This window comes from Selenomonas sp. AE3005, assembly GCF_000686945.1.
Lineage (GTDB): Bacteria > Bacillota > Negativicutes > Selenomonadales > Selenomonadaceae > Selenomonas_A.
This window is the reverse complement of sequence record NZ_JMME01000018.1, coordinates 1-46,442: the sequence shown is the minus strand read 5'-3', so window position 1 is coordinate 46,442 and position 46,442 is coordinate 1. Positions and strand designations below refer to the sequence as shown.

46 protein-coding genes, 1 tRNA gene and 1 riboswitch are annotated in these 46,442 nt (G+C 51.0%); of the genes, 2 read left to right on the top strand and 45 right to left on the bottom strand.

Going from position 1 to position 46,442, the window contains the following annotated elements; translation table 11 throughout:
• Positions 1-366: 366 nt before the first annotated feature.
• Entirely contained in the window at positions 367-762 is a 396-nt protein-coding gene (locus DL94_RS0110925) for an RrF2 family transcriptional regulator (protein WP_028130190.1), read from the top strand.
• Between the two features lie 76 nt (positions 763-838).
• Here DL94_RS0110925 and cysK read toward each other — a convergent pair whose 3' ends face one another.
• The 44 genes from cysK to rpsB all read right to left on the bottom strand — a co-directional run bounded on the left by cysK (position 839) and on the right by rpsB (position 45,053).
• A complete protein-coding gene (gene cysK, locus DL94_RS0110920) occupies positions 839-1,771 on the bottom strand; it encodes a cysteine synthase A (protein WP_028130189.1) in 933 nt (310 codons plus the stop codon).
• Positions 1,772-1,791: 20 nt separating this feature from the next.
• Positions 1,792-3,075: an O-acetylhomoserine aminocarboxypropyltransferase/cysteine synthase family protein gene (locus tag DL94_RS0110915; RefSeq protein WP_028130188.1), complete on the bottom strand. Its 1,284-nt coding sequence runs from the start codon at positions 3,073-3,075 to the stop codon at positions 1,792-1,794.
• A gap of 214 nt (positions 3,076-3,289) precedes the next feature.
• Complete coding sequence (locus tag DL94_RS16325) at positions 3,290-3,610, bottom strand: YezD family protein (RefSeq protein ID WP_028130187.1); 321 nt, start codon at positions 3,608-3,610, stop codon at positions 3,290-3,292.
• Between the two features lie 235 nt (positions 3,611-3,845).
• A complete protein-coding gene (locus tag DL94_RS0110905) occupies positions 3,846-4,382 on the bottom strand; it encodes a DUF1847 domain-containing protein (RefSeq protein ID WP_231464670.1) in 537 nt (178 codons plus the stop codon).
• Between the two features lie 98 nt (positions 4,383-4,480).
• Positions 4,481-5,653: a mandelate racemase/muconate lactonizing enzyme family protein gene (locus tag DL94_RS0110900; protein WP_037371784.1), complete on the bottom strand. Its 1,173-nt coding sequence runs from the start codon at positions 5,651-5,653 to the stop codon at positions 4,481-4,483.
• Positions 5,654-5,668: 15 nt separating this feature from the next.
• Positions 5,669-6,418: an ABC transporter ATP-binding protein gene (locus DL94_RS0110895; RefSeq protein WP_028130184.1), complete on the bottom strand. Its 750-nt coding sequence runs from the start codon at positions 6,416-6,418 to the stop codon at positions 5,669-5,671.
• A gap of 6 nt (positions 6,419-6,424) precedes the next feature.
• Positions 6,425-7,240 (bottom strand): ABC transporter permease subunit, encoded by an 816-nt coding sequence (locus DL94_RS0110890; protein WP_037371783.1) that lies wholly within the window; start codon positions 7,238-7,240, stop codon positions 6,425-6,427.
• A 12-nt stretch (positions 7,241-7,252) separates the two neighbouring features.
• A complete protein-coding gene (locus tag DL94_RS0110885; RefSeq protein ID WP_028130182.1) occupies positions 7,253-8,308 on the bottom strand; it encodes an ABC transporter substrate-binding protein in 1,056 nt (351 codons plus the stop codon).
• Between the two features lie 147 nt (positions 8,309-8,455).
• Positions 8,456-9,649, bottom strand: coding sequence for a trans-sulfuration enzyme family protein (locus DL94_RS0110880; protein ID WP_028130181.1), 1,194 nt, complete (start codon positions 9,647-9,649; stop codon positions 8,456-8,458).
• Positions 9,650-9,669: 20 nt separating this feature from the next.
• On the bottom strand, positions 9,670-9,963 hold the full coding sequence (locus DL94_RS16470) for a hypothetical protein (RefSeq protein WP_028130180.1): 294 nt from the start codon (positions 9,961-9,963) through the stop codon (positions 9,670-9,672).
• Positions 9,964-9,969: 6 nt separating this feature from the next.
• The gene (locus tag DL94_RS15375; RefSeq protein ID WP_028130179.1) at positions 9,970-10,191 is read right to left on the bottom strand and encodes an ATP-binding cassette domain-containing protein; all 222 of its coding nucleotides are present in this window, start codon (positions 10,189-10,191) and stop codon (positions 9,970-9,972) included.
• 62 nt (positions 10,192-10,253) lie between these two features.
• Positions 10,254-11,420, bottom strand: a complete 1,167-nt coding sequence (locus tag DL94_RS0110865; protein ID WP_028130178.1) for a M20 metallopeptidase family protein — start codon at positions 11,418-11,420, stop codon at positions 10,254-10,256.
• Positions 11,421-11,629: 209 nt separating this feature from the next.
• The gene (locus DL94_RS14710) at positions 11,630-12,427 is read right to left on the bottom strand and encodes a 4Fe-4S dicluster domain-containing protein (RefSeq protein WP_081798805.1); all 798 of its coding nucleotides are present in this window, start codon (positions 12,425-12,427) and stop codon (positions 11,630-11,632) included.
• Positions 12,428-12,444: 17 nt separating this feature from the next.
• On the bottom strand, positions 12,445-13,065 hold the full coding sequence (locus DL94_RS0110855; protein ID WP_028130177.1) for a peptidase C39: 621 nt from the start codon (positions 13,063-13,065) through the stop codon (positions 12,445-12,447).
• A 169-nt stretch (positions 13,066-13,234) separates the two neighbouring features.
• Positions 13,235-14,407 carry a MalY/PatB family protein gene (locus DL94_RS0110850; protein WP_028130176.1) on the bottom strand — a complete coding sequence of 391 codons (1,173 nt, stop codon included), beginning with the start codon at positions 14,405-14,407 and terminating at the stop codon, positions 13,235-13,237.
• Between the two features lie 3 nt (positions 14,408-14,410).
• Complete coding sequence (locus DL94_RS0110845; protein WP_028130175.1) at positions 14,411-15,550, bottom strand: trans-sulfuration enzyme family protein; 1,140 nt, start codon at positions 15,548-15,550, stop codon at positions 14,411-14,413.
• Positions 15,551-15,705: 155 nt separating this feature from the next.
• Positions 15,706-16,149 (bottom strand): hypothetical protein, encoded by a 444-nt coding sequence (locus DL94_RS0110840; protein ID WP_028130174.1) that lies wholly within the window; start codon positions 16,147-16,149, stop codon positions 15,706-15,708.
• 70 nt (positions 16,150-16,219) lie between these two features.
• Positions 16,220-17,311, bottom strand: a complete 1,092-nt coding sequence (locus DL94_RS0110835) for an ABC transporter substrate-binding protein (RefSeq protein WP_028130173.1) — start codon at positions 17,309-17,311, stop codon at positions 16,220-16,222.
• Positions 17,311-18,108 carry an ABC transporter permease gene (locus tag DL94_RS0110830; RefSeq protein WP_028130172.1) on the bottom strand — a complete coding sequence of 266 codons (798 nt, stop codon included), beginning with the start codon at positions 18,106-18,108 and terminating at the stop codon, positions 17,311-17,313. Before DL94_RS0110830 ends, DL94_RS0110835 begins: the two co-directional genes overlap by 1 nt.
• Complete coding sequence (locus tag DL94_RS0110825) at positions 18,108-18,947, bottom strand: ABC transporter permease (protein ID WP_028130171.1); 840 nt, start codon at positions 18,945-18,947, stop codon at positions 18,108-18,110. Before DL94_RS0110825 ends, DL94_RS0110830 begins: the two co-directional genes overlap by 1 nt.
• On the bottom strand, positions 18,940-20,010 hold the full coding sequence (locus tag DL94_RS0110820; RefSeq protein WP_028130170.1) for an ABC transporter ATP-binding protein: 1,071 nt from the start codon (positions 20,008-20,010) through the stop codon (positions 18,940-18,942). Before DL94_RS0110820 ends, DL94_RS0110825 begins: the two co-directional genes overlap by 8 nt.
• Before the next feature lie 143 nt (positions 20,011-20,153).
• Positions 20,154-21,983 carry a glutamine--fructose-6-phosphate transaminase (isomerizing) gene (gene glmS / locus DL94_RS0110815; protein WP_028130169.1) on the bottom strand — a complete coding sequence of 610 codons (1,830 nt, stop codon included), beginning with the start codon at positions 21,981-21,983 and terminating at the stop codon, positions 20,154-20,156.
• A 357-nt stretch (positions 21,984-22,340) separates the two neighbouring features.
• Positions 22,341-22,425, bottom strand: a tRNA-Leu gene (locus DL94_RS0110805).
• A gap of 45 nt (positions 22,426-22,470) precedes the next feature.
• On the bottom strand, positions 22,471-24,021 hold the full coding sequence (locus tag DL94_RS0110800; RefSeq protein ID WP_028130168.1) for an ABC transporter substrate-binding protein: 1,551 nt from the start codon (positions 24,019-24,021) through the stop codon (positions 22,471-22,473).
• A 33-nt stretch (positions 24,022-24,054) separates the two neighbouring features.
• Positions 24,055-24,813 (bottom strand): ABC transporter ATP-binding protein, encoded by a 759-nt coding sequence (locus DL94_RS0110795; protein WP_028130167.1) that lies wholly within the window; start codon positions 24,811-24,813, stop codon positions 24,055-24,057.
• On the bottom strand, positions 24,782-25,603 hold the full coding sequence (locus DL94_RS0110790; RefSeq protein WP_028130166.1) for an ABC transporter ATP-binding protein: 822 nt from the start codon (positions 25,601-25,603) through the stop codon (positions 24,782-24,784). Before DL94_RS0110790 ends, DL94_RS0110795 begins: the two co-directional genes overlap by 32 nt.
• Positions 25,604-25,605: 2 nt before the next feature.
• Positions 25,606-26,463, bottom strand: a complete 858-nt coding sequence (gene nikC / locus DL94_RS0110785) for a nickel transporter permease (RefSeq protein WP_028130165.1) — start codon at positions 26,461-26,463, stop codon at positions 25,606-25,608.
• The gene (locus DL94_RS0110780) at positions 26,460-27,440 is read right to left on the bottom strand and encodes an ABC transporter permease (RefSeq protein ID WP_231464666.1); all 981 of its coding nucleotides are present in this window, start codon (positions 27,438-27,440) and stop codon (positions 26,460-26,462) included. The genes nikC and DL94_RS0110780 overlap by 4 nt, the downstream gene beginning before the upstream one ends.
• An 85-nt stretch (positions 27,441-27,525) precedes the next feature.
• Positions 27,526-28,089, bottom strand: coding sequence for a peptide-methionine (S)-S-oxide reductase (locus DL94_RS0110775; RefSeq protein ID WP_028130163.1), 564 nt, complete (start codon positions 28,087-28,089; stop codon positions 27,526-27,528).
• A gap of 4 nt (positions 28,090-28,093) precedes the next feature.
• A complete protein-coding gene (meaB, locus tag DL94_RS0110770; RefSeq protein WP_028130162.1) occupies positions 28,094-29,287 on the bottom strand; it encodes a methylmalonyl Co-A mutase-associated GTPase MeaB in 1,194 nt (397 codons plus the stop codon).
• 50 nt (positions 29,288-29,337) lie between these two features.
• Positions 29,338-31,536, bottom strand: coding sequence for a methylmalonyl-CoA mutase (scpA, locus tag DL94_RS0110765; RefSeq protein WP_037371778.1), 2,199 nt, complete (start codon positions 31,534-31,536; stop codon positions 29,338-29,340).
• Entirely contained in the window at positions 31,536-33,716 is a 2,181-nt protein-coding gene (locus DL94_RS0110760; RefSeq protein ID WP_028130160.1) for a methylmalonyl-CoA mutase family protein, read from the bottom strand. The genes scpA and DL94_RS0110760 overlap by 1 nt, the downstream gene beginning before the upstream one ends.
• 152 nt (positions 33,717-33,868) lie before the next feature.
• A riboswitch (cobalamin riboswitch) is annotated at positions 33,869-34,053 on the bottom strand.
• Positions 34,054-34,826: 773 nt separating this feature from the next.
• Positions 34,827-36,548, bottom strand: a complete 1,722-nt coding sequence (locus DL94_RS0110755; protein ID WP_028130159.1) for a proline--tRNA ligase — start codon at positions 36,546-36,548, stop codon at positions 34,827-34,829.
• The gene (gene ispG / locus DL94_RS0110750; protein WP_028130158.1) at positions 36,535-37,617 is read right to left on the bottom strand and encodes a flavodoxin-dependent (E)-4-hydroxy-3-methylbut-2-enyl-diphosphate synthase; all 1,083 of its coding nucleotides are present in this window, start codon (positions 37,615-37,617) and stop codon (positions 36,535-36,537) included. The genes DL94_RS0110755 and ispG overlap by 14 nt, the downstream gene beginning before the upstream one ends.
• A 5-nt stretch (positions 37,618-37,622) precedes the next feature.
• Positions 37,623-38,660: an RIP metalloprotease RseP gene (gene rseP / locus DL94_RS0110745; RefSeq protein WP_028130157.1), complete on the bottom strand. Its 1,038-nt coding sequence runs from the start codon at positions 38,658-38,660 to the stop codon at positions 37,623-37,625.
• A gap of 15 nt (positions 38,661-38,675) precedes the next feature.
• On the bottom strand, positions 38,676-39,827 hold the full coding sequence (locus DL94_RS0110740) for a 1-deoxy-D-xylulose-5-phosphate reductoisomerase (protein ID WP_028130156.1): 1,152 nt from the start codon (positions 39,825-39,827) through the stop codon (positions 38,676-38,678).
• Positions 39,828-39,839: 12 nt separating this feature from the next.
• The gene (locus DL94_RS0110735; RefSeq protein WP_028130155.1) at positions 39,840-40,667 is read right to left on the bottom strand and encodes a phosphatidate cytidylyltransferase; all 828 of its coding nucleotides are present in this window, start codon (positions 40,665-40,667) and stop codon (positions 39,840-39,842) included.
• Positions 40,668-40,682: 15 nt separating this feature from the next.
• Positions 40,683-41,498 (bottom strand): isoprenyl transferase, encoded by an 816-nt coding sequence (locus DL94_RS0110730; RefSeq protein WP_028130154.1) that lies wholly within the window; start codon positions 41,496-41,498, stop codon positions 40,683-40,685.
• A 90-nt stretch (positions 41,499-41,588) separates the two neighbouring features.
• On the bottom strand, positions 41,589-41,759 hold the full coding sequence (locus DL94_RS0110725; RefSeq protein ID WP_014423751.1) for a DUF362 domain-containing protein: 171 nt from the start codon (positions 41,757-41,759) through the stop codon (positions 41,589-41,591).
• A gap of 4 nt (positions 41,760-41,763) precedes the next feature.
• Complete coding sequence (locus DL94_RS0110720; protein ID WP_028130153.1) at positions 41,764-41,973, bottom strand: hypothetical protein; 210 nt, start codon at positions 41,971-41,973, stop codon at positions 41,764-41,766.
• Positions 41,973-42,530 carry a ribosome recycling factor gene (frr, locus tag DL94_RS0110715; protein ID WP_028130152.1) on the bottom strand — a complete coding sequence of 186 codons (558 nt, stop codon included), beginning with the start codon at positions 42,528-42,530 and terminating at the stop codon, positions 41,973-41,975. The genes DL94_RS0110720 and frr overlap by 1 nt, the downstream gene beginning before the upstream one ends.
• Complete coding sequence (gene pyrH / locus DL94_RS0110710) at positions 42,530-43,279, bottom strand: UMP kinase (RefSeq protein ID WP_051586422.1); 750 nt, start codon at positions 43,277-43,279, stop codon at positions 42,530-42,532. Before pyrH ends, frr begins: the two co-directional genes overlap by 1 nt.
• Before the next feature lie 101 nt (positions 43,280-43,380).
• Positions 43,381-44,247, bottom strand: coding sequence for a translation elongation factor Ts (tsf, locus tag DL94_RS0110705; protein ID WP_028130150.1), 867 nt, complete (start codon positions 44,245-44,247; stop codon positions 43,381-43,383).
• 89 nt (positions 44,248-44,336) lie between these two features.
• Positions 44,337-45,053, bottom strand: a complete 717-nt coding sequence (rpsB, locus tag DL94_RS0110700; RefSeq protein WP_028130149.1) for a 30S ribosomal protein S2 — start codon at positions 45,051-45,053, stop codon at positions 44,337-44,339.
• 310 nt (positions 45,054-45,363) lie between these two features.
• On the opposite strand from rpsB, the gene DL94_RS0110695 reads away from it, so the two are divergent.
• Positions 45,364-46,122, top strand: a complete 759-nt coding sequence (locus tag DL94_RS0110695; protein ID WP_051586421.1) for a class I SAM-dependent methyltransferase — start codon at positions 45,364-45,366, stop codon at positions 46,120-46,122.
• An 87-nt stretch (positions 46,123-46,209) separates the two neighbouring features.
• On the opposite strand, the gene DL94_RS0110690 is transcribed toward DL94_RS0110695, so the two are convergent.
• A partial coding sequence (locus DL94_RS0110690; protein ID WP_028130147.1) for an IS3 family transposase occupies positions 46,210-46,442 on the bottom strand: 233 nt, incomplete at its 5' end.

Sequence of the window (46,442 nt, the reverse complement as noted above, 5' to 3'; positions counted from 1 at the left end):
AATAAGAAACTAAAAGTTTCTCAAACATCTGGCTTTAATCATGTTGCATGATTATTTGCATTGTTTAGTTTTCAAAGAACAATCTGTTTATCGCCTGTCGTTTCAAGCGACTCACTTATCTTATCGCATTCAGCTTAGCTTGTCAACATCTTTTTTAGAAAATTTTCAAAGCTTTGCGGCACCTCACAACTGCTTGCCATTCAAGGCTGTGTCAGCTGTTTGTCTGCCGTGTCTTGCAGCGACTTGTATTATGTTACACGGTTTGTCTCTCCCTGTCAACACCCTTTTTACAAAAAAGATAAAAAAGATTGTCAAGCCTATTAACCTTGCGGTATAATTGGTCAGTAAGATAAAGGAGCTGATACCATGATTTCTACTCGTGGGCGTTATGCCCTGCGCGTTATGTTGGACTTAGCTGAAAACGAAAACGGTAAATACATTCCTCTCAAAGATATAGCTGCCCGTCAGGAAATCTCCAAAAAATACTTAGAGATTATCGTCAAGGACCTGGTTGTTAACGGGCTGCTTATCGGGGCCAGTGGCAAGGGCGGTGGCTATAAACTCTGCCGTGCCCCGGAAGAATACTCCATTGGGGAAATCATTGAACTAATGGAAGGTTCCCTGGCCCCTGTAGCCTGTTTATCAGACGCCAGCTATGACTGCCAGCGCCAAAAAATTTGTAAGACTCTCCCCCTTTGGATGGAATACCACCAACTGGTTCACGATTTCTTTTACAAAAAAAAATTAACTGATTTACTTTGACACAAATGGCGCTGCCCGGGTGTTTAGTCACCGGGCAGCGCCATTTTTTATTTATTGTGTATTTAGGAGAGTGAGCTTAGTCATTAAACAGTTCCGTGGAGAGGTATCTGTCCCCCGTATCCGGGAGCAGAGCCACGATGTTCTTGCCTTTAAATTCCGGACGCTGGGCCAGTTTCACCGCTGCAGCCAAAGCTGCCCCGGCGGAGATACCAACCAGCACGCCTTCACTATGCGCAAACTGACGGCCATACTTAAAGGCGTCCTCATTGCTGATAGGCAGAACCTCATCATAAACTTTGGTATCGAGCGTTTCCGGTACAAAGCCGGCACCGATGCCCTGAATTTTGTGCGGGCCAGCCGTTCCTTTGCTCAGAACCGGCGAGCTTTCCGGTTCAACAGCTGTCACGTGAATATCGGCCTTCTGCTTTTTCAGATAACGGCCTACACCGGTAAGCGTGCCGCCGGTACCAACACCTGCCACAAAGGCATCAACCTTGCCGTCCGTATCCTGCCAGATTTCCGGGCCGGTAGTCGCCTCATGAACAGCCGGATTAGCCTGATTGGTAAACTGCGACGGGATAAAGGCGTTCGGCGTTTCCTGAGCCAGTTCTTCAGCCTTGGCAATAGCCCCCTTCATGCCCTTGGCACCATCAGTCAGTACAATCTGCGCACCGTAAGCCTTCAAAAGATTGCGGCGTTCCACGCTCATGGTCTCCGGCATGGTCAAAATTGCCTTGTAACCACGGGCTGCTGCAAAGCTGGCCAGGCCAATACCCGTATTGCCACTGGTCGGCTCGATAATCACGGTATCCTTGTTGATTTTGCCTTCCTTTTCAGCCTGTTCAATCATCGCCTTGGCAATACGGTCTTTAACACTGCCGGCCGGGTTCAAATATTCGAGTTTGACAAAAATATTAGCCTGCAGGTCATTAGCCTTGATAAAGTTATTAACTTTTAGCAACGGCGTATTGCCGATAAGTTCCGTAACGCTATTATAAATCTTTGCCATAACAATCTCCTCCTCTGCTGTTATTTAGCAGCAGCAAAACCTTTTTCCAGGTCTGCGATAATATCATCAATATGCTCTGTACCAATGGACAGGCGGATAGTGCTCTGGGAAATGCCCTGGTCATCCAGTTCCTCGTCCGTCAGCTGGGAATGCGTCGTAGAGGCCGGATGAATTACGAGGCTCTTAACGTCGGCCACATTAGCCAGCAGGGAGAAAATCTCCAGATTATCAATAAACTTCCAGGCTGCGTCTTTGCCACCCTTGATTTCGAAAGTAAAGATAGACGCACCGCCATTCGGGAAATACTTTTCATAAAGCGCATGGTCAGGATGGTCCGGCAGGGATGGGTGGTTAACCTTAGCCACCTGCGGATGCTTAGAGAGGAATTCTACAACCTTCTTCGTATTTTCAGCGTGGCGTTCCAGCCGCAGGGACAGCGTTTCTACGCCCTGCAGCAGCAGGAAAGCATTGAACGGGGAAATTGCCCCGCCCAGGTCACGCAGCAGAATAGCTCTCACATAGGTTACAAAGGCCGCCGGGCCAGCCACATCGGCAAAAGATACGCCATGATAGCTGGGGTTCGGGTCAGCGATGCCGGGATACTTGCCGCTGGCCTTCCAGTCAAAGCTGCCGCCATCGACAATTACGCCGCCTAAAGTCGTGCCATGGCCGCCGATGAATTTCGTAGCCGAATGTACTACGATATCCGCACCATGTTCCAGCGGGCGAATCAGATACGGCGTGCCGAAAGTATTATCAATCACGAGCGGCAGGCCATGTTTATGGGCAATTTCGGCAATCGCGTCAATGTCAGGGATATCGCTGTTGGGGTTGCCCAGCGTTTCGAGATAAACTGCCCGGGTGTTTTCCTTGATAGCCCCTTCTACTTCAGCCAGGTCATGAGCGTCTACAAAAGTCGCCTCCACGCCGAACTCCGTCAACGTATGTGCCAGCAGATTGTAGGTGCCGCCGTAAATCGTTTTCTGTGCTACGATATGACCACCATTAGCGGCCAAAGCCTGAATCGTATAAGTGATGGCTGCAGCACCAGAGGCCACGGCCAAAGCTGCCGTACCGCCTTCCAAAGCAGCAATACGCTTTTCCAGCACATCCTGCGTGGAATTCGTCAGACGGCCATAGATGTTACCGGCGTCTGTCAGATTAAAACGGTCAGCTGCGTGCTGGCTGTCGCGGAATACATAGGAAGTGGTCTGGTAAATAGGTACTGCACGGGCATCCGATGCCGGGTCCGGCTGTTCCTGTCCTACATGCAGCTGTAAAGTTTCAAATTTGTACTGGCTCATAATAAAATCTCCCTTCATAGCTAAAAGAGGTTCCAAAAGCTCCCTTCATTACAAGGGGTATTGCTTTCGGAACCTCCAATTTTTTTGGTCAGTTCTTTTTGTGTTCAATTACCTGCCAATATCCTTGGCATGACTATATATTACATCATTACACCTACTATGTCAATAGTTTTTCGAGAAATATATTCCTTGACTTGTCAAACACAATGACCTGTCAAATGCCATCGCCATCCATAAACCGTTGTTTTTCCAGCCGGTCGAAATGGGTAACTGTACCCTGTTTTACGATGATACTAAGGCGGCCATAATACAGGCTGGCCAGTTCCCGTTCAATGGTCCGGCGCAGATTCCGCTCTGTATCTTCCGACCAGGCCGCAGGTTCAGGAATGCCCTGCCAGGGGTGCACACGCATTTTTTCGGTACGCTCCACTTGAATCAGCACACCATTCTGGGCAACCAGTACCACTTCCCCGAAGTACAGGCCCCGTAAAACCGACATAATGTAATTCAATACATCAACAGGTACATCCTTCATACACATCTCTCCTAAATGACGATGACCTTATGTTACACTATTACACCTATTATGTCAATATGTCGATTCTCCTTGTTTATAACGCCGTTGTTCCAGTTTTGCCGTAGGCAAAACTTCCTCTTGGCGTTTTCCCACAGAGACTAGCTTTGCGTCGCACGAGGCGGGAGATATGTGCTCACCGCCTGTTATGATATTCGCCCCCCACCTGCAGAGGTGGGGGACATCTTCTTCCGAGTTATAAATCCTGTTCTGCCAGCCCCAGCTTTTTCTTCCAATAGCCGGAATAAACAACCGCCATGGGATTATTGCCGAGTACGCGGTCTTTTACCACCAAAGTAGTCACCGGCCCATGGCATGCTTTGGAAAAGAGCGCATCATGCCCGACACACAGCCCGGCAGAAACAAACAACTCCGTCCCGTGTTCATTTAAATATTGTGCCTGCGCCTTCGGATTACACATAGGCTCAACCTCATTGGCCGGATTGACTTTCTTCAAATGCAGGACATCCTTGCCTATGCCACAATTCTTACAACAAACTGACTGAACATCAAAGCCCTGGTCAGCAAAGAATTTTGCAAAAAGCCTTGCCTCGTCCCTAATCCCCATACAAAATCCCAGACCAATCGTCTTATAGCCCATCTTTTTAGCAAAAGCTGCCGTTTCCTGCAAACGGGTATACTTCATATAATACGTCGCCTCAACATAAGCTGCGGCTTTCATGATTTTGCGTTCTTCTTTGTCATACAGGGACAGCACCTGCGCCTGTTCCACTGGTACGCAGCTCCTGCCCTTTTGAAAACACATGTGATTAGCATTGCAATTTGCGCAATCTCCCAACATAATACACACCACCTTCGTTTTAGCGGTCATTATTTAACCACTACATAATCTGACTGCTTATACACTTCGTCTGTAATCTCCTGACCAATGCCGGGCAGTTCCGGTACAGTATAATAGCCATTTTTAGGCTGATAATCATACACCACCAGTTCCTGATATTCCGGCAGCAAGGTCTTTTGATGATGTTCATGAATGCAGAAATTCGGAATGGCTGCCTCCGCATGCAGCGCCGCAGCCTCAGCCACGCCTGTGCCGGCCACATGTGCCTGTACTGTAATTTCATAGGCATGCGCCGTATCGACAATTTTCTTGAACTCCGAAAAGCCGCCGCACGAACCCAAATCCGGCTGGATAACGTCAATGGCACGGTTCTCAAAATAGGGCAGGTAGCCCCAGCGTGAGTAAATGCGTTCCCCGGAGGCCAGGGGAATATTGACCTTGTCCTTGACCTCGCGCAATAACTGCGGATTAAGCGGCGTATTGACTTCCTCATAGAAGAAAATATTATATTTTTCCACAGCCTGGGCAAACTGAATGGCACTGACCAAATCTGTCCGGGCGTGGTTTTCGATGATGATATCCACCTCCGGGCCGACGGCCTCCCGGATAGCTGCCACCCGTTCTTCCCCCAAGGCAATGTATTTATGGGAAAGCGGCCCCTCCAAATGCGGCAGGGCTTTCCCCTCCCGGTCAAAGCCCAGGACATCGACCTTTACAGCATCATAACCTTCGGCGATGGCCTTACGGGCCTCCTCCGCATAATCTTCCTTGGGCCCTTTCGGCTTACGCACTTTGCCCCAGCCCAGCTGCAGCTGCGAGGCATACGCCCGGAGCTGCGAACGCACCTTGCCGCCCAGCAGTTTATAAACCGGCACGCCCAAGGCTTTGCCCTTTATATCCCAAAGAGCGATGTCCAGCGCAGAGATGGCCGAAAAGATAATCGTGCCGCCGCCCTGTCCCCAAAAGGTTTCCTTCAGCAGTTTTTCCCAGATTTTTTCCGTATTGAACGGGTCTTCCCCGATAAGCAGGCCGGCAAAATCCTTAATAGCCCCCACCGCACCGGAACCGCCCCGGCCATAGGCCATACCAGCCTCCCCTAAACCGTATATGCCTTCGTCAGTAGACACTTTGACCAATATCGGCCGCTGCCCGGACTGGGGCCGGGTATGTACATGAAATATCTCTACCTGTGTTATCTTCATCAAAATCACCTTTTCTTAAATTACGTATTCTTCTGCCAGATTCTTCCCTGCCTCATCCCCCATGATATGCGACAGGATAAGATGTTCGTAATGGGCCGTGTCAATGCTGCGCACCCGTGGTCTGGCCAGTTCTATACTTTTATCCAGGGTAATTTGGCCGTCATCAAGCAGGATAACCCTGTCTGCCAGGTTCACGGCCTCTGACACGTCATGCGTTACCAAAATAATCGTCAGCCCCAGCTGTTTCCAAAGTTTTTCTATCAATTGCTGCATATTGAGCCTGGTCAGCGCGTCCAGAGCACTTAAAGGTTCATCAAGGAGCAGCACCTTGGGCGTGCCCACCAAAGCTCTGGCCAGGGCCACTCTCTGCCGCTGGCCGCCGGACAGGTCAGATGGCCAGGCCTCTTCCCGGCCGGATAAGCCGACTGCCGCTAAGGCTTGATAGGCTTTATCACGACTGCGTTCCGGTGAACCGAGAATGACATTTTGCCAGACATTTTTCCACGGCAGCAGCCGCGCGTCCTGAAACAGAAACCTTACATTGGCATCTATCTTGTCCACGAGCCGGTCCTGTATGCGGATTTCACCGCCCGACTGCCGGTCCAACACAGAAATCAGGCGCAGCAGGGTACTCTTGCCGCAGCCGCTTTTTCCGACCAACGCCACAAACTCCCCGGGCTCAATCTCGATATTTATATCACGCAATACCTGAGTATCGCCAAAATATTTATTTACATGTCTAAGTTCAATCCTATATCCTGACACCGTCCGTCACCTCCTGTAATTAGGATTCCAGCGCAGCAGCCGTTTGGTCAGCTGTACCGCCAGCAAGTCCGATATACTCCCCAACAGCGCATACATAATCATACTCAGCACGATAACGTCCATCATCATGTATTCCCGGGCATTCGTTGCCATATAGCCGATACCCGATTTTGCGGCCACCGTTTCTGCCACAATCAGTATCAGCCAGGTTCCCCCCAAGGACTGGCGAAAGCCAATCATAACCGACGGCAATGCGCCCGGAAAAATAATATCTTTAAACATTTCCCAGCGCGTGAGACCGTAAATATGCCCCATTTCCAATAACCCGGCCTCGATGGAACGTATACCATGAAAGGTGTTCAGGTATATTGGGAAAAAGGTACTGAGCGCTATCAGTATTATCTTGGAGGTTTCCCCAATACCGAACCACACGAGAATCAAGGGCAGAATTGCCAGACGCGGTACGCTTTTTATCATCTGTATCGGCGTGTTTAAAACCTGGTCAGCCCGGCGGTAAAGTCCAGTTGCTATCCCCAGCACAAAACCGATAGAACCGCCAATGGCCAGTCCCCCAAAAGCTCTGGCGGCGCTTATCTGCAGATTGGCTGCCAGCGTACCATCTTTGATGAATCTTATCGTCGTCGTTATGAGTTCCTCCGGCTTGGGAAACAACTGATTCAACTGATTTGTCTGAGCAAAATAAATCCATAACGCCAGCAGGAATAACGGCACCGACCAGATAAGCGACCAGTCAGCAAGATACTTTTTCCACAGACTGCCTTTCCCCACGGGCAGTGCCTGTATAGCTGCCTCCTTAGCCATATTGTTCCCTCCTCAGTAAATCTTAAATTTAGCAATGGCCGCGTCAAAGGAACGGTCAAACAGTTTAACGGCCTCCAGCGGCTGCTTTAAAGCGCCCAGTGCGGTAAAGCTGTTGATGATATCCTGTTCTGAGGCAATCGTGGCGTCATCAATAGGTGCAATCCGCCCCTTGCGCTGCGCCTCTCCTTCTTCAAAACGTTTTCTGATTTCCTCCGGCGACTGGTTGCTCGCTTTGGACTCAAACTCTGCCCAGGCCTGCGGATGCTGACGCGCCCATTCGTTGGCCTCATTGATGCGTTCCAGGTAATCAACCAAAGCGGCGTGCTTGGCCGGGTCATTGATAGTATCGAGTGAGGCGTACCAGTAATAATCCCCCGAGAGAATATTTTCGGCTGACTGCAGCAAAGCCGCTCCTTTCTGCTTGCCCACAATAACAGCATTATCATAAGAGGCCAGGGCGTCTATATCACCAGTGCTGATAGCCGACAGACCATCGGAAGTAGACATGGGCAGCGCCTCGATATCATTCCAGGTCAGCCCGGCCTCCGATAGCATCTTGTAGAGGAAATACTGCGCCGTGGTGTTCTTTACATAGCCGACCTTCTTGCCCCGCAAATCGGCCACTGTCTTTATTTTTTCCTTTTGCTGTGCGCTGACGATAAGCTCCTGATTTAAAGTCGTCCCTTTTCTGATAGCGATGATTTTAAAGTTGCCGCCATTATTGGCCAAGGAGGCAAAAATCGGCGGTATCTGACTGCCGCAGCCGGCGTCCAGCTGACCAGCAGCGATGGATTCCAAAACCAGACCGCCGCTGCGCAAATTGTGGAATTCCACCTTATAAGGTGTGTTGTCCAGGCCTGCCGCCTCCACAATCCCCTGCGCATTCTTAGCGGACGCGGCCCCAATATGCAAAGTGACTTTTGACAAGTCACCGTCATATTTATTTGACGCGGTAAAGACGGTTTTGGCCGTCCCGGTATTTCCGCTGTCGCTGCTGCCACAGCCGGCTAAAGCCAGCATAGCCATAAAACCTGCACCGGCCGCCAAAAGTTTCCAATTTAATTTCATAATGATTCCTCCCTCTTGCTGACAATAAAAAAGAGGTTTTGCATAGAAATAAGCCTATGCAAAACCTCTGGTTATCCAGTCAGTTTTCGTCCCCTTCAGGATGACTTTATATTACACTATTACACCTATCATGTCAATAGGTTTATTTTATATTTTTGCTAAAGCGCCATCAAGTTCCGCAATGATATCCTCTGCCTCTTCCAGGCCCACAGACAACCGCAGCTGTCCCAGGGTAATTCCCACAGCGGCCAGTTCCTGCGGCGGATAAAAGCGGTGTGATGTCTTAGCGGCATAGGATAATGTCGTGGCGGTACCAGCCAGACTGGGTACATACTTGATAGTTGACAGTTCGCGGATAACTGTAGACGCCTCCTGCTCACCGCCGCGCAGGTTAAAGCTCAGCATGCCGCCATAAAGCCCCTCGGCAAACTGAGCCTTTGCCCGTTTATGACTCGGTGAAGATTTCAGGCCGGGATAAAAAACCTTTTCAATCTTGGGATGTTTCGCCAAGAATTCTGCTACCTGCAAAGCATTTCGCGAATGTGTCTTAACTCTCAGGCTAAGCGTGCGCAGACTGCGCGCCAGCAGCCAGCTGTCATCTGCCCCCAGTACCGCCCCGTAAAGCGTCAGTGTCCTGCGGATTTTACCGATAATCTCCCGATTGCCGGCCGCGGCCCCGCCGACAAGGTCGCTATGACCGCCCAGGTATTTCGTGGCGCTGTAGAGCACCACGTCGGCCCCCAGTTTCGCCGGTTTTACCACTACAGGCGTAGCGAAGGTATTATCGACGAAAAAAAGCAGGCCGTGCTCGTGCGCCACTTTGGCGGCCGCTGCCATATCCGGCACTTCCATCAACGGATTGCAAATGGATTCCGTGTATATAAGTTTTGTTTCCGGGCGGATAAAATCCGCAATGTTTTCCCGCAGGAAATCCACAAAGGTCACGCTGACACCAAAACGGGCCAGCTCCTTAGACAGGAAATCATGTACACCGCCATAAAGCACCGGCGAAGAAATAATATGGTCACCCTGCTGTACCACTGACAGAATACTCAGGGCGATGGCTGACATACCCGAGGAAAACACCAGCGCCGCCTCCGTTTCCTCCGCAGCCGCCAGGATTTCACTCACGGCCTCCGTATTGGGGTGTTTAATCCGGCTGTAAATATATCCGTCATCTTCGCCCTCATAAATTCTATCCACCGACGGCACATCGTCAAACGCAAATACCGAGGTGCGATATACAGGCAGCACTTCCGGCACTGATGATGACTGCGCCACCTGCTTGTAAAACTGGCCATCGCCTGTATGGTTAAGACGGGTATTCAGATTATTTCCCATATTTATTCCCCCTGCATAAGTCAATGTGTGTTCTTCTCGGCCAGCTTATTGCCCAGAAACTGTATCAGACAGACAATAGCCACCAGTACCACTACTGTCCCCACCGTCACATCGAATTTCTTGGATATATAGGAAATCAAGGGTTCCGCTACATTGGTTTCCTGATAATGCATTTTCACCAGCTGTTCGTCAGCGGATAACTCGGCAATCTCGGCCTTATCCTCAATCAGCTGATATATTTCTGACAGGTTGGAAGTAGTGTTGATGAAATTCTTCGTTATCTCCTGTACCGGCTGTGCAAAGAGCGAATACACGGTGTTTTACTCAACCACGCGCCCCTGCTCCATGACTGCTACCCTGTGGCACAGTTTCTTAATAACGTCCATTTCATGCGTAATGACCACCACGGTAATCCCCAGCTCCGTATTCAGACGTGCCAGCAGTTTCAATATTGACTTCGTTGTCTGCGGGTCCAGGGCGCTGGTGGCCTCATCGCAAAGCAGGATTTCCGGGTCCGTCGCCAGCGCCCGGGCAATGGCCACACGCTGTTGATATCTTTAATGTCTTTGACATTTCTGGTCAACCCTCTTTCATCATTCTACTGTTAATTAGCGCGCCCTAAAAAAGTCAACGCGTAGTTTATATGCAAATCAGCGGCTATCTCCACTACTTCATCCGGCGGTGCCAGTTTCTCACTATGCAGCACCTTTGCCGAATCAGAATCTGCCTGCGCCGTGCCCACATGCGCATATACGCCGGGTATTTCCCTGATGTATTCGGCAAAATCATCAGCCGCAAAGCCAAAGACTGGCGTTTCCGAAATCTGAATCTTATCCTCACCGAGCAGGTCAGCCACCACCTGTGAAACTTCCTCCCGGACTGTTTCATCATTGACAATGGCTCTGGCAAAGCAGTCGTATTCTACGGCCGCCTGCACACCATAGCCTGCGGCTACCTGCCCTGCCAGCTCACTGATTCCGGCTTGGATCTTTTGCCGGCTGTCCTCGGAAAACACGCGAAAACTGCCTTCAATGGTGGCACTATCGGCAATGATATTATAAGAAGTACCTGCCTTAAAGACGCCAATGCCCACATTGACGGGTTCATCAGCCGGCAGCAGACGGCGTGGCAGTTTGGCAATTTCTCCGACCAGCACAGCCCCGGCCTGCAAAGCATCTCTGCCTAAATGCGGCTTGGAGGTATGCGCTTTCCTGCCCGTAAGCGTTATGCGGAAAAAATCACAGGAGGCTGCGTCAGCTTTGCGGGAAAGCACCACTGTCCCCAGCGGCACATCCGGCGCAATATGGACACCAAAAGCCCGGTCATAACCTGTCAGCAGCCCCTGCTCCCGGAAATACTGCGAACCATGGCCAAATTCCTCAGCATGCTGAAAAGCCAGCAATACCGTCCCAGAAAATTTATCTTTCCCTGTGGCCAGTTTCTTCGCTGCTGCCAGCAAGGCCGCCGTATGGATATCGTGGCCGCAGGCGTGCATTACGCCAGGATTGACTGACTTATACGGTAAAACTGTCTGTTCCTCTATAGGCAGGGCGTCAATATCTGCCCGTAAGAGAATCCTGCGGCCATTATCGTTATCCCCCTTTATCCAGGCAAATGTTCCCGTCCCGCCCACTTCCTGATACTCTATACCGAACTCCGTCAGCTTATCACGGATATATTTGGCTGTATTGTATTCCTGCCCACTCAGTTCCGGGTGCTGATGTAAAAATCTGCGGCAGGCCCTGGCAAACTCACTATCACAATGCTCCATACTTGTCACCTCATTTTCCTTTAGAAACGCAGAAAACAAAAGAGGTTTTGCATAGGAAAAATCTCCTTTGCAAAACCTCTGGTTCTTCCAGTCAGTTTCCTCGCTGTTTGGCGATGACTTTATGTTACACTATTACACCTATTATGTCAATGGGTATAGATTTAGTTTACACCCCAAAGCTCGGTTTTTTTCTTTTCGCCCTGCCTTTTTTACCGGGCAATTGTGCCGGCGTCAGCAGCACCAAAGTCACGGCAGTGCAGTATGCCTGCCTGGCTTATGGCCGTCCGGCCGTAGCGTTTCTTATCTTCGCCCACCGGACAGGCCGCGATACAACGGCCGCAGGGATAATGAAACTCCTGTTTGAGTTGTTGATGGCACAGGGCACATTTATGCTTGTCCATCTTCGCGATAACCTGCCCCTTTACCGGGGAAAACACCTGCATGGGGCAAGCCTTAACGCAAATCTGACAGCCCAGGCAGATATCCTCCTTTATCAGCTTGTCGGCCGGCAAATCCGCGTCCGTGATAACCGACACGAGCCGTATACGGGAACCATATTTTTTCGTCAGCAGGGTATGATTCATACCCACGGTGCCCAAGCCTGCGTAGAGTCCGGCCAGCACCTGCGAGAACGCTGCCTCCGGCCGTTTGACCAGGGCTGATATATCCCCGTAGCAATCCCGCGGAAAGAAATGCGCGCGATAACCTTCTTCATTCAGGAAATTAGCAATGCGATAGGCGGCATTATCCAACAGGCGGTTGGTGGTATTGTAAAGCTCCGAGTAAACCACCGAGGGCGTCGTTTCAATCATCGAGGGCATTATCTGCATGCCCATGACGATGACATTGCGGCTCCAGGGCCAGATATTCTGTGGCCAGTATTCCGCCGGCTGATGTGGTTCCTGTACCCAACGTTCCACTGGCGCTACTCCTACCATGTTGATATCCAGCGCCGCCGCCCGCCGTTTGATTTTTTCCTTCAGTTTTACCCGTTCCGTCTTTGGCATAGCAAATCACTCCTGAATCATATGAAATACTCAATCGTCCTTTCCGCAGTCAGTTTATTGCGCGTGTCAAACAGCAATACGGCCTCCCGTTCCGCCACTTTCCCCAAGGCATAAGGCGCTGCCTCCTCCCGGTTAAAGCAGGCAAAAGGAACAATGCGGTTGTAGCGGCAGGGCTGTTCCAAATTGAACTCAATCTCACTGCCAAAAGGATTCTCTGTCATGTAATAAGGATCAAAGAGATAAATATTCTCCCCTTCCCTTTTCGTAAGCAGTACATAATGTTCCCCGTCCATATATAGGCGCATAACCACCACGCCGCCACGGTTCAATGCATCAACTACCAGGCTTTGCTCCCCCAGATACACGGACTTGCCGGAAAGATACTGGCACTCAATGGGTAAAAGCCCGGCGTCGCCCACGCCTGACAGCCAGCGCGATAAAAACATCATCGCCATCCGTGATGTGCCGCTTTGCCCCAGCACGCCGCTCTGGCCATAACAGTCCAGTGAGTAAATCATGATATTGCGCAGGATTTCCGGCTGAATTTCTTCCCGCGCAAACAGATAGGACACCGCATTGAGCATGGAGGTTGGCCCGCAATCATACTCCGACACCTGATAACGCAATGGATTTTTCATAAACAGGTCACCTCACATACAGCTGCACAATAGCAAAATAAAAAAGAGGATTTGCACAGAAATCACTTTCTTGCAAAACCTCTGGTCATCCAGTCAGTTCGTTCGTCCACCCGACGATGACTTAATATTACACTGTTACACCCATCATGTCAATAGGTTTATTTGTTCTTTACACATTTTTTAAGCAGGCAGCTAAACGCTGCAGCCCTTCCTGTAAAACAGACCACGGGCAGGCCATATTTATCCGTTGGAAACCGGCGCCGCTGCGGCCAAAAATCCAGCCGCTGTCCAGCCATAATTTCCCCTGCTGAATGATACGCTCATCAAGTTCCCTGTTACTCAGTCCCAAGGCGCGGCAGTCGAGCCACAAAAGATACGTTCCCTCCGGTTCGATTAGTTTTACCTGTGGCAGGTTTTCTTTAAGGAAAGTCCGCGTCCGTTGCAAGTTTTCCTCGAGGTATGCCAGCAATTCCTGCAGCCAGCTGTCACCTTCCCGATAAGCTGCCTGAGCCGCAAACAATCCCAACGCATTGGGCTGGCTGTAACCGGCTGCGGTCATTTCTGTCCTGAACCGCTGCCGCAGGTCAGGATTTTCGATGAAGATGTTAGAAATCTGCAGGCCGGCCAGATTGAAGGTCTTGCTGGGGCTGGTGCAGGTGATAACCCGTTGCGCCAGTTCCGGTGACAGTGAGGCAAACACCGTATGTTTATTCCCCTCGCGCACAAAATCCTGATGGATTTCATCAGCTACTACCAATACATCATGCTTTTGACATATCGCGGCCACCTTCTGCAATTCCTCCTGTTGCCACACCCGGCCTACCGGATTGTGCGGACTGCACAAGATAAACATTTTGACCTGCTGCGCCTCGATTTGGGCCTCAAAGTCCGCAAAGTCAATTTCATAATGGCCGGCCTTTTCCACCAAGGGACTTTCTACCAGCTTGCGGCCATTGCTTTTGATGGACTCGGAGAAGGGATAATAAACCGGCGGACAAATGAGCACTCTGTCCCCCGGCTCCGTAAATGCGCGAACCGCCGTACAGATGGCAAAGACCACGCCGGGAGTCACCACCAGGGACGCCTTGTCTATCTGCCAGTTATGCCGGCGCTGAAACCAGCCGGCCAGTACGTCACGATACGCAGGTGTCACATCAGTATAGCCAAAAATCCCGTGTTCACTGCTGCTTATCAGCGCCTGCCGTACCGGCTCCGGCGTTTTAAAGTCCATATCCGCTACCCAAAACGGCAGCACATCAGCAGGATAGCCGCGCTCTGCCGCAAAATCATATTTTAAACAGGCGGTTCCCCGTCTGTCGACTACTTCTGTAAAATCAGTCATATTTTATCCCTCCAAGGCCTGCTGCAAATCAGCAATTAAATCTGCCACGGCCTCTATCCCCACAGACAGCCGCAACAGCTTATCATCAAGACCTGTACGTGCTAATAGTTCCTGCGGCATTTCCGCATGCGTCTGGGCCAGCGGATATGTCAGCAGGCTTTCCACGCCGCCCAGGCTTTCCGCAAAGGCAATGAGTTTTAATCTGGCCAATACGTTCTTGGCAAGTTCCGCAGATGTCACCTTAAAGGATACCATACCTCCAAAGCCCACAGCCTGACGGGACTGCAAAGCAAAACCGGGATGCTCCGGCAGGCCCGGATAGTACACGGCGGTCACCTGTGGCTGCTTTTGCAGCCACTTGGCAATGGCCAGGGCATTTTCGGCCTGCTTTTCCACACGCAAGCCCAACGTTTTTAAGCTGCGCAGCATAAGCCAAGAGTCAAATGTCGATAAGTTGGGCCCTTCAGACTTGGCCAGCAGTTCCACCCGCCTGGCTGCCGCCCCCTCCTTATCGGCCACTATCAGGAAACCGGCGATTACATCATTATGGCCGCACAGGTATTTGGTACCACTATGCACCACAATGTCCGCCCCTAAAGTTATCGGTTTCTGAAAATGCGGTGACAGGAAAGTGTTATCTACAATCAGCCAGGCGTCATTAGCATGGGCCAGCTGCGCCAACGCCTTGATATCGCTGATTAACATCATCGGGTTGGAAGGTGTTTCAATAAACAAGCCCTTGGTATTGGCCCGGATTTGCCCTGACACGAGCTCCATATCCGTGGTGTCCACAAATTCAAACTCTATGCCATAATGACTGTATATATCATTGGCCAGCCGCACCGTGCCCCCATATAAATCCTCTGACAACAGCACATGATCACCCGGCTTAAAAAGTTTCAGCACCAGATTTATAGCCGCCATGCCGGAAGATACCGCCCAGCAGCGCTCCCCCTGCTCCAGCATGGCCACAGACTTTTCCAGATTTTCTCTGGTCGGATTAGCCACGCGCCCATAATCGTAGCCAGTGCTTTGGCCAAAAGCCGGATGGCGGAAGGTGGCCGACAAGTAAATAGGTTCGCTTATGGCCCCCGTTTTGTCATACTCATGACAACCATGTACTTCTAATGTAAAATCCTGCATATACCTTCCTCATTTCCTGTCGTATAAAATCATGATGTATCCATCGTATAATACATTCACCTATTATGTCAATGGTTAATGTAAATATGTAAACTAAAAGGCCCTGTCCACAATAACGGACAGAGCCTTTATAGACTGATACTTATACAGCTATCTTACCAGATTTCTTTCATCCAGCTGCGATAGTTTTCTTCCAGGAACTTAATCAGCACATCAAACATGCCATAAACTTCATCACCCAGCTGGGGGAAGTCCTTTTCCTCACTGCCCGGAGTCAGCAGGCAGACATCGAGAATCAGAGCACCATTTTGGTCAAAATACAGCTTGAAGGGCTTGTATTTCATGTTCTGCTCGCTAATCATGCGCAGAACAGACAACTCATTCTCTTCCGTGCGGGCCTTCGGAGAAATCTGCACACGAATCATGGAAAAAACGCTGGCATCGAGCAGTACCAAGGTCGGCAGCTGCTGACCTTCCACTACGATATGCGAACGAAATACCACAGTTTCCTGGGCATCGTCTTTTACTTCTTCAATCTGAAAGGCCTCAATCTTTTTTTCTTCCAGATATTTTTTAAACACTTCGGCTTTTACATTCATGTTCATTCCTCCTCTTGAACATTTGTTCCTTAAGTGTTATTCGACAAAAAGACCATTTTTCCTGTATAAATCAGTTAACTTTTACCTGCAACCACAATTTCGTATACAATTTGTCCAGAGCCTCGCCTAAATAACTATAGGATTCCTGGCCTTTATATACATTTTCCGGCGGAAAAGCCACATCAACATATTCGCCAAGGTCCTCTTCCACTTGTTCCCGTACAGTGGTATTCGGCGTAGAGTAACCTAATTCCTCAAAATTGGCTGCAGCAATATCCGGACGGCACATGAAATCGATAAATTTATGAGCGTTTTCCACATGACGGGCATTCTTGGGAATAACCCAGCCATCAATCCATACATTGGTTCCTTCTTTAGGCGCAGGCTGGAAACGTAAATCCGGATTGGACTTCATGAGGTTAATAGCCTCGCCGGAAAAAATCACGCCCAAAGCTGCCTCGCCGGAACTCAGCTTATCGCGGATATCGTCCACGCCGTAAGCCTGTACCAGGGGCTTTTGGGCAATGAGCATATCCCGCGCCGCCTCCAGCTCAGCCTGGTTGGTAGTATTCATGGAATAACCCAAAATCTTCAGCGGCACCATGATGGCATCACGGGCAGAATCCTGCATGAGAATGCTGTCCCGATATTTTTCCTGCCAGAGAATCTGCCAACTGTCCACCGGCTCATTCACCAGTTTCGTGTTGTACATAATGCCTACCGTTCCCCAGCAATAAGGTACGGTATAGCAGCCTTCCCGGTCAAAAGCCTTGGCCTGCTCGAAGAAGTCCTTGCTGATGTTAGCCTTAGCCTGCGGCAGTTTATTATAGTCCAAGGGCTGAATCAGATTGTTATGAATCAGCTTGTCAATCATGTAGTCCGAGGGGCACAGCACATCATACGCCTCCGCCCCTTCCGCAATACGGGGATACATGCTCTCATTGGTGTCGTACTCATCGAGTACCACCTTTATGCCAGTTTCCTCTTCAAACTGCTTTATGACATCTTCACTGAGATAGTCACCCCAGCTATATACATAAAGCACATTATCGCCGTCCTCCTCTTCCTTGTCAAACATATCGCAGCCGGACAGGGAAAAGGCCGCCATAACCAGCAGTACAGCCAGTAAGGAACGCAGATACTGTTTCTTTAATAATCTCATCAGCCCTGGTCACTCCTTTCTGCCTGCCGATAACGGCGGATAACCTTGTAATTAAGCATAAGAAGTGCCGCAAAAACCAGAACCCCGCAAAAGAACAGGGTGGACAAAGCATACATTTCCGGGTGCACACCCAGTTTCAATTCTGAATATATTTCCGTCGTCAATGTCTCTATGCCGGCACCTTTGGTAAAATATGTCACGATAAAATCATCGGCACTCATGGCAAAGGACAGGAGAAAAGCGGCGACAATGCCCGGTGCCAGTTCCGGCAGGATTACCTTGCGGAAAGCCAGCAATGGCGAGGCCCCAAGGTCACGGGCAGCCTCATAGCAGACCTTATCCATGGATAATACCTGCGGTAAAATACACAACATCGCATACGGCAGATTGATGACGATATGCGCCAGCAAAATGGTATCATACCCCAGCCGGAGTCCCAGCCCCAAAAAGAGTAACATCAGGGAAATACCCGTAACGATATCGGCATTGAGCAGGGGGATATTAGCCAGGCCGCGCATAAGCATGCGGCTCTGCCGTCCCATCTGCCGCATACCCAGGGCGGTAATCAACGCCAGCAGCGTTGCCAGCAAAGCTGAGGTCACCCCGATGGTCAGCGTATTGGTAAAGGCGTTTAAAATATCTTCACTTTCCACCAGCTTAGCATACCAGTCCCAGGTAAAACCCGTCCACTGGCCGCGGTAACGGCTGGCGTTAAAGGACTGCGCAATGAGCACAACAATCGGTGCATAGAGAAATGCCACAATGGCGCCCAGATAAATGTTTTTTACTTTCTGCATTATGGCCTTCCTTTCTCAACCTGATGGCGTTCCTCTTTTTCCGTAAAGGCCTCCAACAGGATATTTAAGATGATGAAAACCATAAGCACCATGGACAGCGCACTGCCCAGCTGCCAGTCATAAGCGGCGGTAAATTCCTGTTCGATGATATTACCCACCAGCAGTACTTTGTTGCCGCCAAGCAGAGCACTGATAACGAAGGTAGTCAGGGCCGGAATAAATACCATGGTCGAGCCACTGATAATGCCCGGCATGGACAGCGGCAGCAATACCCGTTTCAGAGTCTGGTAATGATTGGCCCCCAAATCGCGGGCGGCCTCAATAATACTGTCATCAATACGGTTTAAGGCCACATACAGCGGCAGTACCATATAGGGCAGGAAATTATACACCATGCCGATGATGATAGCCAGCGGCGTATTGATTATCTGCACCGCCGGCAGGCCCAGCCAGGTTAAAAACATATTGATAAGGCCATGTTTTTCCAGAATCGTCTGCCAGGCCATCGTGGTGAGCAGGGAATTCATCCACAACGGCAGCAAAAACAACACAAAGACCAATATGCCCAGATTTTCCCGGCGTTCACGCAGGATAAGGCACAGGGGATAGGCCATTACCAGACAGATAACTGTGCTGATAAGTGCCAGTTCCACCGATAAGCCCAGTGCTTTTAGGTACTCCCATTGGAGTACCGTCTGGATATTCTCCAGCGTAAAAGAACCCGCGCCGTCCGTCAGACCGTTCCACAGAACGAAAAACAGTGGCAGCACGATAAACAGCGCCGCCCATAAGCCGAAGGGCAAGGCCAGAAACCGCTGGCTGCTGAGGCGCTCATTCATCGGTCACCGCCTCCTCATCCTCAGATTCGGGCTTGGCCATAATCTGAATGTTTGACGCTGCCAGTTTAATGCCGACCTCTTTGCCCTGCTCATGACCGGTAATCGTCTGCACCAGCCACTCAAACCCACCAGCCTCAATGGTGATATCATACACGGTTCCCTTAAAGACAACCTGCTTGATTCTGCCGGTAAACTGCCCGTCCTCCGGGGCACAAATCTGAATATCTTCCGGGCGAATCTGCACATCGACAGGCACGTTTTCACCAAAACCCGTGTTAATGCAGGGAATATCTTTGCCGAGCAAATGCACCAGCCGGTCGCGAACCATCGTGCCATCGATGATATTACTGTCACCGATAAAGTCAGCCACGAAAGCATTTTCCGGTTCATTGTAAACATTTTCCGGCGTGCCTATCTGCTGAATCCAGCCCTGGTTCATGACCACCACCGTGTCCGACATTGACAGTGCCTCTTCCTGGTCATGGGTGACGAACACGAACGTTATCCCCAGTTCCCGTTTAATCTTTACCAGCTCGCGCTGCATGTTCTGCCGCAGTTTGAGGTCAAGTGCGGACAAAGGTTCATCCAGCAGCAAAACCTTCGGCTCGTTGACGATAGCCCGGGCAATAGCGATACGCTGCTGCTGGCCGCCGGACATCTGCGTAACCCGGGCGTGTTCATAACCGTCCAGATTCACAAGTTTCAAGGCATATTTTATCTTATCGCGAATGTAACTTGAACTTTTCCCTTTGAGTTTCAGGCCAAAGGCAATGTTCTCTGCCACGTCCATATGCGAGAACAGGGAATACTTCTGAAACACCGTATTGACCTGCCGTTTCTCCGGCTGCAAATTGGTAATATCCTGACCGTCAAACCAGATTTTACCGCTGTCCGGGGTTTCAAAACCGCCAATCAGCCGCAGGATAGTGGTCTTACCACAACCCGAAGGGCCCAAAAGAGTCACAAATTCATTCTCGTGAATGGTTAAATCCAGGTCTTCAAGAATCTGCCGACCATCATAGCTTTTGTTGACGCGTTCAAGACGCAAAAGTTCTTTTTCCATTTATCGTCCCTTTTCTTATCGTGTATTGCAGCCCGACAATAGCTGTCCTGTAAATGGCCTGCGTTATCCATCTTATCACATTTAATAGTAAAAATCCATAAAAAACAGGATGAGCAATACGCTCATCCTGCTGTATGAAAATCTTATTCAACTGTAACGGATTTAGCCAGGTTACGCGGTTTATCCACATCGCAGCCACGGGTGATAGCGGCATAATATGCCAGGAGCTGCAGGGGAACAACGGTCAGAATCGGAATAACCAGTTCGTCCGTTTCGGGAACCTTCATCACATGGTCAACATATTTCTCCAGTTCCTCGTCGCCTTCGGTAGCGATACCGATAACCACAGCGTCACGAGCCTTGACTTCCTTGATGTTCGAAAGCGTCTTTTCGTAAACGCTCTTCTGCGTAGCCAGAGCGATAACAGGAACGCCTTCCACAATCAGGGCCAGCGTGCCGTGTTTGAGTTCGCCGGCTGCATAAGCCTCAGCATGGATATAGGAAATTTCCTTAAGTTTCAGGGAACCTTCCAATGCTACATGATAGTCCAAGCCACGGCCAATGTAGAATACATCGTCATTGAAACCATAGCGCTTAGCAAAGGTCTTCAGCGGTTCCACATCGGAAAGCGTTTCGCTGATCTGTGCCGGAATCTTCTGCAGCTGAGCAATGAGTTCAGCTACACGTTCCGGAGCAACCGTCTTCTTGATTTCGGCCATGTACAGAGCCAGCATGAAGAACAGCACAATCTGCGTCGTGTAAGCCTTCGTGGAGGCCACAGCGATTTCCGGACCAGCCCAGGTGTAGAGCACCTGGTCAGCCTCACGGGCGATGGAAGAACCAACCACGTTGGTGATGGCCAAAGTCTTGGCACCCAGACGCTTGGATTCCTTCATAGCAGCCAGCGTATCACTGGTTTCACCGGACTGGGAAACAGCGATGAACAGCGTGTTTTCATCCACAATCGGCTCACGATAGCGGAATTCAGACGCCACGTCTACTTCAACGACCGTACGGGCCAGTTTTTCGATATAGTATTTACCCACCATGCCGGCATGATAAGCCGTGCCGCAGGCTACGATATAAATCTTGTTAAAGGAGTTCAGATAGTCAGCGTCCCATTTCAGCTCGTCCATCACAATGGTCTTGCCGTCTTTAGCGATACGCTGGCTCATGGTGTCACGGACAGCCTTCGGCTGTTCATGAATTTCCTTGAGCATGAAGTGCTCATAACCGCCCTTTTCGGCAGCCTCAGCGTTCCAGTTAACCTCGAAAATCTTCTTGGTCACGGGCTCACCCTGACGATTGGAAATCTTGATGCTGTCCTTCGTGATAACAGCCAATTCACCATCGTTCAGAATGTAAGTACGGCGGGTGCGCTGAATAATAGCCGGAATATCAGAGGCGATGAAGTTTTCGCCTTCGCCTACACCGATAACCAGCGGGTTATCCTGCTTAGTGGCAATCAGCGTACCAGGATGCTTGCTGCTCATGAATACGAGCGAGTAAGAACCTTCCACGCGGCGCAGAACTTCACGGACAGATGCCACAAAATCACCATTGTAGACTTCTTCGATTAAATGGGCTACTACTTCCGTATCCGTTTCCGACTTGAAGGAATGACCATTTTCGATGAGTTCTTCCTTCAGCGTCAGATAGTTTTCGATAATGCCGTTGTGTACCACCACGAAATCCCCGGAGCAATCCGTATGGGGATGGGAGTTGACATCAGACGGACGGCCATGCGTTGCCCAACGGGTATGACCGATACCCATCGTGCCCTTGAGCTCATGGCTTTTCAGCTTGTCACGGAGTGCGGCGAGACGCCCTACACTCTTTTCCACGCCGATTTTAGCTCCGTCAAAGACAGCGATACCAGCGGAGTCATAACCACGATACTCCAGCTTAGCCAGACCTTCAACCAGAAAACCTGCTGCCTCTTTGTCACCGACATAACCTACGATACCACACATAATAGTACCTCCTATTAAATTGTACTATCCTGCTGCGCTCTCCCCTGACTTGTCTCCCACCTCACAATGGGACTTTCATCAGGTTCTATCGGCTGAGCTAACCGGAAGGCATCCGCTGACGTTTCGACAACCTTCTCCTCGTCTTCTTGCAAGCATTCGCTCCGCTTGCAAGAACTTGCGCTAGAACTTACGTCCTTTTAGTACACCAGAACAACAGGATTATTCTCTCTGGATTTCTTCTTACTTTGTGCCTTTCTTAACAAGCACTCGTACATTGTAACCGATGGAAGGCAATAAGTCAATACACGAAAATATACAAAAAAGCGATAGCCCGAAAGCTATCGCTCTATCTTCATTTGGTGCGGATGAAGGGGGTCGAACCCATACGCCTTGCGGCACTGGATCCTAAATCCAGCGCGTCTGCCAGTTCCGCCACATCCGCGAAAACACCAATTAGTATATCAATGCAGCGCTATTTTGTCAAGATTCACTCCACGTCCAAATCAGCTGTCACCTGGTAATAGTCACAGGCATGGGAGGTGTAGTTCTTGACATTGGCCTTGGAAATCATGCTCATTTTGAGGAAGGAACAGAATACAAAGGCGTGGTCATCAAGAACAGTCTGCTGCATGGCCAGCGCCAGTTCGGCACGTTTGGCCGGGTCAAATTCACGGCTCAGCTGCGTTTCCAGCGCGTCAAGTTTGGCACTATGATATTTGCCCTGATTCTTGGTAGCTGTGCCAACAGCGAATACCGTGAACCAGTATTCGGGGTCACCGGTAGGTGCCTGCACATTGGCCATGGCGTAAACATCCCAGGCCTTGGCGTCTTTCACCACCTGATTGTTGTCAGCCGTATTGTTGACCTCTACCTGCATACCGATATCTTTCAGCGTCGCCTGCGCAGATTCTGCCAACAGCGGCAATTCCTGACGGCTGGGGTAAGTCAGCCATTTAATAACGAGCTTTTTGCCGTTCTTTTCGCGGATGCCATCGCCGTCCGTATCCACCCAGCCCGCAGCCTGCAGTACCTGTTTTGCTCCCTCGGGGTCAAACTTTTCCGCCTTCACCTTGTCACCGCCAAAGGCCGGTCCGGCCGGGAACACACCATTAGCCGTAAAGCCATTGCCATCGAGCAGTTTGGCAACAAAGTTTTCCTTGTCAATCCCCATGGCAATAGCCTGACGTACAGCCGGGTCAGCACAGGGCGAATCCGGGTCAAAATTCATCTTGCCAAAGAAACAACGGGAAGTGGAAATCTGCGAAATATTGTATTTGTCATTTCTAAAGAGCGGATAGCTTTCGTAAGCCATGCCATAGGCGGCCTGCACCTCACCAGACTGCAGGGCATTGGAAAGCGTATTGCCATCAGTTATGGTCCGGATTGTGATTTTATCAAGTTTTGGCATGCCGCCCCAATACTTGTCGTTTTTCTTCAGTGTCAGATGGTCGTCCGTTTTCATATCTACGGCAATGTAAGGGCCAGTGCCGGCCACAATCCCCTTGTCAAATCCGGCCTCCACATCGATTATGCAGCCATATGGGTCACCTAAGTAATTGAGCAGGGCCGGTTTCGGCTCTTTGGTTTTGATGATAAGCTCCTGCCCATTAGCCTCCATGGAGTCAATCTTTAAATCCTGCGCCGCCCGTTTATTATTCTCCACCAAATGCGTAAAGCATTGCTTTACAGCGGCAGCATCGAGCTTGCGGCCGCTGGAGAAGGTCACATCATCACGCAGGGTAAACTTCCAGGTAAGTTCGTCCACATTCTCCCATTTGACAGCCAGCCAGGGCTGAATCTCCATATTGTCGGAGTATTTTATGAGCGTCTCACCTATGCCGTAACGGATACAGGCCCAACCGGCATAAGCGTTATGCGGATTTACGTCCGGCTCTTCATTGGAGCTGTTAAAGGTGGTATCCCCGATAGTGAGTACCTTCCCCCCTGTGCCGGCGCCTTTATCACTGCCGCAACCTGCCAGCACGCCCATACTCAGGCATAAGCCCAGTCCTAAAGCCAGTAGTTTTTTCCATTTCATCTGTAAAAATCTCCTTCCTGCTGCTATAAATCATCACAAGACACTGTCGAGCAGCGTCCTGGTATAAGCCTGACGCGGATTGTTAATCACTTCCTCTGCCGTACCTGCCTCTACGACTCGGCCAGCCTGCATGACCAGCACCCTGTCGCAAAAATCCTGTACGAGCGCTATATCATGACAGATAAAAAGATACGCCATTTGCCGTTCCTGCTGCAGGCGGTTCAGTAATGAAATTATCTCCGCCTGTACAGTCACATCCAGCGCTGAAGTTGCCTCATCGAGGATGAGCAGCTGCGGTTCAATGGCTAAGGCCCGCGCAATCGCCGCCCGTTGACACTGGCCGCCGCTGACCTCATGCGGATAACGCCGGGCAAACTCTTCTCCCAGCTCGCACATGGCCAACAGTTTTTGGGTTATCGCTGTGGCCTGTGCCCTGCTCCGTCCATGGTTGATAAGGCTTTCACTGATACCGTCCCCCAAGGTACATCTGGGGTCAAAACTGTCCACAGGATTTTGAAACACCATCTGCATTTTCGCATAGGCCTTTTTTAATTGTGCCCCGCCGGCCCGTGTTATATCCTCACCAGCCAGGATTATCTTTCCCTCTGTCGCATCTGTCAGCCGGGCAATCAGACGTGCTACCGTTGTTTTGCCGCTGCCGCTTTCCCCGATAATAGCCAGTTTCTCGCCTGGTTGCAGGGAAAAACTCACATCATCGACCGCCACAATATCCGGCCTGTCTTTTTGCGGAAAAACTTTTTTAAGATGCGCAACTTGCAACAGCTTGTCCATATCCTGCTGCTGACCTCCTCAGTTTTGGCACGGCTGCCAAAAGTTTCTGTGTATAAGCCGACTGCGGATTTGCCAATATATCCTTAGCCGGGCCGTATTCCTGCATTTTTCCCTGATGTAATACCAGCATCGTATCGGCCATAGCCCTGATAACACCGATATTATGCGTGACCAAAATAATGGCCGTGCCAAAGAGCTCACGCGCCAGCAGCATTTCCTCAATGACCTGCTTTTGCACCGTCACATCCAGCGCCGATGTCGGTTCATCAGCCAGCAGGATTTTAGGCTTTAACAGCATGGCCGCAGCTACTCCCACACGCTGCTGCATACCGCCGGACAGTTCAAAAGGATAGCTCTGCCAAATACGCTTTGGTTCCGTGAAACCAAATTTAGTAAACATTTCACAGGTTTCCTGCTCCACGAGCCGGGCGTTATCATATCCATGTGCCGCCATCATTTCCTTTATCTGTGTGCCCACTGTACGAATGGGGCAAAAACTGTTGCCGGCCTGCTGAAAAATCATGCCGATTTCCGCGCCACTGATTTTCTGCCTTTCCCGTTCGTTGATATCCGGCAGGTCCAGGCCGCGATAGTAAATGTCGCCCCGTGTCACCAGGCCGTCACGTCCCAGCATGCCCAGTGCTGCTTTCAGCAGTGTTGACTTGCCGCTGCCGCTTTCCCCCACAATGCCCAGGATTTCGCCGGCCTGCAGGGTAAAACTTATATCATTAACAACCAGCTGCCCGTTGTAACTTATATCCACATGCTCATAACGAATTATATCTGTCATTTCTATCTCCTATTTTTCGGGTCAAGATAATCCCTGACCGTATCACCCAGCAGATTAAAAATCATTACAGAAATAAAGATAGCAAAACCGGGTGCCAGCGTTACCCACGGCTGTGTGGGCAGCAGGTTTCTCGTGTCGCTCATCATGCTCCCCCACTCAGGAACTGGTGGCTTGGCCCCCAGCCCTAAAAACGACAGGCCGGCCAGTTCCATCATCATCGTGCCGATATCCAGCATAGCCGTGACCAAAATGGGGCCGGCAATATTCGGAATAACATGTTTACGTATCAGTTTAAAGTTGCTGCTGCCGGCCATGCGCGCCGCCTGCATATAAACTGCTGCCTGCTGGGCCAATGTCTGGCTGCGGGCTAATCTGGCATACTTGGGCCAGCTGATGGCCGCCAAGGCAAAGATGGCATTGTGGACACCGCCCCCCAGTACCGCTGCCACAGCCAGCGCAAAGACGAGTCCCGGGAAGGCCAAAAACATATCAGACAAACGCATCAGCACCGTATCCAGCCATTTCCCTGTCCAGGCACAGATAATGCCCACCAGGCTGCCGAAAATGGTAATAAAACTCACCAGCAGCAAGGTCGCATAGATACTTGTTTTACTGCCGGCAATCACCCGGGACAGCATATCACGGCCATAACGGTCAGTCCCCAGCAGATGCTCTGCCGAGGGCGCCGCCTTGGTCATGCTCATATCCTGCACATAGGGGTCATAGGGGCATAGATAATCACTGAAAAATGCTGCCAATATCAGCAGCAATGCCAGACCGCCCCAAATATAAAGTTTCTTCTGTAAATGATTCTGCCGCACATTTTGCCGGCGCACCGTTGGTGCCATTGCCTGACTCATTTGGCACTCCCTCCCAGCCGGATACGCGGGTCAAAATAATGATAAAGTAAATCCGCCGTCAGATTGACAAAGACATAGATAATGGCCATCCACATGACGTAAGCCTGAATGAGGGGATAGTCACGCATATTTATGGCGTCTACTGCCAGCTTGCCGACACCATCCCACATAAAGATACTTTCGATAATCGCTGTGCCCCCCAGCAGGCTGCCGATGGATAACGCCAGCAAGGTCATAATGGTCAACATGGCCGCCTTCATGACATTCTTCCAAAGAATGACGTTTGCACTCACGCCCCGGGCTCTGGCCCCCTGCACGTACTCTTTGTTCAGTTCCTCCAGCACAGCGCTGCGCACCTGCCGCAGATACTTGGCTGACATGGCAATGGCCAGTGTCAGCGTCGGCATGATAGCACTTTCGATATCCGTACCGCTGGCTATAACCGGCAAAATCCCCAGTTGTATCCCCAGGAACTCCATGAGCAGCATCGCCACAAAAAAATTAGGCATGGCATTGCCTAAAAAGCTGCCAAAGCGCAGCAGTAAATCCACCAGCCGGTCATGACGCACCGCCGCTAAAATGCCGCAAGGCAGGGAGATAAGCACCGTGACAGCCACAGCTGAACCTGTCAGCAAAAGCGTGGCCGGCAGTTTGCGCATAAAGGCCGTAAGTACATCTTCCCCTGTCACATAACTTATGCCCATATTCCCCTGCAGCATGGCCCCCAGCCAGTTGAGATACTGCTGAAAAAAAGGCAGATTCAGCCCCAGCGCTGCTTTTCGTTCATCAATGATTTCCTGGGCGACCTCGACGCCCCGGTTGCTGTACATTTCCGTCACCGCGTCACTGCCGGCTAAATACATCAACAAAAACGACAAAAAAGTAATGCCAAACAAAATCGGTATCAACTGCAGAAATCGTCTTATCGCATAGTTCATGCCAGCCTGGCCTCCAATAGGTTTATGATTTTTTATCATACATGATTTTCCCCCTGCCCGTAAGCCCCGTGGGGGGATAAAAAAAGCAGGACCGTGAAAATCACTTCTCACAGTCCTGCTTACATTAAAATTTTACATAGGCTTGCAGCCTGGCAAAGTCTATAAAGGTTTCAGTTTGCGGATGCTTTGTCAGGTAATCCTGCTCGGCTGCCTCTGCCTCCTGAAAATTTTGCAAAGGCCCGGCAAGAGCACACATTTTCCGCGCCAGTTTCGGATTGCTGTTCGGGTCATTTACCGTAAGTCCTGCAGTCCCCACTACAGGCGGTTTGCCCCGATTGGCAATGAAGTTAAGATGCAGCTGCACCTGCGGTTCATCCTCAGGCGAAGTGTAGAACACCCCGGCCCTGTACATAGTCCCCCTGGCCTTCCCCTGACCATCAGGTACATAAGGATTAACAATCGCAAACAGCATATCCAGCAGCTTTGATATATCCACTTTCTTGGGATTGTACGTAACTTCTACGCCCATATAGGCTTTGACCTGTCCGCTGGCTACGCTGGCAAAATCTGCCGGCTTTTCCCCATTGATGTAGCCGGCACGCACCGCCGTAACTCCCGGCACATGGTCAAATACAGCCTGCAGTTCGTGAAAATCACCGCCGGAAAAGTATATTTTCTTGGTATACACCAGTTCACCCCTTTTCCTGTTCGGGATGGAAAATATCCACCTGCCGCCGGGCCGCACGTTCCACATCAAATAGTTTTACGAGCTCTGCTACTGCCTGCGTCGGGGAAATCGTACCATCAAGCACGGCCTCCCTTACCTCCGGCATACGGCCAGTAATCACAGGGTCCTCAAAGAACAGATTATGCAGGTGCTCATCTATCATGCTGTGCATCCAATCGAGCAGCTGGCTGTCACGGCGCTTATGCCAAACACCGCTCTTTTGTGTATTTTCCCGAAAGCCCTTAATGACTTCCCAAAGTTCTTTGAGTCCCGTTTTTTCGAGAGCTGAACACATATAGGCATGTGTCGGCCAGCCGGGAGTAGCCGGACGTATGTATTCGAGCATCCGCTCATACTGGCCCCGTGATACCTTGGCCTTCACCAGATTATCCCCATCAGCCTTGTTGACCACGATAGCGTCAGCCAGTTCCATAATCCCCTTTTTGATTCCCTGCAGTTCATCCCCGGCACCAGTGAGCACCACGAGCAGGAAAAAGTCCACCATCGAGCGCACGGTAGTTTCAGACTGCCCCACGCCTACGGTCTCAATGATAATGACGTCATACCCTGCCGCCTCACACATCAGCATGGTTTCCCGGCTTTTACGGGCAACGCCCCCCAGTGTTCCGCCGGCCGGCGAGGGGCGGATAAAAGCCTCGCGCCGCCGCGACAGGGTCCCCATCCTGGTCTTATCCCCCAGTATAGAGCCCTTGGTAACGGAACTTGTCGGGTCAACGGTCAGCACCGCAACCTTGTGACCGGCATCGCAGAGCATATTGCCAAAAGCCTCAATCATAGTGCTTTTGCCGGCTCCCGGTACACCGGTAATGCCAATGCGCAGGGCCTTGCCTGTATGCGGCAGCAACCGCTGCAGTACCCGTTGGGCCTTGGCAAAATGCCGCGGACTGTTGCTTTCAATCAGGGTAATCGCCCGGGAAAGCGTCATTCTGTCCCCGTTCAGTACCCCGCCCACATAGTCATCCTCAGACATAATCAGACGCCGTTTGGGTTTCATCTTCCCACTGGTCAGCGCAGGATTGATATTGCCGACGGTGGTATCCTTGATGCCTTCGATGCCGCCCATGACCGAGCAGGCAAATTTTTCATTCGGTTCCTCTGGCACCCAGCTGGGCTTTGATGTACTATATTTTTTCTCCATCATTGCCTCCTTCAAAAAGCCCTCCCTCAAAATCAGGGAGGGCTCGTCTGTTATTCTTCGGCCAGTTCCTCCTTAGCCCGGTCAATAAGCAGTGTCAGGAGCTTAATGCCGGCCTCCGGGATATTGGTACCCGGTGCAAAAATAGCTACCGCGCCATGCTCGTAAAGATTGTCGTAATCCTGGACAGGAATTACGCCGCCAATGCAGACCATGATATCCTCACGGCCCAGCTTTTTGAGTTCGTCGACCAGCTGCGGCAGAAGGGTGTTATGCCCGGCAGCCAGCGAGCTGAATCCGACCATGTGCACATCGTTGTCCACCGCATCCTGCGCCGTTTCTTCCGGCGTCTGGAACAGCGGGCCCACATCGACGTCCCAGCCCATGTCCGCAAAGGACGAGGCGATAACCTTCTGACCACGGTCATGACCATCCTGTCCCATCTTGGCGACAAAGATACGCGGACGACGGCCCGTGAGTTCTTCGAACTCGTCTGCCATGGAACGCGCTTTCTCGAGTTCCGTCTTGTCGGTGAACTCGGAGGAATACACGCCGGAAATGGTATGGATTACCGCCTGATAGCGGCCCGAAACCTTTTCCACGGCATCGGAGATTTCGCCCAGGGACGCACGGACACGGGCGGCCTCCACTGCACATTCCAGCAGGTTGCCGTTGTCACGGCTGTCGGCAGCTTTGGTAATCGCCTCCAGAGCCCGGCGCACATCGTCCTCATTGCGTTCACGCCGCAGTTTTTCGAGGCGTTCCACCTGCGCATTGCGTACGGCGGTATTGTCGATAGCCAGGATTTCCAGCGGGTCTTCCTTTTCCAGACGATACTTGTTCAGGCCGACAATGGTTTCGTTGCCGGAATCGATTTGTGCCTGACGACGGGCTGCAGCTTCCTCGATACGCATTTTGGGCAGGCCCGTGGAGATAGCCTTGGCCATACCGCCCAAAGCCTCGACTTCCTGAATATGCGCCCAGGCACGGCGGATGATTTCGTTGGTAAGCGCCTCCACATAGTAGGAACCACCCCAGGGGTCAATAATCTTGCAGACGCTGGTTTCGTCCTGAATGTAGAGCTGCGTATTACGCGCAATGCGCGCCGAGAAATCCGTTGGCAGAGCGATAGCCTCGTCGAGGGCATTGGTATGCAGGGACTGGGTATGACCGAGAGCTGCGCCCATGGCCTCCATTGCCGTACGCGAGATATTGTTGAACGGGTCCTGTGCCGTAAGCGACCAGCCGGACGTCTGGCTGTGCGTTCTGAGCGCCATGGATTTGGGGTCTTCGGCGCCAAAAGACTTGACGATTTTTGCCCAAAGTACACGGGCTGCCCGCATCTTGGCCACTTCCATAAAATAATTCTTGCCAATGGCCCAGAAGAAGGACAGACGCTTGGCAAAAGCATCGACCGGCAGGCCGGCCTTGATACCTGTACGGATATACTCCAGGCCATCAGCCAGCGTGTAGCCCAGTTCGATATCAGCCGGCGCTCCGGCCTCCTGCATATGGTAACCGGAAATCGAAATGCTGTTGAACTTCGGCATGTATTTTGTCGTGTACTCGAAAATATCACCGATAATACGCATGGACATTTCTGGCGGATAAATATAAGTGTTACGCACCATGAATTCCTTCAGAATATCATTCTGAATCGTGCCGGCCATGATTTTCTTGTCCACGCCCTGCTCAACACCGGACTGGATAAAGAACGCGAGAATCGGCAGTACCGCGCCGTTCATGGTCATGGATACGGACATCTGGTCAAGGGGAATACCCGAGAACAGGATATTCATATCAAGCATGGAGCAGACAGACACGCCGGCCTTACCTACGTCACCAACCACGCGTGGATTATCAGCGTCATAACCGCGGTGTGTCGGCAGGTCAAAGGCGATGGACAGGCCCTTCTGACCAGCAGCCAGATTGCGGCGGTAGAAAGCATTGGATTCCTCAGCCGTGGAGAAACCGGCATACTGGCGTACTGTCCAGGGACGGAACACATACATCGTGGAATACGGCCCACGCAGGCACGGCGGGATACCGCTGGCAAAATCCAGATGGTTCATGTGGTCGTATTCATCATGGTTATAGAGCGGCTTTACGGGAATATGCTCCATCGTACGGCGGGTAAGGCTGTCAAACTCAGCCCCGGCCTGTGCAGAAAAGAGTTTTTCCCACTCTTTGACATCTGCTCCCGTCGGTTCCCGCAGGCTCATTTGGGTAAAGTCAGGATTTTGGTAGCTCATTATGCAATCATCCCTTTCTTCTGCTGCAGGAGCTGCAGGATTTTATAGCAGTTGGCCTTGACGGAAATATATTCATCAATACCGGCCTCGTTATAGGTTTCCAGTAAATCCTTCGGTGCAGCACCGGCTAAGAACACCGTGGCCTCAGGCAATACCTCATGGAGTTTCGGTGCCAGCTGTGGCACAATCTCCGGATAAGTGGCATCCGTCGAGCAGATAACCACAGCATCTGCCCCGGATTCCTTGGCTGCCTGTGCGGCCTCTTCCACCGTGGAGAAGCCGTTATTGCCGAGCACCTCAAAAGCACCAACCTGTAAAAAGCCCGTGGTGAAATCAGCTCTGGCCTTATGCTGCGGAATCGGCCCCATATTGGCCAGGAAAATCTTCACATTATCATTATGCTTGGCCTTATAATCTTCCGTGGTCTTGCGCAGAGCCTCAAAGCGTTCACTCCAGCGATGCGGCTCGATAGCCGTAACAGTTTCGCTTTCGTCCCCCTGCAAAGCCCCGGCGATTTCTGCCGTAGTAGCGCCAGCCTGTGCCGCGTCAATAGCCAGACTTACCAGACAGCCCTCGCCAGCCTGCAAAGCCGCAAGTTTTTCCGTCTTAAAGGCCTCATCGATATCAGCCAGATAGGCTGTTACCTGTGCCGTACGCTGTTTCTTATTCTCGGCCATATCCTCAGGACGCTGGTCGAGCAGAGTTTCCGTCATATTCGGGTACATATTGTTGCCCACAATGCGGTCCTTACGGGTTTCCGAGGCCTTGAAACGGGCTGCGAGGACAGCCGCAATCTCGTTTTGCGGATAGCCTTCCTGCAGGGCTGCCAGCATGCCGCCCTTGCCCTCTATCGTCTGAAACTCAGCCCAGACTTTTTCCTTCATCTGCTTGGTGAGAGTTTCCACCGCCCAGGAACCGCCTGCCGGGTCAATCGGCTGTAAAAGGCCAAATTCTTCCTGCAGGATAATCTGCACGTTACGTGCAATACGGCGCGAGAATTCATCGCCCTTGCGGATAGGTTCGTCAAACGGCGAGCTTTCAAAGGAATCTACACCGCCCACAACACCGGAGAAAATCTCCGTGGTATTGCGGAGCATATTTACATACGGGTCATAAACCGTCTTAAAGAACAGGGCCGGACGTGCATGGATATGCATACGCTGCGCCTCTTTGCTGCCGCCGAAAGCCTCCACAATCTGTGCCCACAGCGGACGCAGGGCACGCAGTTTGGCAATCTGCAGGAAGAAGTTCGCCCCCATGGAGAACCCAAACATAATCTGCCCGGCTGCCTCGTCTATCGTCAGACCGCGTTCGAGCAAAGCACGCAGGTAAGCCACAGCCGTAGCCAGCGTATAGGCCGATTCCTGCACATCATTAGCCCCGCCCCGGCTGTAAACGTCACTGCGCACAAAGACAGTTTTGAGTCCCGGTGCATTTTTCACTGCCCACTTGGCACACTTAGCCATATCACAATACAGGCTGGCTGTATCCTTGCTGTTTTTGCCATTGGCTGTGAGTTCTCCCAACGGGTCAGCACCGACAACACCACGGATTTTCGTCATGTCCTGTCCGGAGGCCTTAAGCGTCCCGGCAAACAGGGACAACATGGGCAAAGCCGATTCCCCGGCATAGATATACACGGGATATTTATCAAGTTTTAAACCAGCCAGCAAAGTGTGCATGTCGTCCAAGGTCGTCACTGACACACCTTCATCACCGGGAGCAGCAGCCTCACGCACATCCTGCGCCTTCAAGCTCGCACTGTCCAGTTTGATATTATAAATGGTCGAACCTTTTTCCTGCTCATGGCGTAAGAGCTCATTATTTTCCTCGGGCAAGGTTTCATCGCAGGCCTGGGCAATCCCCCAAGGCTTGCCGACATAACCGCTCGGCTGGGCCCCACGCAGGTAATCGCCCATTCCCGGGAAGGAATTCTTCGGCAGAATATCCTCCGTATCCTTGCGAAAATACATGGGGTCGAAGGTGATACCCTCATAGGTTTTGGTATACATCTTCTTGTCAAAGGGCGCCCCTTTGAGCAGGGTGATACAGGCCTCTTTCCATTCCTCATAAGTAGGCGGAGTAAACTCGTCTAAAGGTACATCTGGAAAGTCCGTCTGCTGCTCGGCCTTTTTTAAAATGGCCTGCAGGTCCAGCTCACCGCCGGTTTCATTACTCATAGCACAGCCTCCTCTTGTTTTGCAGTATCACAAGCACTAAAAAAAGGCAATCCATCTGCGAAATACAGATAGATTGCCCTCTATTGCGCCAATATACCACGCTTAGATTCAATCCCCTACCCATCGCTCGCAGGCACGACACCCCAAGGTATCACGGTGATGCTAGAACAGGCAGTTCTCCTGGCTCGGTTTCATCATCCTGCAGCGCCTTCCCAAGGTACGCATTTCTACCCCAGTGACATATTGTGCAGGACTCCCCCTTACAGTGGCGGGACCGCTCCGGCTTATACCGGATTCCCTATTAAGTCCTATGGACACCTATTCCCAAATATATTAAAACCTAATGATAATATTAGTGTAGTTTATCTTTTTTGTCAAGTCCAGGCTTACATCACAACCTATTCATACATATGAATTGCAGTTTGACAGATAACGAGTTCTTAAACGTATCCCGTTCATACGTGGCTGGGGTTCACGGGGTAGTGATTTTTCTGCCTCCGCTAAACGACACACCTCGCTAAATAGCACTGCCCAGTTACCTGCGCCGGGCAGGCCAACGGCGCTCCTTTCAGCGTAATTTTTTAGCTGCGTACTACAGTGTGCCGGCCTTCGCTGCGCTCAGGCAGTCGCTCCCCGCATAAAAATCACTACCCCGTTCGCCCCCCAGCAACGACCTTTACAATTGTCACGAACCCGTTGCTCCCGTTACAAGAACATCAATGTACTTGTTCCCTGTCACTGCGAAAGAATCATTTTACACGAACGTCGCTTAGGGCGGAGGTGGTGATGCTTTTCGCAGTGGAACGACTGTCCGAACGCAGTGAGGACTGGCCCACAAACAATAGTCACTGGACACCATGATGAATAATCGCGCCGCTGGCCTGCCCGGCGCAAGGCCGCTAAAAATGCCAGTCGTTTGCTGGTGGGACATTTAGTGAAACAGCGAAAAGTATTACCACCTCCACCCGACTGAGCTGTAACAAACAAAATAAAGCAGACACTAACAGTCAAACTGCAATAAAAAACCTCCCGTTGACGCTTAATCATTCGTCAACGGGAGTTTCTGTTTATCAGCAGACTGCTTAATAGTCCCTTATGGATTTATGAAACTTAGAGGTTCGCAAGCAATTCTTTAACCTTATCCAGGTATTCTTCACGGCTGACCGTAAACATTTCGCCTGTCTTACGAACCTTGATTTCAATCTGATTTTCTTCCACAGCCTTAGGCCCTACCACTACACGCAAGGGATAACCGATAAGGTCGCAGTCCTTGAACTTGACACCGGCACGTTCCTTACGGTCATCGAGCAGGGTGTCAAAACCAGCAGCCTTACATTCCTTATAGATTTCCTCAGAATATGCCAGCTGGTCGTCTTTCTTGGCATTTACAGCTACAACTACCACCTCGAACGGGGCGATAGCGCGCGGCCAGATAATGCCGTTTTCATCGTTGTTCTGCTCGATAGCGGCAGCCATAGTACGGCCTACGCCGATACCGTAGCAGCCCATGTAAAGCGGCTGCTGCTTGCCGGATTCATCGAGGAACATCGCGCCCATAGCCTGGCTGTATTTCGTCCCCAGCGTAAATACCTGACCAGCCTCGATACCGCGCGTCATCTTCATCTCTGCTCCACAATGCGGGCAGGCGTCGCCTTCCTTGACCATGCGCAGGTCAGTTACGATAATGCCTTCAGCACTGAAGTCACGCTTGGGGTTCACATTCTTGTAATGCGCGTCCACTTCGTTGGCACCAGCCACGGCATTGTGCATATTCATAACCGTCGGGTCAACAAGTACAATCACATCTTCACTGGGCTGAATGCCGATAGCACTCATAAAGCCCGGATAACCGCCGGCCTGCTTAATTGTTTCTTCTTCAGCCATCGTCAGTTCCAAAGCGCCTTCTACCTGATTGATAACCTTGACCTCATTCACATCATGGTCACCACGAACGAAAGCCAGCACCAGTTTGCCATTGTCGCTGCTGTAAGCTACGGCCTTAATGGTCTTTTCGATGGGCACGTTCAGGAATTCAACGAGACCTTCTATCGTGTTGGTGCCCGGCGTAGCCACTTTTTCGAGCGGCAGTTCTGCCTCATCAGCTCCAACAATCGGTGAAAGGGCTGCCTTTTCATCACTGGCCGCATAGTCACACTTGGTGCAGTACGCGATATTGGACTCACCAGCCTCAGCCAGCACTGTGAACTCATGGGAATGGCCGCCGCCGATGGCGCCGTTATCAGCCTCTACCGGACGGAATTCCAGGCCCATGCGGTTGTAGATATTCGTATAAGCATCGTACATCTTCTGATAGGAAACGTTCATGCCTTCTACGTCCTTATCAAAGGAGTACAAATCCTTCATGATAAATTCACGGCTGCGCATCAGACCAAAACGCGGACGGCGCTCATCACGGAACTTGTCCTGAATCTGATAGAGCATCAGGGGCAGCTGCTTGTAGGAGCTGACTTCGTCGCGTACCAAATCCGTAATCATTTCTTCATGCGTCGGACCAAGGCAGAAATTACGGCCATGACGGTCTTTAATACGCATCATTTCATCGCCATAAGCCGCCCAGCGGCCGCTTTCTTCCCAAAGCTCGGACGGCTGCAGAATCGGCATGCCGATTTCCTGACCACCGGCAGCGTCCATTTCCTCGCGGATAATTTCCTCAATCTTGCGGATTACGCGCCAGCCCAGGGGCAGATAAGTGTACATACCGCCGGCAACTTTGCGGATCATTCCGGCACGGTACATCAGCTGATGGCTGGCAATTTCGGCCTCTGCCGGCGTATTGCGCAGCGTTGGTGCATATAAATTACTTGCTCGCATTGTTCTTTCGTTCCTCCAATATGGCATCTATTTCTTTAAAGAGTTCTTCCACTAATTTATCTTCCGGCACTTTGCGGATGATTTCTCCCTTGCGGAAAATCAGGCCTTCACCATTGCCGCCGGCAATGCCCACATCGGCACCACGGGCCTCACCCGGGCCATTTACCACACAGCCCATTACCGCCACGTCAATGGGGTCTTTAATGCCGGCCAGTTTCTTTTCCACCTGTTCAGCAATAGCCGGCAGGTCGATACTGGTACGGCCGCAGGTCGGACAGGCCACAAGAGTCGGGCCGTATTCTTTCAGCCCTAAGGACTTTAAGATTTCATTGGCTACCTTGACTTCCACCACCGGGTCGCCCGTCAGCGAAATACGGAAGGTATCGCCAATGCCTTCGGACAGCAGGGCACCAATGCCCACAGCAGATTTGATAATCCCTGTGTTCACTGTCCCGGCCTCCGTAATACCCAGGTGCAGCGGATAATCCACCGTCTTGCTCATCAAGCGGTAAGCCGCCAACGTCAACGGCACATCATGGGCTTTTAAGGAGATTTTGAGGTCATGGAAATCCAGGTCCTCCAAAATCTTCACATGCTGCATGGCCGATTCCACCAAGGCCTCCGGCGTCACAGCACCATACTTGGCCAGAATCTTCTTATCCAGCGAACCGGCATTCACGCCAATACGAATGGGAATATGGGCCTCTTTTGCCGCCTTGACCACTGCCCTGACCTTTTCTTCCCCACCGATGTTGCCGGGATTCAGACGCAGGGCTGAAATGCCCTGCTCTATGGCCTCGAGCGCCAGCTTGTAATCAAAATGAATATCGGCTACCAGTGGAATACTGATTTCCTTGATGATATTGCCGAGGTTCTTGGCCGCCTCCATATCGGGCACTGCCACTCTGACAATATCACAGCCGGCATTCTGCAGCGCTTTTATCTGCGCAACGGTTGCCACTGTATCTGTCGTTTTAGTATTGCACATGGACTGAACAGATATAGGTGCACCGCCGCCGATAGCCACCTTGCCAATATGTATTTGCCGCGTTTGCTTGCGTTCAAACATTTATCTTAGCCTCCCGTAAAGACACGCACAATGTCATTTTTCGTAGCCAGCACCATCAGCAGGATGAGCAATACAATCCCAAACTTCTGGGTGTATTCCAGTGCCTTGGGGCTCATGGGCTTGCCGCGTACGGCCTCCACACACAGTGTCACAAAGTGGCCGCCATCAAGTGCCGGAATCGGGAACAAATTTACAATACCCAGATTCAGGCTCAGGAAAGCAGCAAAGTTTAACAAGGGAACAAAACCCATCTGCGCCACTTGCCCAGCCATCTGCGCCACACCAATCGGTCCGGCCAATTCTGCCCCGGAAAGTTTCATAATGATTTGCACCAACGCATCCAGCATCATGGCGATAATCATTCCGGTCTTTTGTAAAGACAGGCTGACAGCCTCAAATACACCAGGATAACGGGTATCCACAGAACTCATAACACCCACCATTGCCCTTTTGGCCTGCGAATCATAGGCCGGAGTCATCGTGGCAGTTATTTTTTCCCCGTCACGCTCAGCCACTACCGTGACTGCTGTACCTTCGTTATCCTTGATATTATCCACAAATTCTGTCCATGTGGAAATTTCCTTGCCGTCCAGACTGATAATGCGGTCGCCAGCCTTAAGGCCTGCCTGGTCGGCAGCCTTGCCGGCAATTACCGTACCAAAAACCGGCTCGGTATTCGGTGTGCTGACACCAGCCACTAAATAAATCCCAAAGAAAATAACCACCGGCAGGATAAAATTCATAATAGAACCGGCCAGGATAACAATCATGCGCGACAGCACCGGCTTTTCACAATAGCCGCGGCTGCCGGCCTCATTGGTGCTGGGGTCCATACCGGCAATATCATTAAAACCACCCAGGGGCACAGCGCGTAATGAATACACGGTTTCACCATAAGTAAAGCTAAGCAGTTTAGGTCCAAAGCCAATGGCAAATTCATCTACCCGCATGCCTGTCAGCTTGGCGGTTATAAAATGTCCTAATTCGTGTACCAGCACCAACAGCCCAAAGACAAAAACGGCTGCGGCAATAGTTAGTACCATAGTGTCACCGTCCCCTTATTTCTTCTGTAAAAGTCCCCGGGCAAACTCACGTGCCCAGGCGTCCTCAGCGAAGAGTTCCTCCAGCGTCGGCTCGACAATGCACTCGCGCTTAAGCATGGTTTCTTCGATGATATCGTAAATATCCAGGAATTTGATTTCGTCCTTCAGGAAGGCGCCGACAGCCACTTCATTGGCAGCGTTAAAGACGCAGGGCATACTGCCGCCCATAGCACCAGCCTCATAGGCAAACTTCAGCCCTTTGAACGTTTCCGTATCCGGCTGGCTGAAAGTCAAATCCTTCATCTGCCAGAAGTCCAGTCGGTCAAAGGAGGACTGTACCCTGTCAGGATAAGTCAGCGCATACTGAATAGGCAGTTTCATATCGGTAGAACCTAATTGCGCAATCACTGCCCCATCACGGAACTGCACCATGGAATGCACAATACTCTGCGGATGTACCACTACCTGAATCTGGTCATAACTGACATCATAGAGCCACTTGGCCTCAATGACTTCCAGCCCCTTGTTGACCAGGCTGGCAGAGTCCACAGTAATCTTCTGCCCCATGTTCCAGGTGGGATGTGCCAATACCTGTTCTTTTGTTGCGCCCACGAGGTCTGCCCGCTGCTTGCCACGGAAGGGGCCACCGGAACAGGTCAACAGGAGCTTTTCGATGGACTCCATCTTCTCGCCCTGCAGGCACTGGAAAAAAGCACAGTGTTCACTATCGACGGGAAGAATCTTGACGCCCTGTTCCTTGGCCCGGCGGGTAACAATTTCCCCGGCTACGACCAGAGTTTCCTTATTGGCCAGCGCGATGTTCTTTTTCGCGTCCAACGCCTTCATAGTCGGTTCCAGACCGGCAAAGCCCATCATGGAAGTAACCACTGTATCCACGCCGTCAAAGGCAGCGGCGTCAATAAAAGCCTGACGGCCGCCAGCCAGCTGTGTTTTGCCGCTGTAACGGCTCTTTAAGCGCAGGTAAGCGGCCTCATCAGCCAGTACAGCCAGTTCCGGCTCAAACTCACGAATCTGCTGTTCAAATAATTCATCACGGGAATTAGCGGCCAACACACTGATATGAAAAAGCTCCGGGTTGCGGCGCACCACTTCAAGCGTCTGCGTGCCAATGGAGCCGGTGGAGCCTAATACTGCTATATTTTTCATCTGCTGCACTCCTTATTTGCCCAACAAGTTCACAAACTGCACAAAGAAATAGACCAGCGGTGCCGTAAAGAGCACACTGTCAAATCTATCCCATACACCACCATGACCGGGGATAATGTTGCCGGAATCCTTGATGCCGACATAGCGCTTAGCCACCGATTCCACCAAATCACCTAAGGTGGCCAAAACAGCGATTAAAAGCCCCAATACAGCCATCTCCTGCAGGGGCAGCTGGAGATAATAACCCAAACCTGCTACTGCCGCTGTCGTCCCCACCAGAGAACCCATAAAGCCCTCTACTGTTTTGTTGGGACTGATAGACGGGCAAAGTTTATGCCTGCCGATAGCCGTCCCCGTAAAATAGGCAAAGGTATCACTGGCCCAGGTGCCAATGAACATAATCCAAACAAAGGCACAGCCAAAGGTAAAGCTGCCAATATCCGTATTAAACACAGTTTCCGGCATCATACCGCGCAGCTGCAACAGGCAGACAAAAGGGAAACCGATATAGATAAGACCGGCACCGGAGGCCAGGGCCTCCATAATATTCGTAGTGCTGCGCATAAGCACACTTTCCAGCAAGGTAATCAGCACTGTCAGCGGCCAGGCCAAAGCCAGATATTCCGGCCGCTGCCAGGCAGCGTACCAGGTAAGTCCCAGGACCACAAGTCCCGTAAACAATGCCAGCCCCATGCCCCGTTCAGAAAAGGCTCTGGCGTATTCAAACCAGGCCAGCAGCATCAGCAAAAGTGTAAAGCCGGCAAAAACCACGCCCCCTGTCTGTATCACAAAGGCTGCCGCGGCTATGCCAATAATTCCCGTTATAATTCTAACTAACAAAAAGCAACGCTCCCACTATTTCTTATTATCATTGAGTCCCCCAAACCGACGGTCGCGGCTGGCAAAATCTTTCATTGCCGCCACAAAACACTCCGGCGAAAATTCCGGCCAGTTCACATCGGTAAAATAAAACTCTGCATAAGCAGCCTGCCACAACAGGAAATTTGACAAGCGCATATCACCACTGGTACGGATAACGAGGTCAACCGGCAGATTGCCTGCCGTATCCAGACTGTTGTCAAACATAGCCTCGTCAATATCCGCAGGATTTAATTCGCCGTTGGCAGCTTTGCCAGCCAGACTCTGCACGGCCCGTATTATCTCGTCCTGGCCGCCGTAATTAGCCGCCACGTTGAACTTAACACCGGTGTTGTCCTTCATCAGTTCTTCCGCGTCATGCATTTGCTGCTGGAGTGATTTCGGCAGCCCCTCCAGCCTGCCCAGAAAATGAATCTGCACATTATCCTCATGCATTTCCTGTACTTCTTTATGCAGGTACTCAGAAAACAGATTCATCAAAAAGCTGACTTCCGTTTCCGGACGTTTCCAGTTTTCTGTGGAAAAAGCATACACAGTCAAAGCGTCGAGTTTCAAACCTATGGCCGTCTTAAGAATATTCTTCAGCGTCTTGACACCGGCAGTGTGCCCAGCAGTTCTAAGCATCCCCTGCCCCTTAGCCCAGCGGCCGTTACCGTCCATGATCACTGCTACGTGCCGTGGGAGCTTGTCCCAATCCAAACCGGCAAACAGCGGTGAATCGTGCTGGGGAATAGCAAAATCATCGCCACCAGCTAAGGTAGAGACAGCTTTTCCCAATATCTTTTTTAACATATGTTAATCCCTCGCTAGGAAATTTTTCTATACATAACACAAAACAAGCCCCTCTGCCAAAACGCACCAGAGGGGCCTGCCTTTTTCGCGTCAGGGAGCCTCGATAGCCGATACCGGGCAGCCAGCAGCGCAAGCGCCGCACTCTACGCACTTATCCGGGTCGATTTCATAACGCTCTGCACCCTCGCTGATTGCCTCTACCGGACAAGTAGCAGCGCAGGAACCGCAAGAAATGCAATCCTCACCAATTTTATATGCCATTGTGTTACACCTCCTTTGCAGGAACTTGTTTAGCCGCCAGGGTAACGAGAAGTTTTCCCTCTGACTCACGCTGGCGGATAACATACATTCTGTTAGTGTCCACAGGGAAAAAATCACGCGTGGACCTGGTAATTTCAGTCACATAGGCAACCTGTGCCTCCTGCAGGAGTTTTTCTCCTTCTTCCCAAGGCAGGGCGACGATATCCGGTATCATCAGACTTCCATTACTTCCTTTTCCTTGGCTGCACGCGTAGTATCTACAACTTTCACGTACTTATCAGCCAGTTTCTGCACGGATTCCTGAGCTTTCTTGGATTCGTCCTCAGTGATTTCCTTGGCTTTTTCCAGTTTCTTCACCGCATCGTTGCCATCACGGCGGATATTACGGATAGCAACTTTAGCCTCTTCAGCTTTCTTGTTTACGGTCTTAACCAGTTCCTGACGGCGTTCCTGCGTCAAGGCCGGAATGGCCAGACGAATAGCCGTACCATCAGAGTTCGGAGACAGTCCCAGGTCAGACTTCATGATAGCCACTTCAATTTCATGCAGCATGGTCTTTTCATAGGGCTGAATCATAATCATGCGCGGCTCCGGCACTGCCACCTTGGCAATCTGGTTTACCGGCGTCGGCGTGCCATAGTAGTCAACCGTAACCTTGTCGAGCAGGGACGGCGTAGCACGGCCTGCACGCAGGGAGGCGAATTCACGCTTCAGTGCTTCGATAGATTTCTGCATACGTTCTTCATGTGTGGATAGGATTTCTTTTACCATTATTTATTACCTCCTACCGTGGTACCAATCTCTTCACCCAGAGCGGCCCGTACGATGTTTTCATGGTCATCAATGTTAAATACAACCAAAGGAATCTTATTATCCATGCAAAGGCTGGTAGCCGTGGTATCCATGACCTGCAAGCCCTTGCTGATGATTTCCAGGTAAGTGAGTTCGTCAAATTTCTTGGCGTTGGGGTTCTTGTTCGGGTCAGAATCATAAATACCGTCCGTCCCCTTCTTGGCCATCAGAATTACATCAGCCTCGATTTCGGCAGCGCGCAGAGCTGCCGTCGTATCCGTCGAGAAATACGGATTACCGGTACCAGCACCAAAGATAACCACGCGTCCTTTTTCCATATGACGAATGGCTTTGCGGCGGATATAGAGTTCAGCGACCTGACGCATTTCGATAGCCGTCTGCACACGCGTATCCACGTCCATCTTTTCCAAAGCGTCCTGCAGTGCCAAAGCGTTCATCACCGTAGCCATCATGCCCATATAATCAGCCTGCGCACGGTCCATGCCCTTGGCAGAACCGGCAAGTCCGCGCCAGATATTGCCGCCGCCCACAACAACAGCCACATCTACGCCATGCTCACGAATGGTCTTAATCTGCTTGGCGATATCTTCCACGATAGGGGGATTTATCCCAAAGCCCTGTTCACCTGCCAGGGACTCACCCGAAAGCTTCAAGACAACACGTTTATATTTCGCTGTTTCCAAAACTATTACCCTCCATTCAGGCATCACTGTACCTGCTTCTTACTCACACTTAGTATATTATACATGAAAACAGCGGATAACACAAAAGTTTTGTGCTATCCGCTGGAAAGTTTTATATTTCTTTATTACTTCAGCTGTGCAGCAACTTCAGCAGCGAAGTCGTCCTGCTTCTTTTCGATGCCTTCGCCCAGCTGGAAACGGGTGAATTCGGTAACTTTTACATCGCCGAGTACATCTTTGATGGTCTTTTCGGAATCCTTAACGAAAATCTGTTCGTTGAGGCAGACTTCCTTGTAGAACTTGTTGATACGGCCTTCAACCATGCGTTCGATGATGTTAGCCGGCTTGCCTTCTTCTTCAGCCTGCTTGCGGAGAACTTCCTTCTCATGTTCCAGAGCGGAGGCGTCAACGCCAGCGCGGTCAACAGCCATCGGAGCAGCTGCTGCAATCTGCATAGCTACGTCCTTGCCCAGCTGTTCGTCGCCACCAGTCAGGTTAACGAGAACGCCGATTTTGCCGCCCATGTGAATGTAGCTGGCGAGACGGCCTTCGGTTTCGTAGCAGGCGAAACGGCGCAGGGAAATCTTTTCGCCGATGGTAGCCGTAGCTTCGGTAATCAGCGTGGAAACCTTCTTGCCTTCGATTTCGCTGTCATTCAGAGCGTCGAGGTCAGCCGGTTTCGTAGCCACGATATGCTCAGCAACCTTAGCCAGCAGTTCTTTGAACTGGTCATTGCCAGCAGCAAAGTCGGTTTCGCAGTTGATTTCCACTACGCAGCCAGTCTTGCCATCAGCAGCAACGAAAGCACCTACAGCACCTTCAGCAGCTACGCGGCCAGCCTTCTTTTCAGCCTTAGCAATGCCCTTTTCACGGAGCCAGTCAACAGCCTTAGCAGCGTCGCCGTCAGTAGCCGTCAGAGCCTTCTTGCAGTCCATCATGCCTGCGCCAGTCTTTTCGCGCAGTTCTTTAACCATTGCAGCCGTAATTGCCATTTAAAATTTCCTCCCAAATATGCAAATAATAAAAGGGTAAGGGATAATAGTCCCTTACCCCATCATGTTTTACCTAGTCGAGTAACGAATTACTCAGCGGCAGCCTCTGCAGCGTCGCCGCCTTCACCCTGACGGCCTTCCATGATGGCATCAGCCATGCGGCCAGTCAGCAGTTTCACAGCGCGGATAGCGTCATCGTTGCCCGGGATTACGTAGTCAACTTCATCCGGATCGCAGTTCGTATCAACGATAGCCACGATAGGAATGTTGAGCTTGCGAGCCTCAGCAACAGCGATACGCTCTTTGCGCGGGTCTACTACGAACAGAGCGCCGGGGAGCTTGTTCATCTCTTTGATACCGCCGAGATACTTCTCCAGCTTTTCCATCTCATGACGGAGGCCCTGTACTTCTTTCTTCGTCAGTACTTCGAAAGTACCGTCAGCTTCCATAGCCTCGAGTTCCTTCAGGCGGTTAACGCGCTTCTGGATGGTCTGGAAGTTGGTCATCATGCCGCCGAGCCAGCGTTCGTTCACATAGAACATGTTAGCGCGGAGAGCTTCTTCTTTGATAGCTTCCTGAGCCTGCTTCTTCGTACCAACGAAGAGAACGCTCTTGCCTTCTTCAGCAACGCTGCGCAGGAAAGCATAAGCCTCATCAACCTTCTTAACGGTCTTCTGCAGGTCGATGATGTAGATACCGTTACGCTCCGTAAAGATGTATTTAGCCATCTTCGGGTTCCAACGGCGGGTCTGGTGTCCGAAATGAACACCTGCTTCAAGTAACTGTTTCATGGAAATAACTGCCATGTTGGTGCACCTCCTGTTTTTTTCTTCTGGGCTCCTCATCTTCTGCACCACCTCCATACCCGAGGCACAGGGCAGATATCGGAAACCCATGCTTTTTCTTACACCGCGAAAAATTATAGCATAACCACGACGGTTGCACAATAGGTAAACGAAAATTTTTTTATATCTGCCGGCAATTTTTGACCGCTATAGCCGCTATATAAATATTGTTGTGTATTGCAGCTTTTTTATCCCCCCTGGGGGCTTAAAAATCTCCTTCATTGGCGGTAAACTAACTTTAGATATAATCGTTTTTAAGGAGTACATATATATGAACACCAAGCCACTCGCGCCCTTACATGGGTACCGTCCCAATCCGCAGCTGAATAAACAAATTGAATCCTATTGGGATATGCGCAGTGCTGACTTCAGCAAATTACGGCTCAAGGAGCTGACCGGCCCCTGCGGCCCGGCCTGGAGTACCTTGCTGGCTGGCAAGCTATGGACTGATAAGCCTTTAAAAATCCTTGATATCGGCACTGGAGCCGGATTCTTTGCCATTCTGCTCAGCCAGCAGGGACATGAAGTAACCGGTATTGACATGTCAGGCGATATGCTGCATCAGGCCAAGCAAAATGTTATGGCCGCCGGCTGTCATGCTGAATTTGCCAAGATGAACGCCCAGGAGCTGGACTTTGCGGACGCTGCCTTTGATGTGGTCATCAGCCGCAACCTCACCTGGACACTGCCTGATGTTATGCAGGCTTATCGCGAATGGTACCGCGTACTGAAAAAAGGCGGCAGGCTGCTGAATTTTGATTCCGATTACGGCCTGGTAACATTTTCCCGCAAAGACGAACAAAAAGATGTCCATGCCAACATCAAGGAAGAACTCGTCACTGAATGCAATGAAATCAAAGACGAGCTGCGTATCAGCACCCATCGCCGCCCGCAATGGGACGCCCAATTTCTTCAAGACTTAGGCATGCAGGTCACAATTGACGATGATATCGCCCCGCTGGTTCACGTTGACCCTGATATGCACTTCGATACACTGCCGCTTTTCGGCCTCAACGCCCAAAAACTTTAATATTACCCAAAACAGACTGCCTGAACTGTAGTGACCCCAAAAAGTTAGACCTAACCGTAGTAGCATTTGTTGCTGCTACGGTTTTTATTATGCTGCTGCATGCCGCAACCGATATTCCACTGGGCTTAGCCAGCCCAATCGTGCCTTGATCCTATGGTTGTTGTAGTAAGTGATGTATTTCTGTACGGCTTCCCTCAATTCTTCAAAGCTGTGGTATGTATGACCATAATATATTTCCTGCTTCATTATGCCAAAGAAATTTTCCATTACACTATTGTCCAGGCAAGTTCCTTTTCTCGACATGCTTTGATAAATCTTCT

What these genes read in the sequence shown, in the direction of transcription:
- DL94_RS0110845 (WP_028130175.1), bottom strand. Translation starts at nt 15,550, where the DNA reads ATGCAGGATTTTACATTAGAAGTACATGGTTGTCATGAGTATGACAAA.
- DL94_RS0110730 (WP_028130154.1), bottom strand. Translation starts at nt 41,498, where the DNA reads ATGTTAAAAAAGATATTGGGAAAAGCTGTCTCTACCTTAGCTGGTGGC.
- DL94_RS0110695 (WP_051586421.1), top strand. Translation starts at nt 45,364, where the DNA reads ATGAACACCAAGCCACTCGCGCCCTTACATGGGTACCGTCCCAATCCG.
- DL94_RS14710 (WP_081798805.1), bottom strand. Translation starts at nt 12,427, where the DNA reads ATGCCAAAGACGGAACGGGTAAAACTGAAGGAAAAAATCAAACGGCGG.
- DL94_RS0110855 (WP_028130177.1), bottom strand. Translation starts at nt 13,065, where the DNA reads ATGAAAAATCCATTGCGTTATCAGGTGTCGGAGTATGATTGCGGGCCA.
- DL94_RS0110865 (WP_028130178.1), bottom strand. Translation starts at nt 11,420, where the DNA reads ATGGAGCATTGTGATAGTGAGTTTGCCAGGGCCTGCCGCAGATTTTTA.
- rpsB (WP_028130149.1), bottom strand. Translation starts at nt 45,053, where the DNA reads ATGGCAGTTATTTCCATGAAACAGTTACTTGAAGCAGGTGTTCATTTC.
- DL94_RS0110830 (WP_028130172.1), bottom strand. Translation starts at nt 18,108, where the DNA reads ATGCAGAAAGTAAAAAACATTTATCTGGGCGCCATTGTGGCATTTCTC.
- nikC (WP_028130165.1), bottom strand. Translation starts at nt 26,463, where the DNA reads ATGAGTCAGGCAATGGCACCAACGGTGCGCCGGCAAAATGTGCGGCAG.
- pyrH (WP_051586422.1), bottom strand. Translation starts at nt 43,279, where the DNA reads ATGCCTGAATGGAGGGTAATAGTTTTGGAAACAGCGAAATATAAACGT.
- DL94_RS0110890 (WP_037371783.1), bottom strand. Translation starts at nt 7,240, where the DNA reads ATGGCTAAGGAGGCAGCTATACAGGCACTGCCCGTGGGGAAAGGCAGT.
- DL94_RS0110915 (WP_028130188.1), bottom strand. Translation starts at nt 3,075, where the DNA reads ATGAGCCAGTACAAATTTGAAACTTTACAGCTGCATGTAGGACAGGAA.
- DL94_RS0110740 (WP_028130156.1), bottom strand. Translation starts at nt 39,827, where the DNA reads ATGAAAAATATAGCAGTATTAGGCTCCACCGGCTCCATTGGCACGCAG.
- meaB (WP_028130162.1), bottom strand. Translation starts at nt 29,287, where the DNA reads ATGGAGAAAAAATATAGTACATCAAAGCCCAGCTGGGTGCCAGAGGAA.
- DL94_RS0110795 (WP_028130167.1), bottom strand. Translation starts at nt 24,813, where the DNA reads ATGGACAAGCTGTTGCAAGTTGCGCATCTTAAAAAAGTTTTTCCGCAA.
- DL94_RS0110790 (WP_028130166.1), bottom strand. Translation starts at nt 25,603, where the DNA reads ATGACAGATATAATTCGTTATGAGCATGTGGATATAAGTTACAACGGG.
- tsf (WP_028130150.1), bottom strand. Translation starts at nt 44,247, where the DNA reads ATGGCAATTACGGCTGCAATGGTTAAAGAACTGCGCGAAAAGACTGGC.
- cysK (WP_028130189.1), bottom strand. Translation starts at nt 1,771, where the DNA reads ATGGCAAAGATTTATAATAGCGTTACGGAACTTATCGGCAATACGCCG.
- scpA (WP_037371778.1), bottom strand. Translation starts at nt 31,536, where the DNA reads ATGAGCTACCAAAATCCTGACTTTACCCAAATGAGCCTGCGGGAACCG.
- glmS (WP_028130169.1), bottom strand. Translation starts at nt 21,983, where the DNA reads ATGTGTGGTATCGTAGGTTATGTCGGTGACAAAGAGGCAGCAGGTTTT.
- DL94_RS0110820 (WP_028130170.1), bottom strand. Translation starts at nt 20,010, where the DNA reads ATGGAAAAAGAACTTTTGCGTCTTGAACGCGTCAACAAAAGCTATGAT.
- DL94_RS0110840 (WP_028130174.1), bottom strand. Translation starts at nt 16,149, where the DNA reads ATGAATGTAAAAGCCGAAGTGTTTAAAAAATATCTGGAAGAAAAAAAG.
- ispG (WP_028130158.1), bottom strand. Translation starts at nt 37,617, where the DNA reads ATGTTTGAACGCAAGCAAACGCGGCAAATACATATTGGCAAGGTGGCT.
- DL94_RS0110720 (WP_028130153.1), bottom strand. Translation starts at nt 41,973, where the DNA reads ATGATACCGGATATCGTCGCCCTGCCTTGGGAAGAAGGAGAAAAACTC.
- frr (WP_028130152.1), bottom strand. Translation starts at nt 42,530, where the DNA reads ATGGTAAAAGAAATCCTATCCACACATGAAGAACGTATGCAGAAATCT.
- DL94_RS0110800 (WP_028130168.1), bottom strand. Translation starts at nt 24,021, where the DNA reads ATGAAATGGAAAAAACTACTGGCTTTAGGACTGGGCTTATGCCTGAGT.
- DL94_RS0110760 (WP_028130160.1), bottom strand. Translation starts at nt 33,716, where the DNA reads ATGAGTAATGAAACCGGCGGTGAGCTGGACCTGCAGGCCATTTTAAAA.
- DL94_RS0110725 (WP_014423751.1), bottom strand. Translation starts at nt 41,759, where the DNA reads ATGGCATATAAAATTGGTGAGGATTGCATTTCTTGCGGTTCCTGCGCT.
- DL94_RS0110755 (WP_028130159.1), bottom strand. Translation starts at nt 36,548, where the DNA reads ATGCGAGCAAGTAATTTATATGCACCAACGCTGCGCAATACGCCGGCA.
- DL94_RS0110885 (WP_028130182.1), bottom strand. Translation starts at nt 8,308, where the DNA reads ATGAAATTAAATTGGAAACTTTTGGCGGCCGGTGCAGGTTTTATGGCT.
- DL94_RS0110780 (WP_231464666.1), bottom strand. Translation starts at nt 27,440, where the DNA reads ATGATAAAAAATCATAAACCTATTGGAGGCCAGGCTGGCATGAACTAT.
- DL94_RS0110925 (WP_028130190.1), top strand. Translation starts at nt 367, where the DNA reads ATGATTTCTACTCGTGGGCGTTATGCCCTGCGCGTTATGTTGGACTTA.
- DL94_RS0110900 (WP_037371784.1), bottom strand. Translation starts at nt 5,653, where the DNA reads ATGAAGATAACACAGGTAGAGATATTTCATGTACATACCCGGCCCCAG.
- DL94_RS0110835 (WP_028130173.1), bottom strand. Translation starts at nt 17,311, where the DNA reads ATGAGATTATTAAAGAAACAGTATCTGCGTTCCTTACTGGCTGTACTG.
- rseP (WP_028130157.1), bottom strand. Translation starts at nt 38,660, where the DNA reads ATGGTACTAACTATTGCCGCAGCCGTTTTTGTCTTTGGGCTGTTGGTG.
- DL94_RS16325 (WP_028130187.1), bottom strand. Translation starts at nt 3,610, where the DNA reads ATGAAGGATGTACCTGTTGATGTATTGAATTACATTATGTCGGTTTTA.
- DL94_RS0110850 (WP_028130176.1), bottom strand. Translation starts at nt 14,407, where the DNA reads ATGACTGATTTTACAGAAGTAGTCGACAGACGGGGAACCGCCTGTTTA.
- DL94_RS0110880 (WP_028130181.1), bottom strand. Translation starts at nt 9,649, where the DNA reads ATGGGAAATAATCTGAATACCCGTCTTAACCATACAGGCGATGGCCAG.
- DL94_RS0110825 (WP_028130171.1), bottom strand. Translation starts at nt 18,947, where the DNA reads ATGAATGAGCGCCTCAGCAGCCAGCGGTTTCTGGCCTTGCCCTTCGGC.